This is a genomic window from Onishia taeanensis (genome assembly GCF_013349955.1).
GTDB classification, from domain to species: domain Bacteria; phylum Pseudomonadota; class Gammaproteobacteria; order Pseudomonadales; family Halomonadaceae; genus Onishia; species Onishia taeanensis_B.
On the sequence record NZ_JABVXC010000002.1, the window covers coordinates 115344 to 170642 of the forward strand.

Sequence of the window (55299 nt, forward strand, 5' to 3'; positions counted from 1 at the left end):
TCGGAATCGCCGATATCCAGCGTCGGCAGGTTCTCGGCATCGACCTTGAGGAGCGCGACGTCGGTCTTGGTATCAGCACCCACCAACTCGGCCTTCAGTTCCCGGCGATCATTGAGACGCACCAGGATCTCATCGGCGTCCTTGACCACATGGGCGTTGGTCATGATGTAGCCGTCTTCGCTGATCACGAAGCCCGACCCCAGCGACTGACGCTCGTGTTCCTGCTTCTGGCCACCACCCGGCATGGGCAGCTGGTCGCCGAAGAAGCGCCGGAATATCTCGGGAATATCCTCACCGCCGGGGCCGTGATAGGAAAACCCACCCGAGGAGACGGTCCGCGTCGTCGAGATATTGACCACCCCGGGGGCAGCCTGGTCGACCAGCTCAGTGAAATCAGGTAACTCCCGAGCCTGAGCCGTGGCACAGGCCAAAGACAGCATTAACAGCAAGGCAAACATCAAAGAATGACGAAGTGTGCGTTCCATAATCACTCCTGCAACAGCATGGAAAGGCAATGCGTGGATCGGCAATGGTGAGTGCCAGCGACCCCACTTCTGCGGAGCCTCGGCCATTCCTTTGAATTACCCCTGATATCATCGTTATATGTTGTTGGCGTGGCCGGTGCTCACGGCGGCGAAGGGTCGAGCAGCACCGGTCGATAGACGGGCGACTGATACCGGCCCCAAAGGGCCAGGCCGAGCACGCCGCAGGCAAGCCCGGCAAGGAACGCCACCGGTACCAGCGGGTGGCCGGGCGCCAGCCAGGCCTCGGCCGCGCCACCGGCCAACAATGACGTCGTCAACGGCAGGCCATAGATGGTCAGGGCCCCTTGCAGGAAACGCCGAGCCGGCAGGCCAATTCGCACCGTCTGGCCTACCGTCAAATCGGCTGAAGTTGCGATGGTGAACTGCCGGGGGCGAGCCTTGCGCCTGGTGGCCAGCAGGCCTGTGCCGCACCCCCGCCGGGAAGCACAGCCCGCACAGCCGCTCTGGGTAAGCACGCTGACACGAATACCTTCCGGCAAGCGTTCATCGACCCGCGCCGTGGCTTCGAGCCAGTGTTCCGCCCTCATGCCAACGCTCAGGCTCATGGCGCTTCCTGTGGGATCAGTGCCTCGCCCGAGGCCTCACCGTTGAGCGCCTGGCTACTGCTCTCGGCGCCGGCAAGCCCCACCTGCTCGACCACCCTGATCAGAACGTCAGGCGGCAACTCCCCCATTGCCACCACCTGCATGGGCTGGCTGCCCAGGACCAGGTGCCGGACTGCCGCGTAGGAGATGCCGAGGCGGTGCAGGCCTGGGGCCAGCGCGGGACGCTCGGGGTCGAGGGGTTCGACGAACATGCTGAGACTGGAGAGACCATCGCTGTAGAGGCGGTGATGCACCGCACCGGCATGACGGGCATCGGCCGTGGCCACCGGCTGAGGGACGAATCCAGACGGTAGCCACCCGGGCTGCCAGGCATCGCTGGGCTGGGGACGCACCCGGTCCATTTTGATCCGACCCTCGAACACCGAGGGGTGTTCGATGTCGGTGATCTGGAAGGTTTCGAGTACCCGCCCTTGGGTATCGAGCAGCATCTGCTTGAGAGGCAGCGCCGTTATCTTGTCGAGCCACAGACGCTGCCCGAAGCGCATGTCATCGAGCGGTTCGATATCCAAACGAACGGCGGCTCGGCCGGCAATTCGTTCCTCGCCGCCAAGGCTAAGACGATAGTGCTCGCCAAGCTTGGCCATGATCGCCTGTGGCGAGGCCGGCGCCTTGGCGTCGCCTGACGCCCAGCTGCCGCGGCCAATGCGGCCCCGGCGCTCGAATATAACGGGGTCACCGTCAAGAAAGCGCGCCACCTCATGTTCGATGCCGTCTCGGATATTATGGGTCAGTGCCAGCGTGCGCACACCGTCGCTGCCGATGCGCACGGCACGCGCCTTGAACTCATAGCAGTGGTTGGCCCAGAGACTGCGCCCGAACCATTCACTGGCCGTGCTGGGGGCTGACTGTGCCACCAATCGTTGGCAGTCATACTCATCGACTGACTCACCGACTGCCTCATCGGCCGCCAGGGCCGATGTCATTGGCCAAGTCATTGCCAGCAAGGCCGCAAACGTCAACACGGGGGAAAGCGGCCGCCGGCGACCGATATCTCGGTTCATGACAGGGAGTACCAGCATCAACGCAGGCCCAGTGACTCTTGGCCTGAAGCCCTCAGCAGCGGCATCCAGGCATCGCCGCTACGATATGCCGCGCCTTCCGCATGGCGGTCGAGGTAGGACTGCAGCAAGCGAGCCTGCTGCTGATCGCCGCGCTGCGACTGACGAACACTGGGTGCCATCATCATCGGCGATTCGACGGTGGCACCGACATTCCTCAAACCGCGGTCGGCCGCGGACGACTGAAACAGCGGCAGGTCGACCAAGGACGGTCGCTGTACCTGATTAGAGACGTCACCGCCCCCGCTCGGCGTGCTGACTAGGCCCGGCTGGCCCGGCTGGGTGCGCTCGTCGGAAGAGTTATAAAACTGTACGCCGGTAATCACCATCAACGAGACAGCGGCAGCAGCAGCGGCACTGCCGGCAAAGGAGCCAGCACGGGAAAACAGACTGCGCGACGGCGCAGCTGGTGCATCGATTTGCGGTGACGGCTCATCGGCGAGCCTCGCCATGATGCCTGCCGACAGATCGGTGGTCACATCGATGTCCCGGTCACGCTGCATAAGACTGCGAGCCAGATGGTAGCGGCGCCATGTCTCGCCGACCTCCGGGGACTCGTCCAGCGTCTTGAGCACCCGAGGAAGTTCGAGATCGTCTGCCTCACTGTCCATCAAGGCAGACAATGACTCCTGTGAATTCTGATTCATCACTTACACCCTCACACTTTAAGGCGTGTCGCCCTTAGATCAGTTGTCGACTCAAGTGGTGACAACGTGCCTTTACGACCTGCCTACCCGGATGAGCAAGACGGCTATCGTCAGACCATCCCTTCTCAGGCATTGCCACCGCGATACATTCGACCCATGCATGTGACGCCACAAGGCGACAACAGTTCAGCCTCAGGGTCAAAAATGCTGGTATCGATTATTCGTGCACCATGTCCTGCGTCCTGGCGGTCACCACCAGCGGCTGGATATGGCGATCGACGGCCTCACGCGCACGAAAGATACGCGAGCGCACCGTGCCGACCGGGCAGTCCATGATGTGGGCGATGTCTTCGTAGGACAGACCATCGAATTCGCGCAGAGTAATCGCCGTACGCAGGTCCTCTGGCAGATCCTCGATCGCCTCGAAGACCGCCGCTTCCAATTGATCTCGTGCGATGGACGCTTCCGGTGACTCGATATCGGACAGCCGACCGCTCTGATCGACGATCTCGGCATCGACGATGTCCATGTCACTGCCCGGAGGACGGCGCCCACGAGACACCAGATGGTTCTTGGCGGTGTTGATGGCGATGCGATATAGCCAGGTATAGAAGGCGCTATCGGCACGAAACTTGCCCAGCGCCCGGTAGGCCTTGATGAAAGCCTCCTGCGCCACATCCTGGACCTCGGCGTGGTCATGCACGTAACGGCCGATCAGGCCAATGATCTTGTGCTGATACTTCTTTACCAGCAGGTCGAAGGCCCTCGTGTCTCCCCGCTGAGCTCGTTCAACGAGCTGCTGATCGGTTTCCCGGGTATCCATTCAGCCCCCCCTGGTGTAGGCAGGGCGTACAATCGACGCTCCAAAAGGCAGCCCCACGGGGAGGCACCGTCCGAGGGCCGAACTCTCGGTGAACGCTGGAAGCAAACAAGCAGTCATAACGTCTATGTGGAAACCTGGTGGCATTCGATGATGATTATCCGTCAGTGTTCCTGTTTATTGGCATTCCATCAAGCACACAGCATGCCAGCGGTAACGAACCGCTGGGACAGCAGTCACTGGTAACGAGTTCCCTGTCGCCGTTGATTTTCACTAGGCCCACGGGCGATAGTAGACGTCTATTCATCATTTTCACGCGTGTATCCACGTCACAGGTAGCGGCATGTCACAACAGCAGGTCAACAACCTCAACGTCCTGGCCCAGGATGTCCTGATTACTCCCGAGACGCTCAAGCAGGAAGTCCCCCTGACCGACGCCGCAGAACGCACGGTCATCGAGGGCCGCGAGACCATCCAGCGCATTCTGGATGGCAGCGATCCACGACTGCTGGTCGTCGTCGGCCCCTGCTCCATTCACGACGTGGATGCGGCGCTCGATTACGCCCGGCGTCTACGTCGCTTGGCCGATGAGGTCAAGGACAGCCTGTACATCGTGATGCGGGTCTATTTCGAGAAGCCGCGCACTACCGTCGGCTGGAAGGGCCTGATCAATGACCCGCACCTCAACGGCTCCTTCGAGATCGAGGAAGGCCTGCACATTGCGCGCCGGCTGCTGGTAGATCTCGCCGAGATGGGCCTGCCACTGGCCACCGAGGCGCTCGACCCGATTTCCCCGCAGTATCTTCAGGACTGCATCAGCTGGTCGGCGATTGGCGCCCGCACCACCGAGTCCCAGACCCACCGCGAGATGGCCTCCGGCCTGTCCTGCCCGGTCGGCTTCAAGAACGGCACCGACGGCAGCCTCGACGTGGCGGTCAATGCCCTGCAATCGGTGGCGCACCCGCACAACTTCCTCGGCATCGACCAGGCCGGCCAGGTCGCGATCATTCGCACCCGCGGCAACGCCTATGGTCATGTCGTGCTGCGCGGCGGCAACGGCAAGCCCAACTACGACAGCGTCAGTGTGGCGCTTGCCGAGAAAGAGCTGGAAAAGGAAGGCATCAAGCCGAACATTATGATCGACTGTTCGCATGCCAACTCCAACAAGGACCCGGCACTGCAGTCGCTGGTCATGGAAAACGTCACCAACCAGATTCTCGAGGGCAACCGTTCGATCATTGGCCTGATGGTCGAGTCCCATATCGGCTGGGGCAACCAAAAGATCAAGGGTGACAAAGCAGACCTGACCTACGGCGTCTCGATTACCGATGCCTGCATCGACTGGGACACGACCGTTGCCACCTTCACCGCCATGAACGAAAAACTGACCCCGGTGCTGTCCAAGCGTCGAGACTAGCACCGCTAGAGGCTCACGCAGCCTTTGCCGTCATCGGCTGCAATAGAAAACGCCCGCGATCATCGCGGGCGTTTGGCGTATTATAACGGCATTTTCGCTACTGTCCGCCTGGGGATGATGAAGGCCATTTGAGGCTCTAGCGACTCGCCTCGCCTGTCTTCAGGCCAACTGAAGGCCAGCGCGCTCAAGCTTGTACTGGGCGAAAAAGCGGCTGTCCTGCTCGGATGCATCGGGACAGACGAAGTAGGCGATATCATCGCGCACGGGCGCTGGCCTCCGGTGCTGGCCGTCTTCCCAGTACAGCACCGCATGCTTCACCAACTCTTCCAGGTAATTGTGATCCCATTGATAGTGACAATAGCCGTGATGATCGGAGAGATAGGGGCTGTACTCACTGGCCGTCGTGGTAACGTCACCGTTCTTGTACTCGGCAAACGCCTTGGCATCCTGCTCCGCGGTATCCGGGTCCACGAAGTAGGCCACATCGCGCCTTGGCGGCAACGCCTGGGGTAAACCAAACTTTTCGCCTACCGCAGAACATTCGACCACGATCCAGGAGACGAAGTGGGCACCGATCTTGTGGTCCCATTTCAGTGCAATATACATAGCCATTTTCCCTTTTGACGACATGCCGTGGGGCCCAGAGCCCCGCCAAGCGAGCTTTTCCAAACTCAGCTTCCAGACTCAGTAAGCATCACGCGACGAGATGCCTCAAGCATCCTGCAGCACGCCATCGATTTCGCGGGTAAAGGGCGGCAGGCCATCGAGCAGCGCCTGACCATAGCGGCGTGTCAAAACTCGCCGGTCGAGCAGCGTAATGCGCCCACGATCGTCTTCCTTGCGAATCAGTCGGCCACAGGCCTGCACCAGCTTTATCGAGGCATCCGGCACGGTGATGCGCATGAAAGGATTGCCGCCACGGCTCTCGATCCACTCGGCAAGCGTCGCCCCCACCGGGTCGTCAGGGACCGCGAAGGGCAGACGAGTGATCACCACATGGGTCAGATACTTGCCGGGCAAGTCGATGCCCTCGGCGAAGCTTGCCAAGCCGAAGATGATACTGCCCTCCCCGGCGTCGATTCGCGTGCGATGGCGCTCGATCAGCTCGCGTTTGGGCAGCCGGTCCTGGGCCAGCACGCGCTCGCGATAGGAGCGCGGCAATGCCTTCTCCACGGCGCGCAACTGGGCCCGCGACGAGAACAGCATCAGCACGGCTTCGTGGTCTTCTAGTCCCTGAACGAAGTCGACGATGGCGCGCTCGTGACCCTCACGATCGCCGGGGTCGACCGCTTCGCGAGGAACACTCAGCACCGCCCGGGAATAGTCAAAGGGACTGGGCAGGCGCTGATAGCGGTAGCGGTTGGCGAGCCCTGCACGCTCCTGCAGACGTTCGAAACGTCCCAGGGCCGTAAGGGTCGCCGAGGTGACCACCGCACCGTGACAGCTGCCCCAGAGGGTCCGCGCCAGGGTGTTGGCAGCCGAGACCGGGCTTGCTGCGAAGATCAGTTCCGGCTCGCCGCCGACCTGCTCGAAGCTCAGCCAGCGGGCCCGCGGTGGCTCCTGGGTGTCATCGACCTCGCTGAAGGCCAGCCACAGGGCGTGGGCCTCCAGAGCGCGGCCATGCAGCAGGGCGATCAGCGGCAGCCAGGGCTCGGCCTGCTCACGAGGCAGCCCGGTGGACTTCTCCGGGTCAAGGCTCTCGCGCAGGATATCGGCCATGGTTTCGAGATTGCGAGACAGCTCGGCGAAGACCGTCACCAGAGCACCGGCCTGCTCGCGCAGTGCCTCGGGGGCGCGGCCCATGTCAAAACGCAGCTGACGGGTCTCTTCGCCGGCACCATTGGGCAGTTCGGCGAGCTGGTGACCCAGCGCAAAGACCTCACCCAGACGTGGCTCGAGAGCGGCGATCGCCTCGGGGAAGCCCCCCAGCAGGCGCGCCAGGGTCGGCTGAACGCCGAGCGCCGTATTAAGCTCGGTCAACGATTTCTTGAGGGTGCGCAGCCAGCGCAGCGCGCCGTTGACGGCGAAACGATGGGTGAAGTGGCCAATCGCCTTGTCGGGCAGATGATGCCCTTCGTCGAAAACGTAGATGCAATCGGAGGGACTTGGCAGCACCGCGCCCCCGCCCAGCGCTAGGTCGGCGAGCACCAGGTCGTGATTGGCGACGATGATGTCGGCGCTGTCCAGGTAGCGTCGGGCGCGAAAGAAGGCGCAGGCGCTGAAGTGGTCGCAGCGGCGGTTGGTGCACTGACGATGATCGGTGGTCAGACGCCGCCATTGCGGGTCAGCGATGGCCACCGGCCAGCTGTCGCGGTCCCCTTCCCAGCGGCCGTTGCCGTAAGCATCGGCCAACTCCTTGACCAGCGCATGAAAGTCGTCGCCATCGCGGGACTCCATCGCCTGCTCGAACAGCGACAGGGTCGGGTTATCCTCGACGCCATCCAGTGCCTGTTCGAGCTTGGCCACACAGATATAGCGACCGCGCCCCTTGGCCAGGGCATAGTCGAAGTCGAGCCCGCTGTGCTTCTTGAGGGCCGGCAAGTCTTGGTGCAGCACCTGTTCCTGTAGCGCCACGGTGGCGGTGGAAACCACCAGCCGCTTGCCACGTGCCTTGGCCACAGGCAGCGCCGCCAGCAGATAGGCCAAGGTCTTGCCGGTACCGGTACCGGCCTCGAGCACGCAGACGTGCTCGTCGGAGGTCCGCTTGCCGGCATCATCGGCTTCGATCCCCGCCAGAGTACGGGCGATCTCGGCGATCATCAGCCGCTGACCGTAGCGCGGCGTCAGCTCGAGGCCCTCGAGAACCCGCCGATAGGCGGTCTGGATGTCGCCCTTGAGCGCCTCGTCCAGCATCGTCGATATCGTCCTTACGGCCTTCGCCGTTACAGCGTGCCTTCCGGCGGGTGCTCGCAGGGCAGTTTGTCGTTGATGTAGCGCTCGATCTCGGGCAGCGAGAAGGCGTCTTCCTCACCCACGAAACTGATCGACACGCCCTTGGCGCCGGCGCGGCCGGTTCGGCCGATGCGATGCACGTAGTCTTCCGGATCTTCCGGCAGGGTATAGTTGATCACGTGGCTGACGTCCTCGATGTGAATGCCGCGACCGGCCACATCTGTCGCCACCAGCACCCGCACGTCGCCTTCGCGGAAGCGCTCGAGAGTCTCGATGCGCTTGGTCTGCGGCACGTCACCGGAGAGCATCGCCACATTGACGCCGGCTTCACGCAATAGGTCGTCGATCTTGCGGACCAGATCACGACGGTTGCAGAACACCATCACCCGCTCGAGGCTGTCGTCTTTCAACAGGTTGATCAGCAGGCGTGACTTGTCCTCATCGCCGACCAGGTAAACGTGCTGGTCGATGTCGGCCGCATTGTCGACGGTGACCTCGATCTCCACATGTGCCGGGTCCAGCGTCCACTGGCTCGCCAGATTGAGAATATCCGGGGTGAAGGTCGCCGAGAACAGGAAGGTCTGACGCTCTTCCTTCTTCGGGGTGTGGCGGATGATGCGCTTGACGTCGGGAATGAAGCCCATCGACAGCATGCGATCCGCCTCGTCGAGCACCAGCACCTCGACCTGGGTGAGGTCAACATCACGCTTCTCATGGAAGTCGAGCAGCCGGCCAGGAGTCGCCACCAGCACATCGACCTTCTTGCCCAACTGGTCGCGCTGCTGCTGATAGTCCATACCACCGACGACGCTGGCGACATTCAGCTTGGTAAACCGCGCCAAAGCCTTGGCATCCTTTTCGATCTGCAGCGCCAGCTCACGGGTCGGCGCGATGATCAGGGCGCGCGGCGCGCCGGGCTTTTGCCCATCGGGCGCCTCTTCTTCGAGGAAGTAGGCCATCATCGAGATCAAGAAGGCGGCGGTCTTACCGGTGCCGGTCTGAGCCTTGCCAACCACGTCACCACCCAGCAAGGTCTGGGCCAGCGCCTCGGCCTGGATAGGCGTGCAATACTCGAAGCCCAGCGCATGGATGGCGCGCATCAGCGGCAGGGGCAGGTCGAAGTCGTGGAAACGCCACTTGCCCGCGACGGCAGGCACCTGGAACTGGCGAATGTCCCAGTTGGACTGTGACTTGCGCGGTTTGCGGCGCCGACGCTTCGGCTTGCGGGTCTGCGCCGGGGCGGGATTCTGTTCCGACTCGCTCATAGGCTGTGCTTAGGTCCCAATAACAGTGGATGTGATGCACTGACGCCAGGGTCAGGCCAGTTCCGGGTGAGGTATTGTACCAGCCCTTGACCGTCTCGGCTTGTCCAGGTGACATCTTGGCCAAGCAGGATACCCCTATGGTCGATGCTCGATAAGGCCGAGCTCGCCTGCGCGACAGGCGATGAAGCGCCAGGGTCGTTAACGCTGAACTGCTGACCATAGCCGACGACGCCCGGTGATTGCTGTTGATAGCGCCCGGTGATTGCTAGAATGGCTGTCGCTCAGGAAAGGACACGATGTCATGACACGCAGAAAGAAGACTCGCTCGCTGGCCGACAAGGTCACGATCCGCACCGGCCGGCGCAAGGATTACAAGCAGTGGCGCCACGACCACCCCGATGAGGTTGCTCCGTCGCGCCGCTTCACCGCCAAGAAGCAGGATCAGCGCAAGCAGCAGGCCGCCCGCAAGCTAGAGCGCATGCAGCGGGCGCAGTCGATCGAGATTCATCCAGACAAAAACTCCCGACCCGACGACGAGGGCAAATAATGCGGCTGGTGTCGTTCAACATCAATGGGGTGCGGGCACGCCCTCACCAGCTCGAAGCCCTGGTGGCTGCTCACGCGCCGGACGTTATCGGGCTGCAGGAAACCAAGGTCCAGGACAGCGAGTTTCCCCGTGCCGCCCTGGAGGCACTGGGTTACCACGTCTATTTCCATGGCCAGAAAGGTCACTATGGCGTGGCCCTGATGTGCCGCCAGGAGCCCGAGGCAGTCCACTACGGTTTTCCCGACGATGACGACGATGCCCAGCGGCGCATGATCGGCGTACGACTGCGGCTGGCCGATGGGGAAAGCCTTACCGTGTGGAACGGCTACTTCCCTCAGGGCGAGAACGTCGAACACCCCACCAAGTTTCCCTACAAGGAGCGCTTCTACGCGCAGCTCTCGCGGCTGCTCGAGGAAGACTGCCAGCCAGACGAGCGCATCGCCATCATGGGCGACTTCAATATCTCGCCGGAAGACCGAGATATCGGCATCGGCGAATCCAACCGCAAGCGTTGGCTGCGCGAAGGCAAGACCAGCTTCCAACCCATCGAGCGGGCCTGGCTGGGCCGGGTCAAGGACTGGGGCCTGACCGACAGCTATCGCCTGGTACACCCGACTCGCGACGATCACTTCAGCTGGTTCGACTACCGCTCCAAGGGCTTCGATCGCGACCCCAAGCGCGGCCTGCGCATCGACCACATCCTGGTCAGCCGCCCGCTAATCGACAAGGTCACCGATGCCGGCATCGACTATGAGCTGCGCGGCATGGAAAAACCATCGGACCACGCCCCGGTGTGGACCGAACTGGCACTCTAGCGCTCACGGCGCGTCGCCTAGACGCGCCCTGGGCCGCCTGTAACGCGTTTCTGCCTGCGCCCACGACATGTTACTGCGTTGCCAGCGGGTGCTGATCGAGATAGCTCAGCCAGGCGCTGGCCTGCTCGCTGCCCAAGGACTGTGCCCGTGATAGCGCCTCGCGAGCAGGTGCATCCCTGCCCCACTCCGCCGCCAGTTGTCCGACATACAGCCAGTCCTCGGCCTCGCCGCTGCGTTCGGCGACACGGCGCCAGGCCGCAAGCGCCGGGCCACGAGCCCGCGCCTGCTGATAAGCCGTCGCCAGCAGGCGCCGACGCGCCAGACTGTCGCTAAGTCGGCCGCCCTCAAGCGAGGCCTTCAACAGCTCAGCGGCCCGCGCCGGGGTGCCGGCCGCCAGATGCAGCCGAACGCGACGTTCGAGTGCGGCCTCGCCGCCGAGCACCCCCTGGCGCCAGCCGGCTTCCCAGAGCGCGGCGGCCTGAGCGTGCTGCCCCAGCCGCTGCGCGAGACCGGCGGCCCGCCGCCATGTATCAGGATTCTCCGGGGCGCGGGCCAACAGCCGCTGGAGCATGTCCAGTGCCTGGTCATCCTCGCCGGCCTGCTGAAAGATGCTGGCGGCCAGCATCAGGTGTGCATCGGTCGGCGAGTCATCGCGCGCCAAACCGGCAGAGACCGCCCTCTTCCCTTTATCCCAGCGTTCGAGCCGCGCCTGCGCGCCGGCGAGTTGCCAGTAATCGGCGGCGTCGCCCCGATGCTCATCCAGCCAGTCTGACAGCAGGTCTGCGCCCCTCGCCTGCTGGCCGCCGCCCAGGCGCAGGCTCGCTTCCCGACGCTGCCAGCGTGCCCGCATGGCCGCATCGATGCCGCGCACCGCTCGCGCCTGGGCGATGTGTTCGGCGGCTTCGAGATAGGCTTGGCGGTGAACGGCGGCCTCGGAGGCCAACTGCAGGTAGAGCGCCCGCGCCCAACGGTCGGCGGCGTTGCCGCCCGCCAGGCGCTCGGCCTGGGACAGCGCACGATCCTCCAGCGCCGCGACCTCGCTGGAGCCGTCGGCCGCTGCGAGGTCCTGCTCGATGGACTCAAGGTCCCGCAGGATGCCGCCAGGCAACGCCGGCGCAGCCAGGCAGGGAGCCGCGACCCAGATGGTCGTGAACAGTAGTGCTGCCAACACGCGCCGCATGGTAGAAGCAGACGTTGTCACGGGCATGGGCATCACCTCAGCTGGAATTCCAGGCGTTGACGGACCCGCCGCGACGAGCCGGCCGCAGGAAATTCCCAGCCGGCGATGGCCCGAGCAGCGGCGCGGTCGAAGACCCGAGCGGGGTCGGCCTCGACCACCTTGATCGAATCCCGTTCGACCTCGCCATCCGGGCGGATCGTGAAGGCCACCACCACATGCCCCTCCAGGCCACGGCGCCGTGCCCGCGATGGATACTCAGGCGGCACGCGGCGCGTCGGTCGCGGTGCGGCGCTGACCGCTTGCTGGCCGGCCGCCTGGGCCTCTTCACTGCTTGCGCCATCCCCGGAGGTCGATGCGGTATTGGCCTCCTCGGCGGCCTTGGCGGCATCTTCCGACGGCGCGGTCGACTCGACAGGCTCGGGAACAGGCTCAGGTGTAGGATCCGGTGTCGGCTCTGGCGTCGGCGCCGGTTCGGGGGGCTGCTCTTCCAAAGGTGGAAGGGTCATCTCAGCAGGCACCGAGGTTTCAGGCATCGCTGGCAACTCGGGCTCAGGGAGCTCGATCGCGCTTTGCACCTGAGGAGCCGGCGCAGGGGCCGGAGGCGGCGGTGCTGCCGCTGGAGCCGGAGGGGCTGGACGCGGTGCGGCGTTGGCTGACTGCTGGCTCGGCGCCTCGACCATGGCCATCGACACGGACGGCACATCCAGCGTTGGCGTATCTTCCGGCGGCGCCACCAGCAGTGCCAGCAGGACGAAAAGCGCACCTACCAGCATGACACCCCCCATAAAGGCGACGAGGTGTCGCATCAGGAGGCCTCTCGACTGGCCGCTACTGCCATATCCTCGACGCCAGCCTCGCGCAGGCTATCCATGACCTCGATCAATAGGCCGGTGGTAGCATCACGATCTGCCTGGATCACTACCGCCCCCTCATCGGCCACAAGGTCTGATACGGTATCGCCCAGGCGATGCAGGTCCACCGGCTGACCGTCGACCCAAACCGCACCCTCGTTGGTAATGGCCACCATGACCTGAGCATCCGGTCGCGGGGTGGCGGCGCTGGATTCGGGGCGCTGAATCTCGACCCCGCTCTCCTTGATGAAGGACGTGGTGACGATGAAGAAGATCAGCATGATGAAGACCACGTCGAGCATGGGGGTCAGGTTGACCTCTCCCTCGCTACCGTGATCCCCCTCCAGGCGACGCCTACGCATGTGAGTCCTCCGTGGCGCGAGCCATCCGATCGTGGAGTTTCTGGTCTTCGCGACGAATGATGTGTTCCAGGCGGGTAGTGAACAACAGCCCGACTACCGCCACCGCCATACCGACCAGGGTCGGCAGGGTGGCACGAGCGACGCCATCGGACATCGCTCGCGCCTGATTGACTTCGCTGAGCGAGAGGCTATCGAAGACACTTATCATGCCGGTGACCGTGCCCAACAGCCCCAGCAGCGGGCAGACCGCCACCAGCCACTTGAGCCAGGGCAAGGGTCGGCGCAGCCGTGCGATCAGCTCGCGTGTCCAGGCCTCGCGCAGGGTAAGGGCGCTCCAACTGACATGATCGTCTCGCGCCACCCAGCGCCGAATCAGCGCCCGCCGTGCCCGCCGGTAGGTCAGGCGGAAATACCACCAGCGCTCCAACGCCAGGCTGAACAGAACCACGGCCACCAGGGCAATCGCCACCAGCACCGGCCCGCCGGCCCGAAACAACCAGTTCAGCGGCTCAAGCCAGGTTGGCATGGGGCGCGGATCCTTGCTTGTTGACATCAACCGGAGTCGCAGTGGCCGGCTCGAGGCGCTCAGCCAGGGCGGCACTGGCACGACCTTCGATCACCCCCACCAGCGAACGACTGCGGCTGGCGAGCGCCGTATGCGCAAACAGCAACGGCACCGCAGTGATCAGGCCCAGCACCGTAGTCACCAGCGCTTGGCTGATACCGCCGGCCATCATCTGCGGGTCCCCGGTGCCGAAGACCGTGATCGCCTGAAAGGTTCCGATCATGCCGGTCACCGTCCCCAGCAGACCAAGCAACGGGGCCACCGCCGCCAGCAGCTTGACCAGCGGCTGCCCGCGTTCGAGCCGCGGCTGCTCGGCAAGCAGTGCCTCATCGAGCCGGGCCTCGAGGGCCTCAGGGGCATGATCACGGGACAGCGAGGCCAGTCGCCGAATCACTCGACCCAGCGGGTTGTCATCGCGGGGACGACCGAGGTCCGTGAGCTGACGACGCACGGCCAGACTGATCCCTACCAAGTAAGCATATTGAAGGATCGCCGCCAGCAACCCCAGCGCCCCTAGGGTCACGACCACGTAGCCAACCACGCCGCCCTGCTGGAAACGTTCGAGCAAGCTCGGCTGCTGGGCGAGCACTTCCATTACCTGCCCCTGGGACGGGTCCATCACCACATGGTCGCCACGGCCGGCCTGGAAGTTCTTGAGGGTATCTTCAGCGGCCCCAGGGGTGTGAGCGCTCGCCGACAGCTGCCCCTCGGGGCCAGGGCGATGCAGCAGTTGACCGTCGCTGAAGGCCAGCATGTCACCGACACGAATCACCTCCTGAGGCCGGCGTTCACCGCTCGCATCGGCCACAGGTGCGGTAAAGCGCAGGGCCTGGCCGCTCGCCACGGTGAGCGACATCAGGCTGTCGGCCAGGGCCTCGAGATGCTCGAGACGTGGCAGGGCATCCTTGCCCAATCGCGGTGGCAAGCGGGTGTCGCCCAAGATCAGGAAGCTGTCGGCGAGGTCATCTCGCAGCGCGCCGGTCTGGCTCGACAGGGTGCCCGCAATGGCATCCAGCTCGTCCCCCGCCTGACGGCGTCGCTCGGCCAGCGCCTCGCGCCGGGCATCGAGCTCCGCCTGGCGAGCGTCAAGACGTTCGCGACGCGCCCGGGCCTCTTCCAGTTGCGATGTGACCTCGGCCAAGCGTGCCGACAGAGCCTCGCTATCTTCGACCAGCGCTGACAGGCGCGCCCGGTCACGCGCTTCGGCGGCTTCGCGCTCAGCCTTGAGCGTCTGAATGGGCGATGCCGAGCTCCCCTCCTGCGCCTGATCCTGGGCCAGAACAGACTGGACGAGCGCGGCTTGCATCAGGCCGAGAGAGACGGCAGCAACGGCAATGCGCAGCAATCGTTTCATGCGTCACCCTCCTGCTCTGAACGCTGATTCAAGACCGCCGAGGTCGCAGACGCACGCGGGGCGTCACTGACAGCCTGGGAGATCGGCAGCGTGAGCAGTTCTGGGGCACGCTGATCGCGGGCAATCCGTAGCCCCTTGTCGAGCTCGGCCCGCTCGGCACCATCGAGAGGCTGCCACTCGCCTGCCGCCGCCTTCCACACGCCGCCCTCATGGCCATCTGGTGTCAGATAATAGAGCCCGGCACGACCGATACGCAGGAAATCGACTTCGCGTGGCAGTGATTCTCCTGCTCCCGCCTGGGCAGGCTCGGTCGAGGCGTCATTCGCCTTGGCCTGCACCGAGTCGACGTCCACAAGTCCCCGCCAGGCATCTAGCTGGCGCCCGTAATCTAGCTCGCGCCGCCAGGCAGCCAGCACACGCTCAAGCGCCTCGGAGTGGCTCACCTCACCGTCGGCCAGCAGGCCCTCGAGGCTGTCCACCCGAGCCAGTCGCTCTTTCTTCAGAAACGGCAGGTCCGCCTCGACCCACTGGCGCAAGCGCTCGACCAGATCGCGTAGCATGCCCGGCAACGCCTCGCGGGTATCGCCAAGAGCATCCAGAGCCGCTTCCCGTTCACCCAATGTGGCGGCTTGCTGGTCGAGGCGCGGCGCCAGCTCGCGGTTATAAGCGGTTAACTGACGCAGTTCCGCCTGCCGCTCGCGCAGTACCTCAATATCGGCGCGAGTGGCGTCGTCGGCAGCATCGATGCGAGCTTGCAGCGCAGCCTGGGCTTCCTCGGCCGCCAGGGCCTCTTTACTTAGGCTGTCTGCACTCATGGCCTCATCTTGCGGGCCCTCATCGGCAGAAACCTGCGCGACCGGCACTGCCAGGACAAGCGACAGGGCCAGCCCTGCCTGCCATCGATTCAGGATGTGTCGCACCATGTTCTCCTGCAAAGGGGTCGCAACAAGTGGATGACACGCTACCTCAAACAGTAACAATTATCAATAACAGCCATAGCCATAACGCTTCCACTCAGCGCCAACCAGCAGGCCATCACATCGATAGCGCATACCAAAAGACCGGCCTCCCCGAAGGAAGGCCGGTCGCAGACGATCGCACTACCATGGCGGTTTAGAGCTTGCTTTCGAGCTCCGGCAGGATTTCGAAAAGATCGCCAACCAGGCCATAGTCGGCCACCTGAAAAATCGGCGCTTCCTCATCCTGGTTGATGGCAACGATCACCTTGGAATCCTTCATACCCGCCAGGTGCTGGATGGCACCACTGATGCCCACGGCGATATACAGATCCGGCGCGACGATCTTGCCGGTCTGGCCGACCTGCATGTCATTGTGCGCATAGCCAGCGTCCACGGCGGCACGCGAGGCACCGATGGCGGCACCCAGCTTGTCGGCAATACCGTCGAGCAGCTTGAAGTTCTCGCCGTTGCCCATGCCACGGCCACCGGAGATGACCACCTTGGCGGCGCCGAGTTCGGGTCGATCACTCTGCGCCAGCTCCTCTTTGATAAAGCTCGACTGGGTGTTGTCTACCACCTTGTCGACCGACTCGATGCCGGCACCGCCGTTGGCCGCCACGGCGTCGAAGGCAGTGGAGCGCACGGTCATCACCTTGAGGGCGTCATCGCTCTTGACGGTCGCAATGGCGTTGCCGGCATAGATCGGGCGGCAGAAGGTGTCGATGCCCTCGACGGCGATGACGTCGGAAAGCTGGGAGACATCCTTTAGCGCGGCGAGGCGCGGCATGACGTTCTTGCCGGTGGTCGAAGCGCTGGAAAGCACATGGCTGTAGCCATCGGCCAGCTCGACCAGCAGCGCGCCCAAAGGCTCGGCCAACTGGTGGGCGTAAACGGCGTTATCCGCCACCCATACCCGGCTGACGCCATCGAGCTTGGCCGCCGCTTCGGCAATGGCGCTGACGCCTTCACCGGCCACCAGCACGTCGATATCGCCACCGCCGGCCCTGGCAATCTCCTGCGCTGCGGCTACCACATGGGCCGTCGTACCGGCGAGCTGTCCGTCGTGATGGTCGGCAAGTACCAGAATGCTCATGAGATCAGCTCCTATCAAAGCACTTTGGCTTCGTTCTTGAGTTTATCGACCAGCTCATCCACCGAGCCCACTTTGACGCCGCCCTTACGCTCGGCCGGCGCTTCGACCTTGATCAGGCTAACCTTGCTGCCGGTGGCCACGCCGTAGTCTTCTGGCGTTTTGACGTCCAGCGGCTTCTTCTTGGCCTTCATGATATCCGGCAACTTGGCGTAGCGCGGGTCGTTGAGGCGCAGGTCGGTAGTGACGATCGCCGGCAGCGACAGCTCGACGGTCTGCAGCCCGCCATCGATCTCGCGGGTCACCGCAACCTTCTCGCCCTGGACATCCACCTCGGAGGCGAAGGTACCCTGAGGCAGGCCGGCCAGCGCCGCCAACATCTGGCCGGTCTGGTTATTGTCGGTGTCGATGGCCTGCTTGCCGAGAATCACCAGGCCCGGCTGCTCTTCGTCGATCACACCCTTGAGCAGCTTTGCCACCGCGAGCGATTCGACCTTGTCATCGGTCTGCACGTGGATGGCGCGATCAGCACCCAGCGCCATGGCTGTGCGCAGCTGTTCCTGAGCCGCCTTGGGACCTACGGTCACGGCGACCACTTCGCTAGCCACGCCCTTTTCCTTGAGGCGGACCGCTTCTTCCACGGCGATTTCGCAGAAGGGGTTCATCGCCATCTTGACGTTGGTGAGATCGACGTCGGAGTGATCCGGCTTGACGCGGATCTTGACGTTGTAATCGATGACGCGTTTGACCGCGACCAATACTTTCATGGTGTCCTCGCTGTACGCTGGGGCCTCGCTGAGGCGTTACTCGGGATGGCGCTATCATGCATCGGCCGCCCCGTTATCACCGATGGGCAGGTCGTTATATTCATTCGTTAAGTGCATGATCAACCAACAAATCCCGGGCAGGTGCGTAATCTGCCACAGGGCCAGTTTCGCCACAATATTGACGACATGAATGGCCCTGACCGGGCCATGATCCCATCCATTGCTATTCGGCAGCATCGTCGTCAAAAGCCACCGTAAAAAGAGGCGACAGAAGCGACTTTCGTCGTTCGTCGAGCCCCGTGCTGCAACGCTTTTCTATCAGTATGCTTACCATGGGCGAGACATGGAAGCAAACGACCGTTTAAAATTATACGCTCTCAATCAAGTCGGCTACCCCAGCGGGCTCTAATACCGCACAATAGTCACTATAAATCTGGCGTAATTCGCACGGGCATTGCCAGACCGCGGCATCGAATAAGAGGAGAGATCAAGTGGAAGAGCAAGAACGCGAATACATGGATTTCGACGTGGTCATCGTCGGCGCCGGCCCCTCCGGCCTAGCGGCGGCCTGCCGTTTGATGCAGCAGGCAAACGAGGCCGAGCAGGAACTATCGGTGTGCGTCGTGGAGAAAGGCTCTGAAGTCGGCGCTCACATCCTCTCGGGGGCGGTCTTCGAGCCCCGCGCGCTGGCCGAGCTCTTCCCCGACTGGGAAAGCCGCGGCGCCCCGCTGACCACGCCCGCCATTCGCGATGAACTCTATCTGCTCAAGGACGCGGACAAGGCCCAGCGACTGCCCAACGCCCTGGTGCCGAAGTCCATGCATAATACTGGCGGCGACCAGACGCGCTATGTCATCAGCGCCGGCAACCTGTGCCGCTGGCTGGGCGAGCAGGCCGAGGAACTCGGCGTCGAGATCTTCCCTGGCTTCGCCGCTCAGGAAACCCTGCATGACGAAGACGGCACCGTGCGCGGCATTCTGGTCGGCGACATGGGCCTGGGCGCCGACGGCGAGCCCAAGGACGGCCACATGCCGGGCATGGAGCTGCGGGCCAAGTACACGCTGTTCGCCGAGGGTGCCCGCGGCCACCTAGGCAAGCGCCTGATCGAAAAATTCGACCTGGATGCCGGCAAGGATCCTCAGCACTACGGCATCGGCCTCAAGGAGCTGTGGGACGTGCCGGCCGAGCAGCACGAGCCGGGGCTGGTGCTGCATGGCTCCGGCTGGCCGCTGGACAAGGACACTCACGGCGGCTGGTTCCTTTACCACGCCGAGAACCAGCAGGTAGTCGTCGGGCTGATCATGGATCTTTCCTATCAGAACCCCTACCTGTCGCCCTTCGACGAATTCCAGCGCATGAAGCACCACCCGGTGCTCAAGCAGTACCTGGACGGCGGTAAGCGCGTGGCCTACGGTGCCCGCGCCATCACCAAGGGCGGCCTCAACTGCCTGCCCAAGATGACCTTCCCCGGCGGCCTGCTGATCGGCTGCGATGCCGGCACGCTCAACTTCGCCAAGATCAAGGGCCTGCACACTGCCATGAAGTCCGGTCTGGTAGCCGCCGAAAGCGTCTTCGAGGCCTTGAAGGCCGGTGACGAAGGCGGCAATGAGCTCACCACCTTTACCGAAAAGTGGCAATCCAGCTGGGCCTACCAGGAGCTCAAGGAAAGCGCGAGCTTCGGTCCGGCGATTCACAAATACGGCACCGTGGGCGGCGGCGCCTACAACTTCCTCGATCAGCTCCTGGGCGGCAAGCTGCCTAACGTCCACGACACCACCGCCGATTATGCCGCCCTCAAGAAGGCCAGCGAGTGCGACAAGATCGACTATCCCAAGCCCGACGGCAAGCTGTCCTTCGACAAGTCCTCCTCGGTGTTTCTCTCCAACACCAACCACGAGGAGGACCAGCCCTGCCACCTGCGCCTCACCGATCCCGAGGTGCCGGTAAGGGTCAACCTACCGGAATACGCCGAACCGGCCCAGCGCTACTGCCCGGCCGGTGTCTACGAGATCGTCGAGGACGATGCCGGCACGCCCAAGTTCCAGATCAACTTCCAGAACTGCGTGCACTGCAAGACCTGCGACATCAAGGACCCGGCCCAGAACATCACCTGGGTGGCGCCGGAGGGCGGCGGCGGGCCTAACTACCCCAATATGTAAGGGAAAGTCTGATACATTGCTGCGCACGGAATCCTGGCCGCCGGCGGTACTCTGATCGCCGGCCCGTTCGGTGTCCTCATGTAGCAGGCTACCCCAATATCTAAGCCGGTCAGAGCGGCAGAATCGGCATGCACGGCGAGCGATTTCGCCGGGACGCCGGCGCAGCGAGAGCCGGGCAGCGCGAATCGACAGGGATGTCGATTCAGGGCCGGCAAGAGGGACCTTGTTCCGGCCCGAGCGGGTCGCCCGGCTCGCGAAGCGTCGGGGTTTCGTCCCGGTGTCAGCGAGCCGTTCCGTGCTGATGGCCCCCAGGACCAGGACTCATAAAAACGCCCCGCAGGCCACACTGGCTTGCGGGGCGTTGTCGTTGAAGGAAGCTTGCCTTGCCTATCGCGGACTCGAGCGCTTCCTTGCCGACTCACCCTTTCCCGGTGGCGATGGGTCGGTCGGGGGCTCGAATCCAGTCACTCCAGGAGCCGGCATAGAGACGCGGCAGCGGAAGACCGGCGATGGCGTAGGCAAGAATGTCATGGCAGGCGGTCACGCCGGAGCCGCAGTAGGCGATCAGCTCGTCGCCGGCCTGGGAATCAACATTGGCCAGCTCGGCGGCAAGCTGCGCGGCCGGCTTGAAGCGCCCGTCGGGGTCCAGATTGTCGGCACTGGGCCGACAGCAGGCACCGGGAATATGACCGGCCACTGGGTCGATGGGCTCAACCTCGCCGCGAAAACGCGCCAACGCCCGGGCATCCATCAGCTTCGATTGCCCCGGCGTGATGTCGGCAGCGCTCACCAGGGCGCTGTCGTCAAGGCTCGGCTGCCAATCGCTGGAGGCCGGCGCCACCGTCTCGCCGGCCTCCAGCGCCCCGCCGCTGGCCTGCCAGGCCGACAGACCGCCGTCGAGCACGCGCACATCGGCATGTCCCGCCCAACAGGCCAGCATCCACCAGGCCCGTGCAGCGGCGAGCTGGCCGCCCATATCGTCATAGACCACCACCGGCACATCCGGGGTAATCCCCAACCGCTGGATCACCGCCGTAAAGGCCTCATGGCTCGGCAGGGGGTGGCGACCGCCCTCGCCTGCCGGTGCCGACAGATCCTGTTCCAGGGCCAGGTGCTGACTGCCCGGCAGGTGGCCGCCCCGCCACAGGGCTCGCCCGGCGTCAGCGTCATCGAGCCGGGCACGACAATCGAACACCAGCGGTCGACGTGATGACGCCTGGGCGGCGGCGAGGGAAGCACTATCGATCAGTGGGTTCATAGCATGTCTCTCTTGGCGGGCTCGTAATAGGCTCCTGACGGACTCTCGGCCTGGGTCCTGCCCTATTCGGTGACCGGCGCTGCCGACAGCGGCTCGATGGGGGCACGGCTGGCAATCAGCCGGCGCTTACCGGCCTGGGCAAAGCGGACTTCGATGACCGGATCGCGTGGATCGCCCTCGACGAGGTCCACCTCCCCTTCACCGAATACCGCATGTCGCAGGCGCTGGCCAACGCTGAACAGGAAACCGGCCCCCGATCCAGCGCCGCTGACACCCCGGCTAGCAGAGGCGTCGGCCTTTATCGTCACCGCAATCGAGCACCCCTGAGCGGCGAGATAGCGCTCGGCCAGGGCCGGCTGCTCAACCTCCAGCGGTGCCGGCACCGGCGGCTCGGCGACACCCTCGCCGTATGCCGTAGGGTGCGTACCGCCGTGAGCCCTGCCCTCATTCAGCGCCTCGGCCAGTCGCTGGCAGTCCTGCCAGGCGGTCTCGGCGATAAAGCGGCTGGGCCGATGCTCGCCGCCGTCATGCAGCATCAAAAGCTGTTCCCGGGCGCGCGTGATGGCGACATAAAAGAGCCGGCGCTCTTCCTCGAGACGCTCGTCGCTGAGCGGGTTCTCGCGGCTGTAGTGGGGGAAATCTTCCTCGTTGGTGCCCCACAGGGCGACGAGTGGCCATTCGAGACCCTTGGCGCCGTGCACGGTAGTGATCAGCACGCCATCCTCGCGGCTCTCGACCGGTTCGCGCAGCAACGCAATGAAGGCGTCGGGGTCGTGGGCAAGTTCCCCGGCCTGTTCGATCAGCACGTCGAGTAGACGCACGTCCTCCTCGCCCTTCTCACGGCGGGCCGCGGCGCGTTTGAGAACCTTCTCGGCATCCAGCCGCTCGACCACATGGGTGAGCAGCTTGGCCGGTGGCCAGGCCGTCAGGCGCGGCAGCTCGCAGAGCAGTTCCCAGCGCCGCTTGAGGTTACGACGCTGCAGGGGCTTGAGGCTCTGCAGCAGCGGGTCCTGACGATCCGGCCAGTTCTGGGTCTCGGCCAGCCGCTGCGCCAGGGCACCCAGCCGTTCCCGGGCGACGAAGGGCGTCGGCTGGGCAAGCAGTAGCTCGAGATGGCCGGGGTCCTTGAGCAGCTCGGGCTGACGGGCCAGCATCAGGTAGCCGGCCAGGGCCTGCACCAGCGGCAGGCGGAACACGAAGCGGTCGTCCCGGGACAGCCGAAAGGGGATGCCGGCCCGCAGCAGGGTCAACTGCACCGACACCGATAGCGCCCAGCTGCGTACCAGCACGCAGCTCTCCGAAAGCATCCGCCCCTGACGCTGCCAGCCGATGAGCGCCTCGGCGAGCCGCTGCCCGCCCTGCGCCACCCGAAGCGTGGTGACCGGGTTGTCGGGAATCGCCAGGCATAGCTGATCCGGGCGACGCCGGTTGGCGGCGATGGCATGGTTGGCGGCCAATGCCAGGGCATGGCCATGGCGAAAGGTGGTCGACAGCGGATAGTCCCGCGCCGCACCGAAGATGGCGGTGAAGTCGTCGAGCATGGTGTCGGGGCGGGCCCCGCGCCATTCATAGATGCACTGATTGGCATCGCCCACCGCCATGACCGCCGCCGTCTCGCCGGCCAACAGGGCCAGCAGCCGCTGCTGGGCGGCGTTGATGTCCTGATACTCGTCGATGATCACTTCGTCGAGGAAGCCCTGCACCCGCGCCTTGAGCGCCGGTTCACGCTCGAGTGCCTTGAGCGGGCGATACAGCAGGTCGGCGTAGGTCATCTGCTGATGGTCGGCGAGCAGGGTCTCGACGGTATCGAAGGCCTCGACGAAGTGGCCGGTATCGGCGCTGTAATCGAGGCGCTCATGCAGCTCGCTGGGGTCGGCGAGTTCGGCCTTCACCAGCTCGCAGAAATGCCCGAATGCTTCCAGACGATCGGGCTCAAGGGCATCCTCCAGCCGCGCCTGGTCACCGGCCAGTGTCTGCTGCACGGCCTGGCGCAACAACCGCTCGCGCTGCCAGTCGGCGGCCAGCAACTGGCGCGGCGCCAGGGCTCCCCAACGCGTCAGGCTCTGGGTCAGACGATGGCCCAGTGAATGAAAGGTGCGCACATCGGGCAGCGGTGTGCCGGCCGGCGCCCGGGCCACCAGCTTGGCGGTAAAATCCTCTCGGGCGGCGCGATTGAACATCAGCACCAGCATGCGCCTGGGCGGCACGCCGGATGCGAGCAGATGCAGCACCCGGGCCACCAGGGTGGTGGTCTTGCCGGCACCGGCCACGGCGGCCACCCGCGCATGCCCGCCGGGATGACCGACCACCGCCTGCTGCTCAGCGGTCAGCCTCACGAGCCCTCCTCGGAAAAGCGGCCCAGCGGTTGCCAGACGCCGGCACTCTCGATGCCCAACTCCTGTTGGGGCGCGCCACCCTCGCTGACCATCCGGCTCTCGGCCTGCTCGACCAGCCGATAGTAAACATTGCGATGCAACCGCGCCGCCAGACCAAAACGCACCGGCACCGAGGGGATATCCCGATCCAGGCTCAAGCGATGATCGCCATCCAGCGTCAGCCGATCGCCGACGTTGGTGGTTAGGGTCCAGGCGCCGTCATGGTGGTCGGCATCGACGATCAGGAAGGCGCAGTCCTCGACCTCGACCCGCCACTTCTCGACCGGCGTCAGCAGGTAATGCTCCCCATCGTCCTCACGACGCAAAATGGTCGAGAGCAAACGCACCAGCCGGCCACGAGCGATGGGCTTGCCCTCGTGCCACCAGTGACCGTCGGCCCGGATGCACAGATCCATCTCACCCGACAGCGGCGGGTGCCAGTCCTCGAGCGGCGGAATCGCCCCATCGACCTCGATATGCCCCAGCAGGGGCTCTAGCGGGGGGTGATTGATCGGCATCGGATGTCCTCCTCGACGGCGGCGACGGGCTCAGATCAAACCGGATTGGGCCAGGGACTCCCTGACGTCGCCGGGCGCTTCCGGCACGGCGGCACGGAAGAGTCGATAGAAATTGGCGGTGCTCTGCATGGCCACTTCATCGACGCTGATGCCACGCTCCGCGGCGATACACTCGGCCACCTCGACGACCCACTGGGGTTCGTTGGGCTTGCCACGGTGCGGGACCGGTGCCAGGTAGGGACTGTCGGTCTCGATCAGCAGGCGATCCAGCGGAATCTTGCGCGCCAGCTCGCGTACCGCCTTGGCATTACGGAAGGTGACGATACCCGACAGCGAGATGAAGAAACCGTGGCGAACCGCTTCCCGCGCCATGTCCAGGTCCTCGGTGAAGCAGTGCAGCACGCCGCCGACACTGGGGTCGGTGTACTCACGAATCAACGCCAGGGTATCCTCGCGGGCCTCGCGGGTGTGGATGATCACCGGCAGTTCGAGCTCGGTGGCGGCCATCAGATGGCGGCGAAAGCGCTCGTACTGCACCGCCCGAGACACGCCATCGTAATGATAGTCGAGGCCGGTCTCGCCGATGGCGACCGCTTCGTGACGTTCGGCACATGCCTTGATGGATTCCACCGTCGGCTCTTCGGCCACCTCGTGCAGCGGATGCACACCGGCGGAGATCACCACATCGTCATGCGCGCGGGCAATCTCGGCGAGCCCGGGCACGTCCTCGAGGGTCACGGCGATGGCCAGGAACTGGCGCACACGGCGGGCTCGAGCGGCATCGAGTGCGGCATTCAGGTCGCCATCGTGGGCGCTCAGGTCGAGACGATCGAGATGGCAGTGGGAATCGACAAACATGGGTCACTCGGTCAGCGAAAAAGAGGGAAAACGAGACAACATCACAGGGTATAGGTCGGGGCGCCCTTATCGAGCTGGCCGGCCAGCAGTGTCTCGATGTGGTTGCGCACGCCTTGGTCCTCATCACGGAAATGCAGGCCTATGCCCGGCACCCGCCGGCCTGTGACACCCGGCGGCGAGACCCAGACCACCTGTCCGGTGACCGGGTAGCGCTCTTCATCGCCGGGCAGGGTCAGCAACAGCAGGACTTCCTGATCAAGCGTATAGTGCTCGCGGGTCGGCACGAAGATACCGCCCCGCTCCAGCGAGGGCATGTAGGCCGACAGCAGGGTCGGCAGATCCTGAATCGTCAGTGACAGCGCTTTCTGACCGGCCATGATGATTCCTCGTGGTCAATGGAACGACGTGATTGGCGCTATGAGCGCAGCAGTGCCGACCAGCGCACCAACCAGGCTTCCAACACCAGTTGGGGGTTGGGGTTACCGCCGGAGGCAAGCAGGCGACGCTGCTCGCGAGCGAAGTCGAGCAGCCGGAACCAGTCGCGCACCCGAGCATTCTTGACGGCCTGGCGGTATAACGGCAGCAGATCCGGGTTGCGCAACGCCGCGCTGTCACCGGACAGGCCCAGGCGGATCAGGTCCTCCAGCCAGCCGATACCGTACCACAGGATGGCCTCGACCGATTGGCCGGCCAGTCGCGAGGCCTCGGCCACCGGCTCCGCGCCCCGCACCAGGGCATCGAACAGCTCATGCAGGGTCTGGCGCAGTTGACGGGCCTCACCGGTCGCCAGGTCACGGGCCAGCAGCGGCAGCCCACCGGCCACCTGCAGCCAGAAGGCGGCATCCTGATGTTCCCCCAGTGCCTCGACGAGCCAGGCTTGGCACGCCTGCGGTTCGGGCGTGGCCAGCCGCCACTGCTGGCAGCGCGAGCGCACGGTGGGCATCAGCCGCGAGGGAATCTCCGCCAGCAGCACGAACAGGGTGCTGGCACCGGGCTCCTCGAGACTCTTGAGCAAGGCGTTGGCGGCGGCCACGTTCATGGCCTCGGCGGGCTCGATCACGATGACCCGATGCCCACCTTGCTGGGCGGTCTGATTGACGAAAGCATTGACCTCGCGAATCGGATCAATGCGAATCTGACGCCCCTTGTCCGCCGGGCTTACGCGCTTCAGATCAGGATGATACCCCGAGGCCAGCATCGCACAGCTATGACAGTGTCCGCAGGCGACGTCTCCGGGACGATGGCACAGAGTACGGGCGATCAACGCCTCGGCAAGCGCCTGAGGCCCGACGCCCTTGGGCCCGGAAAGCAGCAGCGCGTGGGGCAGGCGCCCGCCATCCTGAAGGGCGACCAGCTGCTGCCAAAGCCCGGCCTGCCAGGGTAGCGGCGTCGGCATCGTCGCGGCGCTCATCCGCCCTCCTCGGCCGACCCCAGGCCCAGTTGACCCTCAAGCGCTGTGACAATCGCGGCCTGAACGGCCGCGAGGCTCTGGCCGGCGTCGATGACGGCGAAGCGCTCGGGGGCAGCGTCGGCTCGGGCGAGGTAGGCGTCGCGAACCCGGGTGAAGAAACCCAGCCGCTCGCGCTCGAAGCGATCACGCTGACCACCCTGTCCGTCAATGCGCGAGGCCAGGCGTTGCTGGGCGGCATCGGCCGGCATGTCGAGCAGTAACGTCAGGTCCGGCGTCAGCTCGCCCTGCACCAGGCGCTCCAGGGTGGCGATACGCGAGGGGTCGAGGCCACGGCCGCCGCCCTGGTAGGCGAAGGTGGCGTCGGTAAAGCGATCACAGACCACCCAGGCACCACGCGCAAGCGCCGGCCGAATGCAGCGCGCCAGGTGCTGGGCGCGTGCCGCAAATACCAGCAGCAGCTCGGCATCGTCATCCAGCGGCTCGTCGATATCCGGGTCGAGCAACAGGCCGCGAATGGCCTCGGCTCGGGGGGTGCCACCAGGCTCGCGGGTCCGCACCACCTCGATGCCTCGCTCGCCGAGAAACCGACACACCAACTCCACGTTGGTGGTCTTGCCTACGCCTTCGCCGCCTTCCAGGGTGATAAAGCGTCCGCGGGTGTCCATAAGGCTCCTGGCGTCAGCGGTTGAGAATGTAGCGCCGCACGGCGGCATTGTGCTCGCGCAGGGTACGCGAGAAGTGATGAGTGCCGTCGCCCTTGGCCACGAAGTACAGCGTATCGCCCGGCGCCGGATCCACAGCTGCCTCGAGGGCCGCTCGTCCGGGCATGGCGATCGGCGTCGGCGGCAGGCCATCGATCACGTAGGTGTTGTAGGGCGTGGCCTCACGCAGGTCGGCCCGGGTGATGTTGCCGGCATAGTCGTCGCCCATGCCGTAGATCACGGTGGGATCGGTTTGCAGGCGCATGCCGCGTTCCATGCGACGCGCAAAGACCCCGGCGATGGCGCGGCGCTCCTGACTGGCCCCGGTTTCCCGCTCGATCAGCGAGGCCATGATCAACGCCTCATACCGGTTATCGATGGGCAACGGGCGATCCTTGTCGCGACCTTCCCAGACCTCATCGAGGATGGTCTCCATGCGCTCGTGAGCCTGGCGCAGAATTTCCATGTCCGTGACGCCCTTGTGATAGCGGTACGTATCGGGGAAAAACCAGCCTTCGGGGTGCTCGTCGTCACGATCCAGCGCGGCCATGATCTCGGCGTCGCTCATGCCCGCTGTCTCATGAACCAGTTTATCGGCTTCATTCAGGCGTGCGCGCATTTCAGCGAAGGTCCAGCCTTCGGGAATCGTCAGCGGGTAGGTCACCACCTGATCGCTGCCCAGCCGGGCCAGCGCCTCACGGCCGGTCATACCCGGCTCGAGCCGATACTCGCCAACCTTGAGGCTGGGAACCGACGCCGGATCGAGGCGAGTCAGCAGGCGAAACGCCCAAGGATCCTCAAGAATACCACGACTGGCCAGGTCCAATACGACTTGATGAAAGCCGGCACCGGCAGACACTTCGTAGAGCGTCGGTTCAGTGACATTGATCGGCGCGACCAGTCGGCTTTCCCAATAACGATAACCGCCGATCGCCAGCGCAGCCGTCACGGCTAGCAGGGCCAGCAGAATTTTTCCCACTCGCATGATGTCTCCTCAAGGAACCACCGCCGGCCGGGATCAGGGCAACGACGGATAGCCCAGCAGGCGCTGGGCGTCGTTCTGCAATCGGCGATGCGTCTCGCCAATCGTCCAGGTGGTGAGCGCATGGCCATCGCTGTCATCGAGCCGGGTTACCGGCCACAGGCCTTGCAGAGAGTTGCCAAGCCACAGCGCCTCGGTCTGCTCAAGGCACGCCGGCATGGCCTCGACTTCGGCGATCGAGTGCTCGTCGAGCAGCGCCTGACGCAGGGTGCCGGCGACGCCGCAGCGATCGAGCCGCGGGGTTTCCAGGCGCCCGTTACGTTGCCAGAAGAGGTTCATGCAGGTGGCTTCGATAATCCGCCCCTCGCTGTCGCAGAGCAGTCCCTCGGCGATGTCGGGGTCCGACCACTCATCGCGGGCCAGCACGTTCTCCAGGCGGTTGAGGTGCTTGAGTCCGGCGAGCCGCGGCTGAATCCCCAGCCGCAAGGCGCAGTGCCGCACCCGCACACCCTCACGCCAGCGTGACTCGGCGGGGGCAAACGGCAGGTGCTGTACCAGCAGGCGCGGTTCGGGATCGGCCGGCGCCATATAGCCCCGCCCACCGCTGCCGCGCGTCACGATCAGCTTGAGCACACTCAGGCCGGCCGGCGCCCGGGCAGGCAACGGATCCAGCTCGTCACGCTGCGGAGCAGGAAAGCCCAGCCCCTCGCAGCCTCGGGTGAGGCGCGCCAGATGGGCGTCCCACAGCAGAGGCGTGCCGTCTCGTACCAGCACCGTTTCGAAGACGCCATCGCCGTAGGCCAGACCGCGGTCATTCAGCGGCAGCGCTGCCTCACTCATCGTTGACTCAGATCCGGGTGAAAATCAGCGAGCCGTTGGTGCCGCCGAAGCCGAAGGAGTTCGACAGCGTGGTGTCGATCTTCATCTCGCGGGCGGTATGCGGCACGTAATCGAGGTCACAGCCGTCCTGGGGGTTATCCAGATTGATGGTGGGCGGCGCCACCTGATCACGGATCGCCAACACGCAGAACACCGCCTCGACGGCACCGGCGGCTCCCAGCAGGTGACCAATCATCGACTTGGTGGAACTGACCGCCACAGACTTGGCGCCCTCACCCATCACCTTCTGCACGGCCCGGCTCTCGGCCAGGTCGCCGGCTGGCGTGGAAGTGCCATGAGCGTTGATGTAGTCGATGCTGGCGGGGTCGATGCCGGCATCGTGGACGGCGTTGCGCATCGACATGGCAGCCCCGCTACCGTCTTCCGGCGGCGCCGTCATGTGGTAGGCATCGTCGCTCATGCCAAAGCCGGAGAGCTCTGCATAGATGGTCGCCCCGCGCGCCTTGGCGTGTTCGTATTCCTCGAGCACCATGACGCCGGCCCCGTCGGAAAGCACAAAGCCGTCGCGGTCTCGGTCCCAGGGTCGACTGGCCGCGCTAGGATCGTCATTGCGGGTCGATAGCGCCCGCGCCGCCGAGAAGCCCCCCAGGCCCAGCGGCGTGGTAGCCATCTCCGCCCCGCCACAGACCATGACGTCGGCGTCGCCATAGGCGATGGTGCGCGCGCTGTACCCGATGTTGTGAGTGCCGGTGGTGCAGGCGGTGGTAATGGCGATGTTGGGGCCCTGAAAGCCGTGCTGGATCGCCAGGTTGCCGGAGATCATGTTGATGATCGAGCCGGGCACGAAGAACGGCGAAATGCGGCGCGCACCGCCCTTGTTGAGGGCATTGTGGTTATGCTCGATCATCGGCAGCCCGCCGATGCCGGAGCCAATCGCCACACCGATCCGGTGAGCGTTGTCCTCGGTGCACTCCAGGCCAGCGTCGCTGATGGCCTGTCCGCCGGCGGCAATACCGTACTGGATGAACAGGTCCATCTTGCGCGCATCCTTGGGGTTCAGATAAGGACTGATATCGAAGTCCTTGACCGACCCGCCGAAGCGCGTGTTGAACCCGCTGGTATCGAAATGTTCGATGGCGGAAATACCGCTTTTGCCGGCGACGATGTTCGCCCAACTTTCATCGACGGTGTTTCCTACGGGCGTTACCAGACCAAGCCCGGTCACCACGACCCTTCTACGAGGCATCAGCTTCCCTCCAGACTATTCAGGTGGCATGCCGCAGCATACCGACGTTGCAGGAATTATACCTGAACTCCCCGGGGGTGTGTCTCCACCTGGGGCTCCTGCATACTGCCGGCACATCGGCGCCGCGCACCAAAAAAAACGGGAGCCACCCATCGATAGCCAGGGTGGCTCCCGTGTCAGGTCACTTATGTGAACCTGGCGACCACTGAGGTCGCGATCTCAACACCCGCTTACTGGTGAGTGTTGACGTAGTCGATCGCTTCCTGAACGGTGGTGATCTTCTCGGCTTCTTCGTCGGGAATTTCGGTATCGAATTCCTCTTCAAGCGCCATCACCAGCTCGACGGTATCAAGAGAATCGGCACCGAGATCTTCGGTAAAGGAAGAGGTGTTCTGGATGTCTTCTTCCTTGACGTTCAGGCGCTCGGCCACAACCTTCTTCACGCGCTCTTCGATGGTGCTCATTAGTTACTCACTCCAGTCGTTCAAGATAGCCGTTAACTTACAGCCGGATAGAATCCGCAAGCCCAAAAAAGCTGCGGGGTAGTGTATAGACCGCTAGGGGCCTTCGCAACATGAGAGTCGGCCAAGCCGTCAGCGCATGTTCATGCCGCCGTTGACCTGCAGTGTTTCGCCAGTGATGTAACCAGCGGCGTCACTGGTCAAGAAGCCCACGGCCGCAGCAATTTCCTCGGGCTGACCGAGACGGGTCAGCGGAATCTGTGACATCAGGGCATCTTTCTGCGCCTGCGGCAGCGATTCCGTCATATCAGTGGCGATGAAGCCAGGTGCTACATTGTTGACGGTGATGTTGCGCGAAGCAACCTCACGCGCCAGCGCACGTGAGAAACCTTCCATGCCAGCCTTGGCCGCAGCATAGTTGCTCTGACCCAGATTGCCCATGGTCGCGACCACAGAACTGATGCTGACGATACGCCCAAAGCGTGCCTTGGTCATGCCACGAACGCATGCCTTGGTGACGCGATAGAGGGACTTGAGGTTGGTGTCGATGACATCATCCCACTCGTCTTCCTTCATGCGCATCAGCAGGTTGTCACGGGTGATGCCGGCATTGTTGACCAGGATCGTCGGAGCGCCGAACTCATCGCCTACCGACTTGAGCAGCGCATCGATGCTGCTCTGGTCCGTCACATCGAGCCTGCGACCGGCACCCTCGATGCCCTGCTCCTTGAGATAGGCATCGATGGCCTCGGCACCACGATCGCTGGTAGCCGTACCAATGACGACGCGGCCCTGACGGCCAAGCTCGAGGGCAATCGCACGACCGATGCCACGACTGGCACCCGTTACCAGGGCAATTCTAGATTCGCTCATATTCCAATCCGCATAATTGCTGTCATCTTGTGGCGACATGCCTCCACCTTATTCGGTAGCGGCACTGCGCGCCAGTTCGAGTGCGCTTTCCAGGCTGTCCGGGTCGTTAACGGCCAACCCTTTGATGGAGCGATTGATACGCTTGCCAAGGCCGGTCAACACCTTGCCGGGCCCGCACTCGATAAATACTTCGGCGCCCTGCCCCGCCATGTTTTCGATGCATGACGTCCAGCGCACCGGCTGATAGAGCTGCTCGACCAGTCGAGTGCGCAGGGTCTCGACATCGGCATGCGCCTGGGCGTCGACGTTCTGCACCACCGTATAACGTGGAGGACGCATCTCGATATCATTCATGGCGCTAGACAGGCGGTCAGCGGCCGGTCGCATCAGGTCACAGTGCGATGGCACCGAAACCGGCAGCGGCAGCGCACGCTTGGCACCCGCCTGCTGGCAAAGCGTGATAGCGCGCTCGACAGCAGCCTTGCCGCCGGCAATCACGACCTGTCCCGGCGCATTGTAGTTGACTGCGGCCACCACATCACCTTGAGCCGCCTCACGACAGGCCTGCTCCACGGCTCCGTCATCGAGCCCAAGGATGGCGGCCATACCACCGGTACCCGCGGGCACGGCCTGCTGCATGGCCTCACCACGCAGTTTGACCAGGCGCACACCTTCTGCGAAAGGCAGCACACCAGCACAGACCATGGCACTGTACTCGCCAAGGCTATGCCCAGCCATGGTGCCAGGGCGCGGACCTTCCAGCTCCTGCCAGACACGCCAGATGGCAACGCTTGCCGTCAGCAGTGCCGGCTGAGTGCAGGCAGTAGCGTCCAGATTTTCGGCAGGCCCTTCCTGGACGACATGCCAAAGATCGTAACCCAGGGCGTCGGAGGCCTCTTCGAAGGTGGTTCGTACCACGCTGTATCGTTCAGCCAGCTCCCGCATCATGCCTACTTGCTGGGAGCCCTGCCCCGGGAACACGAGGGCCAGGGATTGCGTCATGACTTTCACCTTTACGTCTTCTATTCGTTGGTCTGACAACGGGCATCCATCCCGCTATCGCCTCGACCGCACGCGGCCGACGCGATAACAGGGCGCCTTTCACCGAGTTCATGAGCCAACTGTGACGGCAAGTCTTCTCTGACTTCCTGGATGGCACGTGAAATGGCATGGGCAAAGCCAATGGCATCGGCACTGCCATGACTCTTGACCACGATACCGTCCAGCCCAAGCAGACTGGCGCCGTTATAGCGCACCGGGTCCAGCTCGCCACGCAAACGACGCAGCGCAGGCCGCGCCAGAAGCCCCACCAGCCGACTGCCCCAGTGTGCCTCGAAGGTCTGCTGCACACGCTGAATGAGCATTCTCGCCAACCCTTCGCTTGCCTTGAGCACGGCATTGCCAACGAAACCGTCGCACACTACCACATCTACAAGGCCAGAGTAGATACCATCGCCTTCGATAAACCCACGGTAATCCAGGTGGGTAAAATCGCGTAAGCGTGCATCCGCCTCACGGACGCTGGCGGTACCCTTGGTTCCTTCGATGCCTACATTGAGCAACGCGACCCGCGGCCTTCTCAGGCCATCGATACGTCGCGCCATGACTTCACCCATCAGCGCGAAGTCGACCAGCCGCTCGGCATCGGCCTCGACGTTGGCCCCCAGATCCAGCAGGTAACAATGCCCCTTGCCCCGGGTCGGCACGGCTGTACTGATCGCCGGGCGCGGAATCCCCGCCACTGTCCCCAACGCGCGACGCGCCAGCGCCATCAAGGCCCCCGTATTACCGGCCGACACCGCTGCCTGCGCCTCGCCGGAGGCCACGCAGTCGAGCATCATCGAAAGGCTAGAATCCTTGGATCCGCGCAAAACACTCGAGGGTTTGGCGTCTTCGGCAACAACAGCAGGGGAATGGTGCAGGGTCAGGCGGGAAAGCGAGGATGCATCACATCGCACCAGGTGCGCGAGTGCTTCATCAAGGGCGGGCTGCTGGCCGAACAGGCTCAATTGCAGCCGAGGATGGGCCTGAAGGGCCCGAACGGCGGCTGACACGGTGGCACGGGGACCGAAGTCCCCGCCCATCGCGTCGATGGCGATTCTCACGTCAATACGCAGAGCGTCGCCAGTCGAAGCACTGGCTTACGCTTCGACGACCTGACGACCACGGTAGAAACCGTCGGCAGCCACATGGTGGCGACGGTGCGTGGTGCCGGTTTCCTTGTCCTGAGACAGGGTCGGGGCGGTCAGTGAGTCGTGGGCACGACGCATGCCGCGCTTGGAACGGGTCTTACGGCTCTTTTGAACTGCCATGGGATTTCACTCCAGAGTGCATCGATGATCTATCAGGATTTGCCTTTCAAGGTGCGCAGCACATCAAAAGGACTATCAGCAGGCGTTGCCGAGGCCTCGGACGCGTCGCCGCTGCTCAGCTGGTCTGATGAAACGCCACATTGCGCTTCATCGTGGTAAATCACCTGCGGCAGACTGAGGATCAACTCATCCTCGATCACCACCAGGAGATTCAGCTGTTCGTCTTCCACCACTACCGGTTCATGTGTGCTCGGCAAGTCGGCGGCAAGCGCATCGCTGCTGACCACACCCAACAGGAAATGGCTACTGACGTGGGTTGGCATTGGCTCCAGGCAGCGCCGGCAAGGCAGCTGCACATCGGCCTCCAGCCGCCCCTCAATCACTCGACGCCCTTGAGTGTCGATGGCGAAGTCCAGCCAAACTTGGCAATCGCCCTGCTGGGGCCCGGCATCTTCAGCGAGACGCGCGAACGCATCGAGTGCCACAAGGCCTTCGAGATGTTCGGCGTTGGCGGCGAGCCGGTGGGGCTCAACCTTCAAGGGGAGTCGTGTGGTCAACATAGGCGCGCAATGATAGGCACTCCCCCGCCGGGTGTCAAAACATCCTGGCAAGGCGGTATGCTTCCGAGTTCGAAGGGCACGCTCGACCGCCTGTATACGCTCATTCACTTGCCCCCTGGAGACCGCATGACACGCCTGGTTCTTGCTTCAAGCTCCCCTTGGCGCCGCCAACTGCTAGAGCGCCTGGGACTGCCCTTCACCTGGGCAAGCCCCGAGATCGATGAGACGCCTTATTCTGGCGAGACGCCCGAGGCCCTGGTACATCGCCTGGCGCTGAGCAAGGCCAGTCGCCTGGCAGAGGCTTTTTCTCACCACCTGGTCATCGGCTCCGACCAGGTGGCAGTGTTCGAGGGCGAAATACTCGGCAAGCCTGGCAGCGAAGCCGCCGCCCAGGCTCAGCTACTGCGCTTTTCAGGCCAGCGAGTGCGCTTCCTGACGGGCCTTGCTGTGCTTGATACTGCTGGCGCTCGACACTGGCTCGGCCACGACACCTATGACGTGGTGTTTCGTCGCCTCGAGGAAGACGAAATAGCCCGCTATATCGCTCGCGAGCAGCCGCTGGACTGTGCCGGCAGTTTCCGCATGGAAGGCCTGGGCATCACCCTCTTCGAGCGCCTGGAAGGCGATGACCCCAACAGCCTGATTGGCCTGCCGCTGATTCGCCTATGCGCCATGCTCAGAGAGGCAGGCCTCGACCCCCTAGGCCCTGAGGCGACCGAGCGATGCCCTCAGTAGGCCTGATAGCGCACCGGCGACTGGGCCTGGGGCAGCCCCATCCACTCGGCCGCCACCCGCCCGAAGCGCCGGGTCAGACGATCGAAGGGATCTAGCCCCGGCGTGTAGTCCTTGAGGCGCGGCTCTTGCAGACGTGCTCGAGCCACCCCATCCAGGGTATCCAGCCGGTCCACCAAGCCAAGCGGAACGGCCTGCTCGCCGGTCCACACCAAGCCGGAAAATAGCTCAGGGTCATCGGCGAGTCGCCCGGCGCGGCCTTCCTTGACGTCATTGATGAACTGACGATGGGTAGTATCGAGCACTTCTTGCCAGAACGCCCGCTGGCGAGGCGAAATGCCCTTGAAGGGATCAAGGAACGCCTTGTTATCGCCCGCAGTGAAGACCCGGCGCTCGATCCCCAGGCGGTCGATGGCTTTCTCAAGACCGAAGCCGGAGAAGATCACTCCGATAGAGCCCACCAGGCTTGCTGGCGCAGCGACAATCTCATCGGCCGCCGAGGCGACATAGTAGGCACCGCTGGCACCGATATCCTCGACCACCGCAATGACCGGTTTGTCGCCCTGATTCCTCAGTCGCATGATCTCTTCATAAATGCGCTGCGACTGCACGGGGCTGCCGCCGGGGCTATTGATATGCAACACCACCGCCGTTGCGCTTGGTGCCTTCCAGGCACGCCTGAGCCCCTCGATAATGCGCTCCGCATTGGCCGGCGACTGGCTGTCGATCACGCCTTCCACCTCAACGACCCCCAGATGCTGCGCCGTCATCTCCGACGGCTGCGCGGCCCGAAAGAGGCTATAGAAGGTGGTCGCGATCATGGTCAGGATCAGCGCAGCAAACAGAAAACGGAAGAACAGTTTCCAGCGACGCGAACGCCGCTGCTCGGTCAGCACGCCACCGATCCAGCGATCCATCATCTCTAGCTGGGCAAGCCGCTGGCGCTCGCGCAGGACCTCGGCATCTTCATCGCCCCCGGAGTCGCCACTACGAGGGTCTTGCTGGCTGGCGTGCCGCGCTTCTTCCTGGCTCAGTTCCGGCCCTTGGGTCCAGGGATCCTGCGATTTGTCATCACTCATGGGCATCCTGCTCGAGATCAAAAAATGGCTGAGTGACACCATAATGGCATCTTTCCGCCAGTGTCATCGCGACGCTCTGCGCATCGCAACAATGGCGATGGTCTTTCGAAACCGCTCACGCCGCCAACAGCGGCCGCACTGGCTCAGCCGTGCAGCCAGTCGATCAGCTCGGGAAAACTGTCGGCGGTAAAGGTCGGGTGGCTGGCGGCCAGTCGCTGGCGATCATGCACGCCATAGGTCATGGCGACACGATCCATCGACAGCGCCCGCGCCATCTCCAGATCATATTCCGTATCGCCCACCATCACGGCCTCGCTCGCCGACACACCGAACTCCTCAAGAAGCTCTTCAAGCATCCGCGGATGCGGCTTGGAGCGCGTCTCGTCGGCAGTGCGGCTGGCATCGAACCAGGCACCGCTGCCGTTCTCGGCAAAGATCCGATCGAGCCCACGGCGACTCTTGCCGGTGGCTACCGCCAAACGCATGTCGGGGGGCTCGCGCAGCCTCGCCACCCCGGCTTCGACGCCGGGGAAAAATGACAAGGGTTCGGCCTCGGCAGCAACGAAGTGCTTTGCATAGCACTCACGCAGTCGCTCGGCCTGTTCGGCGCCGATCCCCGGGCACATCCGGGCGATGGCTTCCGGCAGGCCGAGACCGATGATATCGCTGACCGCCTCGCCGGCCAGCTCGCCCCACCCCGCATCACGCGCGGCGGCCTGCATGCAGGCGACGATGCGCGCTTCGGAATCCATCAGGGTGCCGTCCCAATCGAAGATCACCAGTCGGTAACGCATAACTCTCCTACTTGCATGCCTGCTTGAAGATGAAGGTAACGGGATCAGGACTGCTGGCGGGCGCGATCCAGCACCGCACTGAGCTCCTCGCCGAGCGGCGCCTTGACGTGCACCGGGCGCCCGCTATCTGGTTCGGGAAAGGTCAAGGCTGCGGCATGCAAGAAGAGCCGGTTGAGCCCCAGCCGCCCGGCCAGCGCCTCGCCGCTGCGAGTCCCGTACTTGTCATCGCCCAGCAGCGGATGACCGGCATGGGCGGCATGGACGCGTATCTGGTGGGTACGCCCCGTGACCGGCTCGGCCTCGATCAGGGTGGCATTAGCGAAGGTCTCGCGCACCCCGAAACGGGTCCTGGACACCTTGCCCGCCGGATCGACCCGCACACGGCGCTCACCATTACCGGCCTCGAAGCGGTCCAGCCGCGCGCTGACATAGTCGCGCCGTGCCGGCCAGCGGCCAGCCACCAGCGCCAGGTACTGCTTATCCATCTTGCGCCCCTTGAGGGACTCATTGAGGGACAGCAGCGCAGGACGCGACTTGGCCAGCAGCAGGCAGCCCGAGGTATCCCGGTCCAGTCGGTGCACCAGTTCCAGAAAATCCAGGTCCTCGCGCACCTGGCGCAGGGCCTCGATCAGGCCAATCTTGACGCCGCTACCGCCGTGGACGGCGAGCCCCGAGGGCTTGTTGATCACCAGCCAGCCCGGCCCCTCGACCAAGACGCTGCCAGCCAGCAGGTTACGCAGATTATCGCTGACCTCGCGCACCGCCTCTTCCGGCGCCAGCCGCAGTGGTGGCACTCGCACCAGGTCATGGAGTTCGAGGCGATAATCGACCTTGACTCGCTTCTTGTTGACCCGCACTTCGCCCTTGCGAACGATGCGGTAGATCAGTGCCTTCGGCGCCCCCTTCAATCGGGTACGCAGAAAATTGTCGATGCGCTGCCCTACCTGGCCCTCGGTGACCTCAATCCACTGTACTTCTCGCCCCTCGGCCATTCGTTACTCCGTCTCACCTGGTCATGTCTTGCGCTCGATAGATGAACCATTCTACCGCACCGACGCCCTCACTGCGCCAATTGCTGCTATTGGGCATTGCTGGTATATTTCCGATTCGCTCAAATGGGGCTAATAGCGCTCCACCATGGTGTCTGCACCTCAGACAAGCAGACCAGAGCCACGAATCAGGCCGCCACGACGACTGCCCGAATCAGGGTCGCGGCGCCACTGTAAGAAGAAAGCGAAACTTGAACGCCACGCCCGGACCCCGGGCCGTTCCCAAGACGGAACGACCCGCAGGCCACGGGAATACTCAACAGCGAGCCGGAGGCCGGCGTTGGCGAATCGATGTATGCCAGGTGTCTGGCGGTAGACCGCGGGGCCGGCAGGGCGTGATGCCCGCCGAAACATGTCCCGCCACCGCCGCGTACTCAACATGATCACGCTCGAACAGTCATGGGACCTCCCCACTGCCCGAGCCGGGCGCACAAGCATCCGCGACATGCGCTGAGCACAAGCACGCAGCACCCAGAGGTTCGCCTTCGTCGACCGCTTTCGGGCGCCATCCGGTGCGCGCCAGCAAGCGAGACAACATGAAACGGATGCTCATCAACGCGACCCAGCCAGAAGAGCTGCGGGTCGCTCTGGTCGATGGACAACGCCTTTACGACCTGGACATCGAATCCGGTGCCAGAGAACAGAAGAAAGCCAATATCTATCGCGGCAAGATCACTCGCGTAGAACCCTCCCTAGAAGCCGCCTTCGTCGATTTCGGCGCCGACCGCCACGGTTTTCTGCCGCTCAAAGAAATCTCCCGCGAGTACTTCATCAAGGAGCCCAGCGGGCGCCCCAACATCAAGGAAGTGCTCAAGGAAGGCCAGGAAGTCATCGTCCAGGTCGATAAAGAAGAGCGCGGCAACAAGGGCGCCGCCCTGACCACCTTTATCAGCCTGGCCGGTCGTTTTCTGGTCCTGATGCCCAACAACCCTCGAGCCGGTGGCATTTCCCGTCGCATCGAGGGCGAAGAGCGTGCGCAGCTCAAGGACGCCATGGGTCAGCTCACGCTGCCCGACAAAATGGGCGTGATCGTGCGCACCGCCGGGATCGGCCGCTCCTCCGAAGAGCTGCAGTGGGACCTGGACTACCTGGCCCAGGTATGGGAATCCATTACCGAAGAAGCCGGCAAGCGCCCAGCGCCCTTCCTGATCTATCGCGAATCCAACGTCATCATCCGCGCCATGCGCGACTACCTGCGCAACGACATCGGCGAGGTATTGATCGACAGCCCCGAGGTGCATGAGGAAGCGCTGGCCTTCATCCGCCAGGTCATGCCCTCCTATCAGCAGAAGATCAAGCTGTATGCTGACGAGGTGCCGCTGTTCTCGCGCTTCCAGATCGAATCCCAGATCGAGACCGCCTACCAGCGGGAAGTGAAACTGCCTTCCGGTGGCTCGATCGTCATCGATCACACCGAGGCCCTGGTCTCCATCGACATCAACTCGGCGCGCGCCACTCGCGGCAGCGATATCGAGGAAACCGCGCTGCAGACCAACAGCGAAGCGGCCGATGAAATCGCTCGCCAGTTGCGCCTGCGCGATATCGGCGGCCTGGTGGTCATCGACTTTATCGACATGAGCCCGGCGCGCAATCAGCGTGAGGTCGAAAACCGCATGCGCGACGCCCTCAAGCTCGACCGCGCCCGCGTCCAGATCGGCCGCATCTCACGCTTCGGCCTGATGGAAATGTCGCGCCAGCGCCTGCGCCCCTCGCTTGGCGAGACCAGCGGCGTGGTCTGCCCGCGCTGCGATGGCCAAGGCACCATCCGCGACGTTCGCTCGCTGTCGCTATCCGTCATGCGCCTGCTCGAAGAAGAGGCCATGAAGGAGCGCAGCGCTCAGATTCGCGCCATCCTGCCGGTACCGGTGGCGACCTATCTGCTCAACGAGAAACGCGCCGTGCTCGCCGAGATCGAGCGCCGCCAGGGCGTGCGCCTGCTGGTGCTGCCCAATCCGGAGATGGACACTCCTCACTACGACGTCCAGCGCCTGCGCGACGACCACGTCGATGAGGACGAGTCGGTCAAGTCCAGCTATGAGCTGCCCACCGACACCGAGGTCGGCAAGGAGCCGGATGCGAGCATCGCCAAGCCGGTACAGCGCGCCGAAGCCGCAGTCAAGAGCGTGGTCCACACCGCGCCGGCCCCTGCCTCGTTGCAGGAAGCGCCTGCCGCCCCCGAGGCCAAGGCACCGGCCGCCGCCGCGCCAACGCCAACAGCCGACGAAAGCGGCGTGATCTCTCGTCTGTTCAAGGGCCTCGGCAAGCTGCTCGGCAGCGGTGAAGCCTCTCCCGCCGCGACAGGCAGCCAAGCCAGCAGCGACAAGCAGCAGGCCGAACAGCGCCAGACGAGCGGTCGCGACGAAGACCGCGATGGCGAGTCTCGCCAGAATAGCAACAACCGTGGCGGTCGAGGCGGACGTGGTGGCAACAACCGCCGCGGCCGTGACGACAACCGCAGTCAGGGCAGCAAGAAGCCGGACAACCGCAGCGACGGCAACAGCGATAACCGTGACGCCAAGCCAGAGGGCCGTAGCGACGGCAACCGCCAAGGCGGTAATCGAGGCCGAGGACGCCAGGACGATGAGCGTCGTCAGCAGAAGTCTTCGACCAAGAGTCAGGGAGACAAGCCCCAGAACGACAAGCCCCAGGCTGATAAAGGCCAATCCGATAAGCCCCAGGCCGATAAAGGCCAAGGCGACAAGAAGTCGAGCCAGGGCGAGCGCAAGGACAAGCCTCAGCAGGCTGCCAACAAGAAGCCGCAGTCCGCTGACAAGTCTGGCCAAGGTGAACAGCCTGCGGCCAAGGACAATGCCAAGAGCGACGGCAAGCCCAAGCGCACCCGCAACAATCCGCGCAACCGCACCCGCAAGCAGGCGTTGAATCCGCAAGCCGAAGCCGAGCAGAAACGCCTGCAGGCTGAAGCGCAACAGGCCGGCTCTGAAGCGCCGCAGCAAGAAGAGACGAAGGCCGAAGCGCCCAAGCAGCAAGCGCCCAAGCAAGAGACGCCGCAGGCCGAAGCGCCCAAGCAGCAAGCGCCGAAGCAAGAGGCTCCGCAGGCCGAAGCACCCAAGCAGCAAGCGCCGAAGCAAGAGGCTCCCAAGCAAGAGACGCCGCAGGCAGAAGCGCCCAAGCAGCAAGCGCCGAAGCAAGAGACGCCGCAGGCCGAAGCGCCCAAGCAGCAAGCGCCGAAGCAAGAGACGCCGCAGGCCGACGCGCCCAAGCAGCAAGCGCCCAAGCAAGAGACGCCGCAGGCCGAAGCGCCCAAGCAGCAAGCGCCTGAGCAAGAGGCTCCCAAGCAAGAGACGCCGCAGGCCGAAGCGCCCAAGCAGCAAGCGCCTAAGCAAGAGGCTCCCAAGCAAGAGACGCCGCAGGCCGAGCAGCCGCAGGAAGCGGCTGAGCCTGAACTCTCCGCGCCTGAAACGCCCAAGGCAGAGACTCCAAAGCAAGAGGAGCCCAAGCCCAAGGCGCGTCGCCGGCGTCGCGCTCACAACGACCCGCGCGAAATCCGCCGTCGCGAGCAGCAAGCCAAAGCCGAAGCCGAAGACGGCCAGTCCTGATCGGCAGGCCCGGGAACTCCCGGGCCATCACTGACAGGCAGCAAACAAAAACGCCCGCAGGCCAAGCCTGAGGGCGTTTTTTATGGGCGCCGATGGAAATCCCCGATTGCTACCCCACTATCCTGAAGCTAACGGCATGGCCTATGACAATAGAGCCACTTAGCTTCCTCTCTGCCTTCCTTTCGGCTCGCTGATACCGACAAGCCTCGGTTCGCGTTCAAGCACCACACCAAAGCGTTCCAACACCCTTGAGGCGATGCTGTCAGCGAAGCGTAAAAGCCCCTCGGCATTACCACCACCATGGTGGACCAGCACCAGAGCCTGGCGGTCGTGTACGCCGAAGGCCCCATCGCGATGCCCCTTTAGCCCGCATTGATCGATCAGCCAGCCGGCCGCCAGCTTGAAACGACCGCCAGGCTGGGAGAAATGCGGCATATCGGGATGGCGTCTGAGTAGCGTCTCGGCCAGTTCGGCCTCGACCACCGGGTTCTTGAAGAAACTACCGGCATTAGCGAGCACCATCGGGTCCGGTAGCTTCTCCCGGCGCAGGGCACAAACCGCCTCGGCAACCTCAAGAGGCGTGGGTGCCGGTCCGACACGGCTCGCCAGATCGCCATAGCCCAGTCGTGGCGCTGGTCGAGTGGACAGGCAGAGTTCGAGGCGCGTGATCACCACTCGCCCATCGAGGGCACGCTTGAAGAGGCTATCACGGTAGCCAAAAGCGCAGTCAGAGGCCTCGAGTACCTGCTCGCGGCCATCGCCGAGGTGCACGAGATGCAGGCGCTCCAGCACGTCAGCGAGTTCGACGCCATAGGCGCCGATATTCTGAATCGGAGCGGCACCACACTGACCGGGGATCAACGCCAGATTCTCGATGCCCCACAGGCCCTGCTCGGCCAGGCTCATGACCAGTTGATGCCAGTTCATGCCGGCATCGACGTGCACCCTCAGCGACTCGTCGTCCAATGTCTCGCAGCGATAGGCGGCGAACACAGGCTGGACCACCAACCCTGGCAGCCAGTCGCCGAGAATCAGGTTGCTGCCACCGCCCAGCACCGTGACCGGCCAGCCGGCCGCGCGGGCTTCATGAAGTACCGCAGCGAGCTCGGCCGGGGTCGCGGGTGTCGCGAAACGTTCGGCCACACAGGGCAACCCAAGGGTATTGGCGCCGCTCAGATCATGATGTGCCTGCCAGGTGAGGCTCACGATGCCGGACCCAGCCGCTCGCGCAGGACCTCGACGAGCCCATCGGCGGCGGCCTCGACCAGATCCAGCACCTCGTCGAAGCCATCGCCACCGCCGTAGTAGGGATCCGGTACCGCCGCACCCGACCGACCGGCGAAGTCGAGGAAGAGCCCGACATGGGCATCACAGTCATGCGGGCGCATCGCCAGCAGATCTGCCAGGTTGTCGTGATCCATGGCCAACAGATAATCGAAGCGATCGAAGTCGCTGCGGTCGAGCTGGCGCGCCCGCAACCCCTTGAGATCGATGCCCCGGCTGGCGGCGGCGGCAACGGCGCGACGATCCGGCGCCTTGCCCACATGCCAGCCGCCGGTCCCGCAGGAGTCGATGGTCACGCGCTCGGCAAGGCCAGCCGCTTCGAGCTTGTGGCGCAGCATGCCCTCGGCGGTCGGCGAGCGACAGATATTGCCGAGACAGACGAACAGCACACGCATCTCAGCGCTCCTTGTGTTTAGTCAAAAGTTTTAGCCAATGTTTTAGCCAAAGTTTTAGTCGAGTGTATTGGGCCGGCTGCTTTCTGATGAGGTGCCTTCTGGCCGGGAACCGGCGGCGTCCGCGAACAGGGCACGCACGCGCTCGAGGTCGGCCTGGGTATCGACGCCGGCGGGATGCGGCTCGCCGGCCAGGGCGACCTGGATACGGTGGCCGTGCTGCAGGGCGCGCAGCTGCTCGAGCTGCTCGCGCTGCTCGAGCGGTGCCGGGGACCAATGGCGATAAGCGGCCAGGAAACTGGCGCGGTAGGCATAAAGGCCGATATGGCGCAGCCAGGCATCATGTTCGAGCAACTCCGGGCGGCTGGCGAAGGCCTCTCGGTCCCAAGCCTCTCTATCCCAAGGGATAGGCGCGCGGGAGAAATACAGCGCCCGGCCAGAGAAGTCGCGCACCACCTTGACCACATTGGGGTTGAACAGCATCTCGACGTCGCTGATCGACTCGCCCAGGGTCGCGATGGACGCCTCGGCGTCTTCCTCGAGACGCGCGGCCACCTGATTGATCAGCGCCGGCGGCAACAGCGGTTCATCACCCTGGACGTTGACCAGAATGGCGTCCTCGGCGAGTCCCAGCCGCTCGGCGACTTCGGCAAGCCGGTCGGTGCCGGAGGGATGATCGGCAGCGGTCATCACCACCTCGGCGCCGGCCGCCTCTGCCACCTCACTAATGCGCGCGTCATCGGTGGCCACCACCACCCTACTGGCCTGGCTGGCCAGGGCCTGGCGCCACACACGCACCACCATGGGCTCACCGGCGATGTCGAGCAACGGCTTGCCGGGTAGCCGGCTGGAGGCGAAACGAGCTGGGATCACGGCGACGAAGTCGCTCATGCCTGTCCCCCTGCCTCGCCACGATTAGGCGTCGCCTTGCCGAGTTTCTCGTCGACGTCCATGACGCGGGCTTCCTCGGCCAGCATGACCGGAATATCGTCACGAACCGGGAAGGCCAGGCCATCGAAGTGGCACTTGAGCTCGGCGTGTTCACGGTCGTACTTGAGCTTACCCTGGCACTGCGGGCAGACCAGCATGGCCAGCAATTCCTTATCCATCATTGTCTTTCCCCTTGCGCGACACGCGTCAGCGCTTCCAGTTGCGTGGCAAACCATTCGATAAAGCCAGCCGACGGGCGAGCCTCCACGTCCAGTGCCCAGCAGCGCGCATCGGCGAAGCCACGGCACTTGACGGCATCCTTGGCGGTCATCACCACCGGCGCTTCATCGCCAAACTGCAGATCCTGGGACGTAAAACGATGGTGATCAGGCTTGGGGTGCGGTGTCACGCCTAGTCCCAGCCCCTCGAGCGTCGCGAAAAAGCGTGGCGGGTTGCCGATGCCGGCCAGACCATGGATCTGGTGATCGAAAGGCAGCGGCGAGAGCGGCAGACGCTGGTCGTCGCTCAGCCGGCGCCAGGCAACCGGCGTCAGGGTCATGCTGAAGCGATTTGTCGCGGCCTCGGCTCCCGTCACGTCATTGCCGTTGGCACCGTTGACCACCAGCGCATCGACGCTTGCGAGCCGGGACAGCGGCTCGCGCAGCGGCCCCGCCGGCAGGCAGTGGCCATTGCCAAAGCCACGCTGTCCGTCGACCACCACCAGTTCCAGATCACGCCCCAGCGCGAGATGCTGCAGGCCATCGTCACTGATCAGAATATCGCAGCCTTCGTCGAGCAGCCGCTCGGCGCCGCGGGCGCGCTGGGGATCGACCACCACCGGCACCCCGGCCTGAGCCGACAGCATCAAGGGCTCGTCGCCGCAGACCTCGACCGGCGTCTTAGCGGTAACCCGCAGCGGATAGTCGGCGCTCTCGCCGCCATAGCCACGGGATAGAATCCCGGGACGGTAGCCTCGCTCGGCGAGATATCGCGCCAGCCAGGCCACCAGCGGCGACTTGCCGGTCCCGCCAAGCGTCAGGTTGCCAACCACCACCACCGGCACGCCGGGATGATGCACCGGCCGTTTACCGGTCTGAAAATCCGCCAGGCGGCGGGCCACCTGGCGGCGATAAAGCGCCTCCAGCGGCCGCAGCATGCCAAGCCAGGCGGCATCGTTGTACCAGGCGGACAGCATCACCTCGCCGAGACGCTCGCTGAACCGGTCCCAATAGTGCTTCATGAATTTTCCTGAAACTGCAGCTGATGCAGAGCCGCATAGGCCCCATCGCGGGCGAGCAGCTCAGCATGGCTGCCCTGCTCGACGATCTCGCCCTGCTCCATCACCAGAATGCGATCGGCGCGCTCGATGGTGGAGAGCCGGTGGGCAATCACGAAGGTGGTTCGGCCACGACAGACTTCTTCCAGGGCTTTCTGGATATAGCGCTCCGACTCACTATCGAGCGCCGAAGTGGCCTCATCGAGAATCAGCAACGGTGCGTCCTTGAAGATCGCCCGGGCGATTGCCAGCCGTTGACGCTGGCCGCCGGAGAGCATGACGCCGTTGTCGCCCACCGGGGTCTCATAGCCTTTCGGCAATTCCATGATGAAATCATGGGCGAAGGCGGCCCGGGCGGCGGCTTCAATGGCCTCCTGATCGGGATCATCGATCCCATAGGCGATGTTCTGGCCGATGGTGGTGTTGAACAGGGTGACCTGCTGAGACACCAGCGCGATCTGACGACGCAGAGGTGACAACTTGAAATCATCCAGCGCCACCCCATCGAGGCTGATCGCGCCCTCGCAGGGCCGATAGAAACGCGGCAGCAGGTTGACCAGGGTGGACTTGCCACTGCCGGAGCGACCGACGATGGCGATCATCTGGCCCGGCGCCACCTCCAGATCGATGCCTTTCAGCACCTCGTTCTGGCCTTCGGCGTAGGTGAAGCGCACGCCCTGGAAGAGCACGTGCCCCGTCAGACGGCCCGGCTCGGTCGTCCCCTCGTCGGGTTCGGCCGGCTCCTCGATCAGTCCGAATAGCTCGCCAGAGGCGGCAATGCCTTTCTGGATGACGCTATTGACATCGGTAAGCTGACGCACAGGCTTGGCCATCAGCGAGGCGGCGGTAATGAAGGCCACGAACTCGCCCGGCGTCATGTCGTCGAGCAGGGCCGGTGACATGGCAAGCCACACGAGCCCCGCCAGGGCCAGCGCCACCAGCAGCTGGATCACCGGGGTGCTGATCCCCTTGGTCAATGCTTCTTTCATGCTCTGGCGGCGGTTGTCGTCGCTGGCCTGGGCGAAGCGGCGCTTCTCATAGGCCTCGGCGCCGTGGGTACGGACCACGCGATACCCGGACAGCGCCTCGGAGGCCACATGGGTGACATCCCCCATGGAGCGCTGAATGCGCCGGGAAAGGCGCCGAAAGCGCTTGCTGGCATAGCTGACGACCAGCCCGATCAGCGGCGTAACCGCCATGAACACCAGGGTCAGCAGTGCATTGGTCCACAGCAGATAGCCCAGCAGCCCCAGCACGAAGAGCCCCTCGCGCAGGATCACCGTGACGGCACTGCTCGCCGCCCCGGTGACCTGTTCGACGTGGTAGGTCACGCGTGACACCAGTTGGCCGCTCGAGTGCTCATCGAAGAAGCGTCCCGGCAGGTGCAGCATGTGGTTGAAGACATCGCAGCGCAGGGAGTGCACCACGTTACGCGCGACCTGGCTCATGAAGTAGGTGCCAAGAAAGGTCCCCAGCCCCCGGGCCGCGAACATGCCCACCACGAACATCGGCAGGAACAGCCGGAAGGCCGCATCCGGGTTCTGGATACCATCGATCAGGCGCTTCATCATCTCCGCCAGGGCCGTGCTGGACGCGGCGTAAATGGCATAGCCGACCACCGCCAGCATGAAAGAACGCCAATAGGGCCTGACATAGTCGAGCAGGCGCTTGTAGAGAGCCCATCCTGAATCGTAGGTCACGGTGTCTCCGCTTGAGTGGTACTGTCGGTTGCTTCGCGAGTGGCGATGCGCACACGCGTAATGCCCAGGGCAGCCGCTTGATCAAGAGCGGCCACCACTCGGCGATGGGCGACCCGGCCGTCGGCCTCGATCACAAGCCCATGGTCCCGGGCAGCATCGGCCCGAGCGGTCAGCGCCGCGGCCAGCTCATGCTGACCGACGGATGCCTGATCGAGTCGATAGTCGCCGTCGGCCGTGATCGAAAGCACCACCGGCGCGGTTTCCGCCGGCGCTGCACTGGCGCTTTCGGGAAGCTCGAGTTCCAGCGCCTGTCGGGTCTCGAAGGTGGTCGAGACCATGAAGAAGATCAACAGCAGAAACACCACATCGATCAGGGGCGTCAGGTTGATCTCCACCGGTTCCCGGTGACGACGCGGAAACTTCATGCGCCGGGCACTCCCGGAGCCAGGGAATCGTCGCGCTCGCTGAGATTCAACTCACCCGGATAGTGAGCCAGAAAGTCCACCAGTTGGGTCGCCTGCTGCTCCATGCGCACGGTGATGTCCTCGACCCGGCGCTGGAAGAAGCGGTGAAACATCAGCGCCGGTATTGCCACCGTCAAACCGGCGGCGGTGGTCACCAATGCCTGGGAGATTCCACCGGCCAGTTCTGCGGTACGCCCGGCCCCCTGGGCACTGACCAGTACCGAGAACACCTCGATCATCCCGACCACGGTGCCTAACAGGCCGACCAGCGGCGCGATAGCGGCGATGGTGCCCAGCGGGCTCAGAAAGCGCTCCATGTCATGGATCACCGCGACAGCCGCCTCCTGCAGCCGGGCACGCACCTGATCATGACCGAGCCTGGCATTGCGAAGCCCCGCCGCCAGCACGCCACCCAACGGTGAGTGGCTTTCCAGCCAGTAGAGATTGACCTGGCCCTGTGCGACCAGCGCGCAGACCTCTCCGCCCAGCCCAGTCGGGGCGATGCGAGCGGCGCGCAAGGTCCACAGGCGCTCGATGATGATCACGCTAGCGACCAGGGAACAGCCCAGCAGCGGCAACATCAACCAACCACCGACCTCTAGTGCACCGAGCATATCCATATCAGAGTCTCCAAAATGCCATCACCGCCGGGGACGCTATGACCGTCATCTAGGGGCGAGATTCTACCCCATGGCAGCCGCCATCGACACCGCGTCGCCAGCTCGGTTGTCGCTCGGCGCTCACCAGGATCGGCTCGCCCGGGGTTAAGGTGACCGCCACCGCCCCGTCAAGCGCGGTATTCCAAAGGCAGCTACCCTGTCGGCGAAAGCGCCGCACCACCTCGGCGGCTGGGTGACCGAAACGGTTGTCACGCCCGGCACTGATAATGACTTGGCGAGGATTCGTCGCCGTCACGAAGGCCTCACTGGAGCTGGTGCGACTGCCATGGTGTCCGGCAACCAGCACGTCGATACGCTCGGGTAACACTGGCAGCAGGCGACGCTCCACTGCCTGTCCGGCATCACCGGTGATCAATACCGCCTTGTCGCCAAGACGCGCCAAGAGCACACAGGAGCGGTCATTCGCGGACCATTCATCGAGCGCCCCATCCGGCGGCCAGAGTATCTTGAAATCAATATCGCCACTGCTCCAGCGCTGGCCGGCGACGCAGTGGCGCGCCTGGTGCCCGATAGCCTCCCCGCGGGGCGCCAGCCATTCGCCCACCCGGTGATCGGCAAGCGCCGGCACGCCGCCCGCATGGTCCTGATCGCCGTGACTCACGATGACCCGCGAGAACGCCTGACCAGGAGGCCAAAGACCGGCGAGCGGCATGAAGCCAGAGCTGAACCGCGGCCCGGTATCGTACAAGAGTCGCGTCGTCTGAATGCCGTCATCCACACCGCCATCGACGCTCTCCTGGCGGGCTACATTCCTGGTCTCGTCGGCATCAGAGTGGCGGCTGGTACGAATGGGTGTACTCGGCGAGTCTGTTGTCAGTTCGATCGCCTGGCCCTGGCCCACATCATAGACCCGCATGCGCAGACTCCCCTGGGCCGGCAGCGGCGGTTCAAGGTTGAGCGACACGGCCACCATCAGCAGTGACACCGCCACCCGCAGTGACCGTGTCACACCAGCCAGCCCCCAGGCCAGGGCGACACCGGCAAGACACAGCGCCACCGGCAGACGTTGCCAGTCGGGCAGCACCAGCAACGGCATGACGGCCACGGCGTTTTCCAGGCCCGATTGCAGCCAGGTAGCCAGCACCTCGAAAAACTGCCAGCCGATATGGGCCAGGGGCGGCACCCCGCTTAACACCCAGATCAGCAGCCCCAGTGGTACCATCAAGATGCTGACCCAGGGGACTGCCAGCAGATTGATGATGGCCGACCCCGGCGCCAGCCGTCCGAAGGCGATGATCACGGCGGCGGACATTAATGGCGACAGCAGCAACTGAGTGCGCACCAGCGCCCAGGCCCAGCCCTTGAGCCCCTGGGGCCGGGAGCGCCCCTGCCAGATCAGGATCAGCCAGGCCACGGCCAGAAAGGACAGCCACAGCCCTGGTCGCCAGAGCGATAGGGGGTCGGCCAGCACGACCATCGAAAACGCCAGCCACCAGGCCTGCCAGGGCCCGGGTGCGTGACGACCACAGGCGACCCAGAGGCCGACCAGGGTCATGATCAGGGCACGAAACGCCGGCGGTTCGAGGCCCGCCAGCCAGGCATAGCCGCTCGCCGCCACGCCGGCCATGACCCAGGGCCAGACTGCCATGCGCCAGCGCCCGGGCGTGACACAGCGCGCCAGACCACGCATCAGCCATAACACGCAGGTCGCGACCAATCCCACATGTAGCCCCGACACCACCACCAGGTGCGTGGTACCGCTGGCATTCAGAAGCGCCCAGTCATCATCATTGAGTCGCTCGGCGGCGCCCAGCGTCAAAGCTGCCAGCCAGCGGCGGCTCAAGCCTTCGGGATAATGGCTATCGAGAAAGGTTAGGGCCGACTGGCGAAGTGAAAAAGGCGCGGCGGCCTGGCGCTCGGCCGGCGGCGCGTGTCGCACATAGCCGGTTGCGCCCAGCCCCTCACGCCACAGCCAGGCGCGGTAATCGAAGGCGCCGGGGTTGGCGAAACCCGATGGCGGTCGCAGCCGTGCCGTCAGGCGCCAACGCTCGCCTACCGCCATGGTGGGACCGCCATAAACCGACAACCGCACCCGCTTAAGGGCGTCACAGTCGGCGAGACCAGGTTGCTGGGGGTGGCAATCATCGACGGCAAAACGCAGCCGGCTCGCCGGATGACCTTGCTGATAGGAGAGAATGCGCCCCTCGAGCCGGAGATCCTGGCCGACAAGGCCTCGGGGCAGTTCGGCTTCCCGCGTCAGCAGCAGCGAGCCACCGACCACAGTGGCAGCAACGAACAGCACCAGATGAAGCCACTGACGGGGCAGCCGTGCCAGGATGAGCAGCCCCGCCACGCCCCAGGCCACCAGGAGCCCGTCCGGTGCTTGCATGGCGAGCCCGGCACCCACCATAGCGGCGATTGCCAACGGCATGCCGAGCCCACTGCGCATGGTACCCATGACAGACTTCGGCCCTCCCTGGCGCTGTCTTACCCCCGAACCGGCCGTAGCCGTGGCGAGGGGCATGGCTTGTATGGATAATGGCTGCGAATCCTGTGATCCGTACCATTCATCGCCTGCGAGCCTGCCATGCCGCGCCGCTTCCTACAGCGCTACATGCCCCACCCCGATGCCCTCAAGGGTAATCGCTCGCTGCGCTTCATGCGCCATTTGATCGGCGATGCCTCACTATGGATGCTGTCGCGCCGCACGGTAGCCAATGCCTTCATGATCGGCGTGTTCTGCGCCCTGTTGCCAATTCCCTTTCAGATGGTCTTGGCCGCGGGCGGCGCCTGCCTACTGCGCTGCAATCTGCCGCTCTCTATCGGGCTGGTATGGATCACCAATCCCTTGACCATGCCGATCATCTTCTACGGCAACTATCGGCTAGGCGCCTGGCTACTGGCCACGCCGCCCAGGGCAGCACCCGACACCCTATCGACGCAGTGGGTAGCCGAACAACTGGTCGATATCCTGCCGGCTTTGGCGCTGGGCTCGCTGGTCGCGGCGGTGGTCGCCGGCCTCGCCGCCAACGCCGGCATCCGCTTGATCTGGCGCTGGCAGGTCTCACGCAGCTGGCGGCGACGCCGCAAGGAGCGCCGCCTGCGCGCCGCGCTGGCCGGCAAAGCCCGCAGTAGCGACAGCTGATCACGACTACGAAACGAAGCCTGGGTGCTGGATGGTCAGGCCTGAATAGCCAAGGGTAGCGCTCCAGGCCCAACCATCTTCATATCTTCATCCCGCTTTAGCTGTCCACTGTCAACCGGCCGTCATCCAGCTTCATCACCCGGTCCTGGTGGGCGGCGAGGTCGGTGTCATGGGTCACCACCACGAAGGCACAGGCAGTCGTCTTGGCAAGCTCGTCCATCATCGCAAGGATGCTCGCAGCGGTGGTCTTGTCAAGGTTGCCGGTAGGTTCATCCATGAGCACCAGGCTGGGATCAGTAATCAATGCCCGGGCGATTGCCACCCGTTGACGCTCACCGCCGGAGAGCTCACCGGGTTTGTGATCGCTCCGCTTGGCCATGCCGACATGCTCGAGGATCTGTGCGGCACGCTGGCAGGCCTGCTTACGGGATTGCCCACGCACGATCAGCGGCAGCGCCGCGTTTTCCAGGGCAGTCAGCTCGGCTAACAAATGGTGGAACTGGTAGACGAAGCCGATATGGCGGTTTCGAAAGCGCCCCAGCTGGCTTTCTCCCAGCACGGCCAGAGACTGCCCCGCCACCTTGACGGAGCCAGCGCTGGGCCGATCCAGGCCGCCCAGCAGGTTAAGCAGCGTCGTCTTGCCCGAACCGGAACTGCCCACCACGGCCACCCGCTCCCCGGCGCACACCTCGAGGTCCAAATTCTCGAGTACCGTCACGTCCTGGGGGCCTTCATGATAGGTCCGCGTCAGTCCCTGGCATTCAAGCAGCACCTGGCCAGCCTTGGGGGAGGCGTGCTCCTCGGTCATGATTGTCTCCTTGCTCATCGAGGGCCTCATTCGTAGCGCAGCACATCAGCCGGCTGGATGCGCGAGGCACGCCAGGCCGGATACAGGGTAGACAGAAAGGTCAACACAAAGGCCGCCGAGGTAATCACGCCCACATCGGACCACTCCAGGCGAGACGGCAGATAGCTGATGAAGTAGACGTTGGCGTCCAGGAAATGGATGCCAGTGGCCGACTCGAACCAAGCGATCAGGTCGGCAATCGTCAGCGCTAGTGTCACCCCGACGCCTAGCCCGATCAGGATGCCGATGATGCCAATCGCCAGCCCCTGGACGATGAAGATACCCATGATCGAGCCAGGCGTCGCACCGATGGTGCGCAGAATGGCGATATCCGCTTTCTTGTCAGTGACCACCATGACCAGGGTCGACACGATATTGAAGGCAGCGACGGCGACGATCACGGTCAGCAGCAGGCCGATCATGCGTTTCTCCATCTGGATCGCCTGGAAGAGGTTGCCGTGGGTCTGGGTCCAATCGATACCGCGATAGCCTGGCCCCAGCTCATCGATGATCTTGCGCGTCTCGCCATGAGCGGCGAAGAGGTCATCGAACTCCAGCCGCAGTCCTCCGACGGCATCGCCCATCCTCGCCAGGGTCTGCATGTCGGCGATATGCGCATAGGCCAGACTGGCGTCCAGGTCGGCCCCGACGCTGAAGATCCCGCTCACGGTGAAGCGCTTCAGACGCGGGAAGACCCCGCCCGGGGTGATCGAGGCCTCGGGTACCAGCAGGGTAACGCGGTCACCGACCCCGACGCCCAGCCGCCTGGCCAGCAGCTCACCGAGCACGACCTTCCATTCTCCGGCTTTCAGGTCGCCGAGGCTCCCCTGCACCATATTCTCATCGATGATCGACACCTTGGCCTCGGCCTGTGGCTCGATGCCATTGACCATGGCGCCCTCATTGCGCCCGCCGATCGAAAACATGCCCTGCTGCTGCACGAAGGGTGCGGCGCCGATCACTCGCTCGCGCTGCATTAGCCGGTCAGCCAGCGGCTGCCAGTCGGTCATCCCTGAGGGCGCCTCGATGCGGGTATGGGGCACCATGCCCAGCACCCGGGATCGCAGTTCGTGATCGAAGCCGTTCATCACCGACAGCACCAGGATCAGCACGGCGACGCCGAGCATCAACCCCAGCATCGAGGTCAGGGAAATGAAGGAAATAAAGTGATTGCGTCGCTTGGCACGCACGTAGCGCAGTCCAAGCATAAATGGCAGACGGTCGAGCATCGCGATCGGTTCCTTGTCAGCGGGCGCTCATGGTACGGTTTTTTGCCTGGCGACGCATGCGTGGCGCGCGGAGCAAGGCGATTATCCCGAGAGGATCCCTTGCATCCCGGCAGCGCCCACCCTACATTGCGCCGTCCCCGGGGCAAGGCCCCGATGAGCATACCCGTGAGAAGACTGCGATGGCTAACCGCTTGTTCCCCGAATGGCACCCACAAGATGCCGTGCAACTGACTTGGCCGGGTGCCGACAGCGACTGGGCTCCCATGCTGTCGCGCATCGAAGCCACACTTGAGCGCATGGTCACGGCCATCGCCCGCTACCAGCGCGTGCTGATCAGCGTCGCCGATACCGCGACCCGGGCACGGCTGACGGACACCTTTGCCCACCTCGGTGTCCCCGCGCCAAGGCTCAGGTTCTGCGTGGTGCCAAGCGATGACAGCTGGGCCCGGGACCACGGGCCGATAGGGATCGAGCGCGATGGCCGCCTGACCCTGCTCGACTACCGCTTCACCGGATGGGGCGGCAAGTTTCCCGCCGCCCGAGACGATGCTCTGAACCGGTCACTGGCCGCTCAGGGTGTCTTCGCCGCCCCGCTAGAATCCCGCACCCTGGTACTGGAAGGCGGTGCCATCGAGAGCGATGGCGAAGGCACGCTGCTGACCACCGAGGCCTGCCTGCTCAACCAGAACCGCAACCCAAGCCTGGACAGGGCGGCGATCGAGGCCCGGCTCGCCGAGGACTTCGGCGTCACCCGAGTGCTGTGGCTCGCACACGGGCATCTGGAAGGCGATGACACCGACAGCCATGTCGATACCCTGGCGCGTTTCTGCGACCCGCAGACCATCGCCTATGTGCGCTGTGATGACCCCGATGATGCGCACTATGCGGCGCTTTGCGCCATGCAAGATGAGCTCAAGGCGCTGCGCCAGGCCGACGGTACGCCCTACCGACTGATCCCGCTGCCTTGGCCAAGGCCCTGCTTCGATCCAGAAGACGGTCACCGCCTGCCGGCCACCTATGCCAACTTCTTGATCATCAATGGTGCCGTGCTGGTGCCGGTCTATGGCGATGCGGCGGACAGCACCGCGCTTGACGCATTGGCCAGCGCCTTCCCCGACCGCGACCTGGTGCCCATCGACTGTCGTGAAGCCATCCGCCAGCACGGCAGCCTGCATTGTCTGACCATGCAGTTGCCCAAGGGCAGCCTGGCCGCCTCTCACCTTGCCAGCGCCGCCAGCCACGACGCTGACAACGATGCTGACAACGATGCTAACAGCGACGCAGCCGCTGACGTTCAGGAGTGATCGCATGTCCCAGACCCTAACCGTTGGCCTGGTCCAACAGCGCGCCTGGCCCGACAAGGTAAAAAGCCTCGATGAGAGCGAAGCGGGTGTCCGCGAACTCGCGGCTCAGGGCGCCGAGCTGGTGCTGCTCCAGGAGCTGCATGCCAGCCACTATTTTTGTCAGTACGAGGACCCGGCGGTATTCGACCTGGCCGAGCCGCTTGACGGCCCGACCGGCAGCCGGCTGGCGGCACTGGCCGCCGAACTCGATATCGTGCTGGTCGGCTCGCTGTTCGAGCGCCGAGCCGCCGGGCTCTATCACAACACCGCCGTGGTCTATGACCGGGCCCAGGGCGCCGTCGGCCACTACCGCAAGATGCATATTCCCGACGACCCCGGGTTTTACGAGAAATTCTACTTCACCCCGGGAGACGCCGAGGGCGTCGCCGCCGGAGACAGGCTGGGTGGCTTTGCGCCCATCGACACCTCGGTGGGGCGCCTGGGCCTGCTGGTATGTTGGGACCAGTGGTACCCGGAGGCGGCCCGCCTGATGGCCCTGGCCGGCGCCGAGCTGCTGCTCTATCCCACCGCCATCGGCTGGACGCCCGCCGACGACGACGCCGAG

56 protein-coding genes (2 of these 56 running past the window's edge) are annotated in these 55299 nt (G+C 64.3%); 9 read left to right on the top strand and 47 right to left on the bottom strand.

Going from position 1 to position 55299, the window contains the following annotated elements:
- From HUS66_RS03300 to rpoE, 5 genes are all read right to left on the bottom strand, one after another.
- On the bottom strand, positions 1–485 hold the 5' end (the start) of the coding sequence (locus tag HUS66_RS03300) for a DegQ family serine endoprotease (RefSeq protein ID WP_175069545.1). It extends 937 nt beyond the left edge of the window; 485 of the gene's 1422 nt are visible here — the first part of the coding sequence; its start codon is at positions 483–485; its stop codon lies off the left edge, out of view.
- A gap of 140 nt (positions 486–625) precedes the next feature.
- A complete protein-coding gene (locus HUS66_RS03305) occupies positions 626–1090 on the bottom strand; it encodes a SoxR reducing system RseC family protein (protein WP_175069546.1) in 465 nt (154 codons plus the stop codon).
- The gene (locus HUS66_RS03310; RefSeq protein ID WP_254628671.1) at positions 1087–2073 is read right to left on the bottom strand and encodes a MucB/RseB C-terminal domain-containing protein; all 987 of its coding nucleotides are present in this window, start codon (positions 2071–2073) and stop codon (positions 1087–1089) included. Before HUS66_RS03310 ends, HUS66_RS03305 begins: the two co-directional genes overlap by 4 nt.
- Positions 2074–2168: 95 nt before the next feature.
- Positions 2169–2855 (bottom strand): sigma-E factor negative regulatory protein, encoded by a 687-nt coding sequence (locus HUS66_RS03315; protein WP_175069547.1) that lies wholly within the window; start codon positions 2853–2855, stop codon positions 2169–2171.
- Between the two features lie 217 nt (positions 2856–3072).
- Complete coding sequence (gene rpoE, locus HUS66_RS03320) at positions 3073–3678, bottom strand: RNA polymerase sigma factor RpoE (protein WP_175069548.1); 606 nt, start codon at positions 3676–3678, stop codon at positions 3073–3075.
- A 340-nt stretch (positions 3679–4018) separates the two neighbouring features.
- Between rpoE and HUS66_RS03325 the strand changes: the two genes are divergently transcribed.
- Positions 4019–5092: a 3-deoxy-7-phosphoheptulonate synthase gene (locus HUS66_RS03325; RefSeq protein ID WP_175069549.1), complete on the top strand. Its 1074-nt coding sequence runs from the start codon at positions 4019–4021 to the stop codon at positions 5090–5092.
- 159 nt (positions 5093–5251) lie between these two features.
- On the opposite strand, the gene HUS66_RS03330 is transcribed toward HUS66_RS03325, so the two are convergent.
- The 3 genes from HUS66_RS03330 to rhlB form a co-directional block, all read right to left on the bottom strand.
- Entirely contained in the window at positions 5252–5698 is a 447-nt protein-coding gene (locus tag HUS66_RS03330) for a hypothetical protein (protein WP_175069550.1), read from the bottom strand.
- A gap of 105 nt (positions 5699–5803) precedes the next feature.
- Positions 5804–7945, bottom strand: a complete 2142-nt coding sequence (gene dinG / locus HUS66_RS03335; protein WP_175069551.1) for an ATP-dependent DNA helicase DinG — start codon at positions 7943–7945, stop codon at positions 5804–5806.
- Between the two features lie 29 nt (positions 7946–7974).
- On the bottom strand, positions 7975–9249 hold the full coding sequence (gene rhlB / locus HUS66_RS03340; RefSeq protein ID WP_175069552.1) for an ATP-dependent RNA helicase RhlB: 1275 nt from the start codon (positions 9247–9249) through the stop codon (positions 7975–7977).
- Between the two features lie 301 nt (positions 9250–9550).
- Between rhlB and HUS66_RS03345 the strand changes: the two genes are divergently transcribed.
- Positions 9551–9796: a hypothetical protein gene (locus tag HUS66_RS03345; protein WP_175069553.1), complete on the top strand. Its 246-nt coding sequence runs from the start codon at positions 9551–9553 to the stop codon at positions 9794–9796.
- Positions 9796–10611: an exodeoxyribonuclease III gene (xthA, locus tag HUS66_RS03350; RefSeq protein ID WP_175069554.1), complete on the top strand. Its 816-nt coding sequence runs from the start codon at positions 9796–9798 to the stop codon at positions 10609–10611. The genes HUS66_RS03345 and xthA overlap by 1 nt, the downstream gene beginning before the upstream one ends.
- 70 nt (positions 10612–10681) lie before the next feature.
- Here xthA and HUS66_RS03355 read toward each other — a convergent pair whose 3' ends face one another.
- The 9 genes from HUS66_RS03355 to HUS66_RS17620 form a co-directional block, all read right to left on the bottom strand.
- Positions 10682–11818, bottom strand: coding sequence for a hypothetical protein (locus tag HUS66_RS03355; RefSeq protein WP_254628672.1), 1137 nt, complete (start codon positions 11816–11818; stop codon positions 10682–10684).
- 5 nt (positions 11819–11823) lie between these two features.
- Positions 11824–12597: an energy transducer TonB gene (locus HUS66_RS03360; protein ID WP_175069555.1), complete on the bottom strand. Its 774-nt coding sequence runs from the start codon at positions 12595–12597 to the stop codon at positions 11824–11826.
- Entirely contained in the window at positions 12597–13004 is a 408-nt protein-coding gene (locus HUS66_RS03365) for an ExbD/TolR family protein (protein WP_175069556.1), read from the bottom strand. Before HUS66_RS03365 ends, HUS66_RS03360 begins: the two co-directional genes overlap by 1 nt.
- Positions 12997–13530 carry a MotA/TolQ/ExbB proton channel family protein gene (locus HUS66_RS03370; protein WP_175069557.1) on the bottom strand — a complete coding sequence of 178 codons (534 nt, stop codon included), beginning with the start codon at positions 13528–13530 and terminating at the stop codon, positions 12997–12999. The genes HUS66_RS03365 and HUS66_RS03370 overlap by 8 nt, the downstream gene beginning before the upstream one ends.
- Entirely contained in the window at positions 13514–14923 is a 1410-nt protein-coding gene (locus tag HUS66_RS03375) for a MotA/TolQ/ExbB proton channel family protein (RefSeq protein ID WP_175069558.1), read from the bottom strand. Before HUS66_RS03375 ends, HUS66_RS03370 begins: the two co-directional genes overlap by 17 nt.
- Entirely contained in the window at positions 14920–15846 is a 927-nt protein-coding gene (locus tag HUS66_RS03380) for a DUF3450 domain-containing protein (RefSeq protein ID WP_175069559.1), read from the bottom strand. The genes HUS66_RS03375 and HUS66_RS03380 overlap by 4 nt, the downstream gene beginning before the upstream one ends.
- 190 nt (positions 15847–16036) lie before the next feature.
- Positions 16037–16975 (bottom strand): electron transfer flavoprotein subunit alpha/FixB family protein, encoded by a 939-nt coding sequence (locus tag HUS66_RS03385; protein ID WP_175069560.1) that lies wholly within the window; start codon positions 16973–16975, stop codon positions 16037–16039.
- 14 nt (positions 16976–16989) lie between these two features.
- A complete protein-coding gene (locus HUS66_RS03390) occupies positions 16990–17739 on the bottom strand; it encodes an electron transfer flavoprotein subunit beta/FixA family protein (RefSeq protein ID WP_175069561.1) in 750 nt (249 codons plus the stop codon).
- Positions 17740–17793: 54 nt separating this feature from the next.
- Positions 17794–17985, bottom strand: coding sequence for a hypothetical protein (locus tag HUS66_RS17620; RefSeq protein WP_217487894.1), 192 nt, complete (start codon positions 17983–17985; stop codon positions 17794–17796).
- 245 nt (positions 17986–18230) lie between these two features.
- On the opposite strand from HUS66_RS17620, the gene HUS66_RS03395 reads away from it, so the two are divergent.
- Positions 18231–19898, top strand: coding sequence for an electron transfer flavoprotein-ubiquinone oxidoreductase (locus HUS66_RS03395; protein WP_175069562.1), 1668 nt, complete (start codon positions 18231–18233; stop codon positions 19896–19898).
- Between the two features lie 418 nt (positions 19899–20316).
- On the opposite strand, the gene HUS66_RS03400 is transcribed toward HUS66_RS03395, so the two are convergent.
- The 16 genes from HUS66_RS03400 to HUS66_RS03475 form a co-directional block, all read right to left on the bottom strand.
- Positions 20317–21156, bottom strand: a complete 840-nt coding sequence (locus HUS66_RS03400; protein WP_175069563.1) for a sulfurtransferase — start codon at positions 21154–21156, stop codon at positions 20317–20319.
- A 62-nt stretch (positions 21157–21218) separates the two neighbouring features.
- Positions 21219–23492 carry an ATP-dependent helicase gene (locus HUS66_RS03405; RefSeq protein ID WP_175069564.1) on the bottom strand — a complete coding sequence of 758 codons (2274 nt, stop codon included), beginning with the start codon at positions 23490–23492 and terminating at the stop codon, positions 21219–21221.
- Positions 23489–24049, bottom strand: a complete 561-nt coding sequence (locus HUS66_RS03410; protein WP_175069565.1) for a DUF1285 domain-containing protein — start codon at positions 24047–24049, stop codon at positions 23489–23491. Before HUS66_RS03410 ends, HUS66_RS03405 begins: the two co-directional genes overlap by 4 nt.
- Before the next feature lie 30 nt (positions 24050–24079).
- On the bottom strand, positions 24080–24907 hold the full coding sequence (locus HUS66_RS03415) for a TatD family hydrolase (protein ID WP_175069566.1): 828 nt from the start codon (positions 24905–24907) through the stop codon (positions 24080–24082).
- A 41-nt stretch (positions 24908–24948) separates the two neighbouring features.
- Entirely contained in the window at positions 24949–25284 is a 336-nt protein-coding gene (locus tag HUS66_RS03420) for a PilZ domain-containing protein (RefSeq protein ID WP_175069567.1), read from the bottom strand.
- 38 nt (positions 25285–25322) lie between these two features.
- Positions 25323–26318, bottom strand: a complete 996-nt coding sequence (locus HUS66_RS03425) for a DNA polymerase III subunit delta' (protein ID WP_175069568.1) — start codon at positions 26316–26318, stop codon at positions 25323–25325.
- Entirely contained in the window at positions 26315–26983 is a 669-nt protein-coding gene (tmk, locus tag HUS66_RS03430; protein WP_175069569.1) for a dTMP kinase, read from the bottom strand. Before tmk ends, HUS66_RS03425 begins: the two co-directional genes overlap by 4 nt.
- Before the next feature lie 13 nt (positions 26984–26996).
- The gene (mltG, locus tag HUS66_RS03435) at positions 26997–28004 is read right to left on the bottom strand and encodes an endolytic transglycosylase MltG (RefSeq protein WP_175069570.1); all 1008 of its coding nucleotides are present in this window, start codon (positions 28002–28004) and stop codon (positions 26997–26999) included.
- A gap of 33 nt (positions 28005–28037) precedes the next feature.
- Positions 28038–28841 (bottom strand): aminodeoxychorismate lyase, encoded by an 804-nt coding sequence (pabC, locus tag HUS66_RS03440; protein WP_175069571.1) that lies wholly within the window; start codon positions 28839–28841, stop codon positions 28038–28040.
- A 7-nt stretch (positions 28842–28848) separates the two neighbouring features.
- Positions 28849–30087 carry a beta-ketoacyl-ACP synthase II gene (fabF, locus tag HUS66_RS03445; RefSeq protein ID WP_175069572.1) on the bottom strand — a complete coding sequence of 413 codons (1239 nt, stop codon included), beginning with the start codon at positions 30085–30087 and terminating at the stop codon, positions 28849–28851.
- A 230-nt stretch (positions 30088–30317) separates the two neighbouring features.
- Entirely contained in the window at positions 30318–30551 is a 234-nt protein-coding gene (gene acpP, locus HUS66_RS03450) for an acyl carrier protein (RefSeq protein WP_112053308.1), read from the bottom strand.
- A 129-nt stretch (positions 30552–30680) separates the two neighbouring features.
- Positions 30681–31421, bottom strand: a complete 741-nt coding sequence (gene fabG / locus HUS66_RS03455; protein ID WP_175069573.1) for a 3-oxoacyl-ACP reductase FabG — start codon at positions 31419–31421, stop codon at positions 30681–30683.
- Positions 31422–31469: 48 nt separating this feature from the next.
- The gene (gene fabD, locus HUS66_RS03460; RefSeq protein ID WP_175069574.1) at positions 31470–32423 is read right to left on the bottom strand and encodes an ACP S-malonyltransferase; all 954 of its coding nucleotides are present in this window, start codon (positions 32421–32423) and stop codon (positions 31470–31472) included.
- A 20-nt stretch (positions 32424–32443) separates the two neighbouring features.
- Positions 32444–33526: a phosphate acyltransferase PlsX gene (gene plsX / locus HUS66_RS03465; RefSeq protein ID WP_175069575.1), complete on the bottom strand. Its 1083-nt coding sequence runs from the start codon at positions 33524–33526 to the stop codon at positions 32444–32446.
- 36 nt (positions 33527–33562) lie between these two features.
- Positions 33563–33733, bottom strand: coding sequence for a 50S ribosomal protein L32 (gene rpmF, locus HUS66_RS03470; protein WP_112053312.1), 171 nt, complete (start codon positions 33731–33733; stop codon positions 33563–33565).
- Positions 33734–33765: 32 nt separating this feature from the next.
- The gene (locus HUS66_RS03475) at positions 33766–34293 is read right to left on the bottom strand and encodes a YceD family protein (RefSeq protein WP_175069576.1); all 528 of its coding nucleotides are present in this window, start codon (positions 34291–34293) and stop codon (positions 33766–33768) included.
- Between the two features lie 126 nt (positions 34294–34419).
- Between HUS66_RS03475 and HUS66_RS03480 the strand changes: the two genes are divergently transcribed.
- Positions 34420–35028, top strand: a complete 609-nt coding sequence (locus HUS66_RS03480) for a Maf family protein (RefSeq protein ID WP_175069577.1) — start codon at positions 34420–34422, stop codon at positions 35026–35028.
- On the opposite strand, the gene sppA is transcribed toward HUS66_RS03480, so the two are convergent.
- From sppA to HUS66_RS03495, 3 genes are all read right to left on the bottom strand, one after another.
- Positions 35022–36104 (bottom strand): signal peptide peptidase SppA, encoded by a 1083-nt coding sequence (sppA, locus tag HUS66_RS03485; protein WP_175069578.1) that lies wholly within the window; start codon positions 36102–36104, stop codon positions 35022–35024. The two genes, HUS66_RS03480 and sppA, sit on opposite strands and share 7 nt — an antisense overlap.
- 143 nt (positions 36105–36247) lie before the next feature.
- A complete protein-coding gene (locus HUS66_RS03490; RefSeq protein WP_175069579.1) occupies positions 36248–36898 on the bottom strand; it encodes an HAD family hydrolase in 651 nt (216 codons plus the stop codon).
- Between the two features lie 44 nt (positions 36899–36942).
- A complete protein-coding gene (locus tag HUS66_RS03495; protein WP_175069580.1) occupies positions 36943–37890 on the bottom strand; it encodes an RluA family pseudouridine synthase in 948 nt (315 codons plus the stop codon).
- A gap of 593 nt (positions 37891–38483) precedes the next feature.
- On the opposite strand from HUS66_RS03495, the gene rne reads away from it, so the two are divergent.
- Positions 38484–41504: a ribonuclease E gene (gene rne / locus HUS66_RS03500; RefSeq protein ID WP_175069581.1), complete on the top strand. Its 3021-nt coding sequence runs from the start codon at positions 38484–38486 to the stop codon at positions 41502–41504.
- 159 nt (positions 41505–41663) lie between these two features.
- Here the strand turns inward: rne and murB are convergent, their stop codons facing one another.
- From murB to HUS66_RS03545, 9 genes are read right to left on the bottom strand one after another with little or no spacing between them, the layout of a single operon-like run.
- On the bottom strand, positions 41664–42710 hold the full coding sequence (gene murB, locus HUS66_RS03505) for a UDP-N-acetylmuramate dehydrogenase (protein ID WP_175069582.1): 1047 nt from the start codon (positions 42708–42710) through the stop codon (positions 41664–41666).
- Entirely contained in the window at positions 42707–43183 is a 477-nt protein-coding gene (locus tag HUS66_RS03510) for a low molecular weight protein-tyrosine-phosphatase (protein WP_175069583.1), read from the bottom strand. Before HUS66_RS03510 ends, murB begins: the two co-directional genes overlap by 4 nt.
- Before the next feature lie 54 nt (positions 43184–43237).
- Positions 43238–44071, bottom strand: a complete 834-nt coding sequence (kdsB, locus tag HUS66_RS03515) for a 3-deoxy-manno-octulosonate cytidylyltransferase (RefSeq protein ID WP_175069584.1) — start codon at positions 44069–44071, stop codon at positions 43238–43240.
- Positions 44068–44289, bottom strand: a complete 222-nt coding sequence (locus HUS66_RS03520) for a Trm112 family protein (RefSeq protein WP_175069805.1) — start codon at positions 44287–44289, stop codon at positions 44068–44070. The genes kdsB and HUS66_RS03520 overlap by 4 nt, the downstream gene beginning before the upstream one ends.
- Positions 44289–45350, bottom strand: coding sequence for a tetraacyldisaccharide 4'-kinase (lpxK, locus tag HUS66_RS03525; RefSeq protein ID WP_254628673.1), 1062 nt, complete (start codon positions 45348–45350; stop codon positions 44289–44291). Before lpxK ends, HUS66_RS03520 begins: the two co-directional genes overlap by 1 nt.
- Complete coding sequence (gene msbA / locus HUS66_RS03530) at positions 45347–47086, bottom strand: lipid A export permease/ATP-binding protein MsbA (RefSeq protein ID WP_175069585.1); 1740 nt, start codon at positions 47084–47086, stop codon at positions 45347–45349. Before msbA ends, lpxK begins: the two co-directional genes overlap by 4 nt.
- The gene (locus tag HUS66_RS03535; protein WP_175069586.1) at positions 47083–47511 is read right to left on the bottom strand and encodes an ExbD/TolR family protein; all 429 of its coding nucleotides are present in this window, start codon (positions 47509–47511) and stop codon (positions 47083–47085) included. Before HUS66_RS03535 ends, msbA begins: the two co-directional genes overlap by 4 nt.
- Entirely contained in the window at positions 47508–48170 is a 663-nt protein-coding gene (locus HUS66_RS03540; protein WP_175069587.1) for a MotA/TolQ/ExbB proton channel family protein, read from the bottom strand. The genes HUS66_RS03535 and HUS66_RS03540 overlap by 4 nt, the downstream gene beginning before the upstream one ends.
- A 49-nt stretch (positions 48171–48219) precedes the next feature.
- Entirely contained in the window at positions 48220–50628 is a 2409-nt protein-coding gene (locus tag HUS66_RS03545; RefSeq protein ID WP_340162729.1) for a ComEC/Rec2 family competence protein, read from the bottom strand.
- Between the two features lie 129 nt (positions 50629–50757).
- On the opposite strand from HUS66_RS03545, the gene HUS66_RS03550 reads away from it, so the two are divergent.
- Positions 50758–51315 carry a DUF2062 domain-containing protein gene (locus tag HUS66_RS03550; RefSeq protein ID WP_175069588.1) on the top strand — a complete coding sequence of 186 codons (558 nt, stop codon included), beginning with the start codon at positions 50758–50760 and terminating at the stop codon, positions 51313–51315.
- Positions 51316–51412: 97 nt separating this feature from the next.
- Here HUS66_RS03550 and HUS66_RS03555 read toward each other — a convergent pair whose 3' ends face one another.
- A complete protein-coding gene (locus HUS66_RS03555; protein WP_175069589.1) occupies positions 51413–52123 on the bottom strand; it encodes an ABC transporter ATP-binding protein in 711 nt (236 codons plus the stop codon).
- A gap of 26 nt (positions 52124–52149) precedes the next feature.
- Positions 52150–53391, bottom strand: coding sequence for a lipoprotein-releasing ABC transporter permease subunit (locus HUS66_RS03560; RefSeq protein ID WP_175069590.1), 1242 nt, complete (start codon positions 53389–53391; stop codon positions 52150–52152).
- A gap of 179 nt (positions 53392–53570) precedes the next feature.
- On the opposite strand from HUS66_RS03560, the gene HUS66_RS03565 reads away from it, so the two are divergent.
- Positions 53571–54695, top strand: coding sequence for an agmatine deiminase family protein (locus HUS66_RS03565; protein WP_175069591.1), 1125 nt, complete (start codon positions 53571–53573; stop codon positions 54693–54695).
- A gap of 4 nt (positions 54696–54699) precedes the next feature.
- Positions 54700–55299 carry the 5' portion of a carbon-nitrogen hydrolase gene (locus HUS66_RS03570; protein ID WP_175069592.1) on the top strand. Its footprint extends 315 nt past the window's final position, so the window shows 600 of its 915 coding nt (coding positions 1–600); its start codon is at positions 54700–54702; the stop codon falls past the right edge of the window.

What these genes read in the sequence shown, in the direction of transcription:
- HUS66_RS03305 (WP_175069546.1), bottom strand. Translation starts at nt 1,090, where the DNA reads ATGAGCCTGAGCGTTGGCATGAGGGCGGAACACTGGCTCGAAGCCACG.
- HUS66_RS03310 (WP_254628671.1), bottom strand. Translation starts at nt 2,073, where the DNA reads ATGACATCGGCCCTGGCGGCCGATGAGGCAGTCGGTGAGTCAGTCGAT.
- HUS66_RS03315 (WP_175069547.1), bottom strand. Translation starts at nt 2,855, where the DNA reads ATGAATCAGAATTCACAGGAGTCATTGTCTGCCTTGATGGACAGTGAG.
- rpoE (WP_175069548.1), bottom strand. Translation starts at nt 3,678, where the DNA reads ATGGATACCCGGGAAACCGATCAGCAGCTCGTTGAACGAGCTCAGCGG.
- HUS66_RS03325 (WP_175069549.1), top strand. Translation starts at nt 4,019, where the DNA reads ATGTCACAACAGCAGGTCAACAACCTCAACGTCCTGGCCCAGGATGTC.
- HUS66_RS03330 (WP_175069550.1), bottom strand. Translation starts at nt 5,698, where the DNA reads ATGTATATTGCACTGAAATGGGACCACAAGATCGGTGCCCACTTCGTC.
- dinG (WP_175069551.1), bottom strand. Translation starts at nt 7,945, where the DNA reads ATGCTGGACGAGGCGCTCAAGGGCGACATCCAGACCGCCTATCGGCGG.
- rhlB (WP_175069552.1), bottom strand. Translation starts at nt 9,249, where the DNA reads ATGAGCGAGTCGGAACAGAATCCCGCCCCGGCGCAGACCCGCAAGCCG.
- HUS66_RS03345 (WP_175069553.1), top strand. Translation starts at nt 9,551, where the DNA reads ATGACACGCAGAAAGAAGACTCGCTCGCTGGCCGACAAGGTCACGATC.
- xthA (WP_175069554.1), top strand. Translation starts at nt 9,796, where the DNA reads ATGCGGCTGGTGTCGTTCAACATCAATGGGGTGCGGGCACGCCCTCAC.
- HUS66_RS03355 (WP_254628672.1), bottom strand. Translation starts at nt 11,818, where the DNA reads ATGCCCGTGACAACGTCTGCTTCTACCATGCGGCGCGTGTTGGCAGCA.
- HUS66_RS03360 (WP_175069555.1), bottom strand. Translation starts at nt 12,597, where the DNA reads ATGCGACACCTCGTCGCCTTTATGGGGGGTGTCATGCTGGTAGGTGCG.
- HUS66_RS03365 (WP_175069556.1), bottom strand. Translation starts at nt 13,004, where the DNA reads ATGCGTAGGCGTCGCCTGGAGGGGGATCACGGTAGCGAGGGAGAGGTC.
- HUS66_RS03370 (WP_175069557.1), bottom strand. Translation starts at nt 13,530, where the DNA reads ATGCCAACCTGGCTTGAGCCGCTGAACTGGTTGTTTCGGGCCGGCGGG.
- HUS66_RS03375 (WP_175069558.1), bottom strand. Translation starts at nt 14,923, where the DNA reads ATGAAACGATTGCTGCGCATTGCCGTTGCTGCCGTCTCTCTCGGCCTG.
- HUS66_RS03380 (WP_175069559.1), bottom strand. Translation starts at nt 15,846, where the DNA reads ATGGTGCGACACATCCTGAATCGATGGCAGGCAGGGCTGGCCCTGTCG.
- HUS66_RS03385 (WP_175069560.1), bottom strand. Translation starts at nt 16,975, where the DNA reads ATGAGCATTCTGGTACTTGCCGACCATCACGACGGACAGCTCGCCGGT.
- HUS66_RS03390 (WP_175069561.1), bottom strand. Translation starts at nt 17,739, where the DNA reads ATGAAAGTATTGGTCGCGGTCAAACGCGTCATCGATTACAACGTCAAG.
- HUS66_RS03400 (WP_175069563.1), bottom strand. Translation starts at nt 21,156, where the DNA reads ATGAACCCACTGATCGATAGTGCTTCCCTCGCCGCCGCCCAGGCGTCA.
- HUS66_RS03410 (WP_175069565.1), bottom strand. Translation starts at nt 24,049, where the DNA reads ATGCCGATCAATCACCCCCCGCTAGAGCCCCTGCTGGGGCATATCGAG.
- HUS66_RS03415 (WP_175069566.1), bottom strand. Translation starts at nt 24,907, where the DNA reads ATGTTTGTCGATTCCCACTGCCATCTCGATCGTCTCGACCTGAGCGCC.
- HUS66_RS03420 (WP_175069567.1), bottom strand. Translation starts at nt 25,284, where the DNA reads ATGGCCGGTCAGAAAGCGCTGTCACTGACGATTCAGGATCTGCCGACC.
- HUS66_RS03425 (WP_175069568.1), bottom strand. Translation starts at nt 26,318, where the DNA reads ATGAGCGCCGCGACGATGCCGACGCCGCTACCCTGGCAGGCCGGGCTT.
- tmk (WP_175069569.1), bottom strand. Translation starts at nt 26,983, where the DNA reads ATGGACACCCGCGGACGCTTTATCACCCTGGAAGGCGGCGAAGGCGTA.
- mltG (WP_175069570.1), bottom strand. Translation starts at nt 28,004, where the DNA reads ATGCGAGTGGGAAAAATTCTGCTGGCCCTGCTAGCCGTGACGGCTGCG.
- pabC (WP_175069571.1), bottom strand. Translation starts at nt 28,841, where the DNA reads ATGAGTGAGGCAGCGCTGCCGCTGAATGACCGCGGTCTGGCCTACGGC.
- fabF (WP_175069572.1), bottom strand. Translation starts at nt 30,087, where the DNA reads ATGCCTCGTAGAAGGGTCGTGGTGACCGGGCTTGGTCTGGTAACGCCC.
- acpP (WP_112053308.1), bottom strand. Translation starts at nt 30,551, where the DNA reads ATGAGCACCATCGAAGAGCGCGTGAAGAAGGTTGTGGCCGAGCGCCTG.
- fabG (WP_175069573.1), bottom strand. Translation starts at nt 31,421, where the DNA reads ATGAGCGAATCTAGAATTGCCCTGGTAACGGGTGCCAGTCGTGGCATC.
- fabD (WP_175069574.1), bottom strand. Translation starts at nt 32,423, where the DNA reads ATGACGCAATCCCTGGCCCTCGTGTTCCCGGGGCAGGGCTCCCAGCAA.
- rpmF (WP_112053312.1), bottom strand. Translation starts at nt 33,733, where the DNA reads ATGGCAGTTCAAAAGAGCCGTAAGACCCGTTCCAAGCGCGGCATGCGT.
- HUS66_RS03475 (WP_175069576.1), bottom strand. Translation starts at nt 34,293, where the DNA reads ATGTTGACCACACGACTCCCCTTGAAGGTTGAGCCCCACCGGCTCGCC.
- HUS66_RS03480 (WP_175069577.1), top strand. Translation starts at nt 34,420, where the DNA reads ATGACACGCCTGGTTCTTGCTTCAAGCTCCCCTTGGCGCCGCCAACTG.
- sppA (WP_175069578.1), bottom strand. Translation starts at nt 36,104, where the DNA reads ATGAGTGATGACAAATCGCAGGATCCCTGGACCCAAGGGCCGGAACTG.
- HUS66_RS03490 (WP_175069579.1), bottom strand. Translation starts at nt 36,898, where the DNA reads ATGCGTTACCGACTGGTGATCTTCGATTGGGACGGCACCCTGATGGAT.
- HUS66_RS03495 (WP_175069580.1), bottom strand. Translation starts at nt 37,890, where the DNA reads ATGGCCGAGGGGCGAGAAGTACAGTGGATTGAGGTCACCGAGGGCCAG.
- rne (WP_175069581.1), top strand. Translation starts at nt 38,484, where the DNA reads ATGAAACGGATGCTCATCAACGCGACCCAGCCAGAAGAGCTGCGGGTC.
- HUS66_RS03510 (WP_175069583.1), bottom strand. Translation starts at nt 43,183, where the DNA reads ATGCGTGTGCTGTTCGTCTGTCTCGGCAATATCTGTCGCTCGCCGACC.
- kdsB (WP_175069584.1), bottom strand. Translation starts at nt 44,071, where the DNA reads ATGAGCGACTTCGTCGCCGTGATCCCAGCTCGTTTCGCCTCCAGCCGG.
- HUS66_RS03520 (WP_175069805.1), bottom strand. Translation starts at nt 44,289, where the DNA reads ATGGATAAGGAATTGCTGGCCATGCTGGTCTGCCCGCAGTGCCAGGGT.
- lpxK (WP_254628673.1), bottom strand. Translation starts at nt 45,350, where the DNA reads ATGAAGCACTATTGGGACCGGTTCAGCGAGCGTCTCGGCGAGGTGATG.
- HUS66_RS03535 (WP_175069586.1), bottom strand. Translation starts at nt 47,511, where the DNA reads ATGAAGTTTCCGCGTCGTCACCGGGAACCGGTGGAGATCAACCTGACG.
- HUS66_RS03540 (WP_175069587.1), bottom strand. Translation starts at nt 48,170, where the DNA reads ATGGATATGCTCGGTGCACTAGAGGTCGGTGGTTGGTTGATGTTGCCG.
- HUS66_RS03545 (WP_340162729.1), bottom strand. Translation starts at nt 50,628, where the DNA reads ATGGGTACCATGCGCAGTGGGCTCGGCATGCCGTTGGCAATCGCCGCT.
- HUS66_RS03550 (WP_175069588.1), top strand. Translation starts at nt 50,758, where the DNA reads ATGCCGCGCCGCTTCCTACAGCGCTACATGCCCCACCCCGATGCCCTC.
- HUS66_RS03555 (WP_175069589.1), bottom strand. Translation starts at nt 52,123, where the DNA reads ATGACCGAGGAGCACGCCTCCCCCAAGGCTGGCCAGGTGCTGCTTGAA.
- HUS66_RS03560 (WP_175069590.1), bottom strand. Translation starts at nt 53,391, where the DNA reads ATGCTCGACCGTCTGCCATTTATGCTTGGACTGCGCTACGTGCGTGCC.
- HUS66_RS03565 (WP_175069591.1), top strand. Translation starts at nt 53,571, where the DNA reads ATGGCTAACCGCTTGTTCCCCGAATGGCACCCACAAGATGCCGTGCAA.